The sequence below is a fragment of the Pseudomonas sp. GD04015 genome (assembly GCF_029837675.1).
Lineage (GTDB): Bacteria > Pseudomonadota > Gammaproteobacteria > Pseudomonadales > Pseudomonadaceae > Aquipseudomonas > Aquipseudomonas paralcaligenes.
Map to the genome: position 1 here is coordinate 55916 of NZ_JAOEEE010000017.1, position 44800 is coordinate 100715.

Sequence of the window (44800 nt, forward strand, 5' to 3'; positions counted from 1 at the left end):
GGGGTAGTCGAGGCCGGCGGAGATCGAGTGGGCGTCGATGATCTGGCCGTCGTCGTCCTGCAGCAGGAAGGTGCGGTTGCCGTGCAGCACGCCGGGCACGCCGCCGTTGAGGCTGGCCGCGTGCTTGCCGGTTTCGATGCCGTGGCCGGCGGCTTCCACGCCGACGATCTTCACGCTCTGGTCGTCGAGGAACGGGTGGAACAGGCCCATGGCGTTGGAGCCGCCACCGATGCAGGCGACCAGGGAATCGGGCAGGCGGCCCTCCTTCTCCTGCAGCTGCTCGCGGGTCTCCTTGCCGATCACCGCCTGGAAGTCGCGGACCATGGCCGGGTAGGGGTGCGGGCCGGCGACGGTGCCGATCAGGTAGAAGGTGTTGTGGACGTTGGTCACCCAGTCGCGCAGTGCCTCGTTCATCGCGTCCTTGAGGGTGCCGGTGCCGGCGGTGACCGGGATCACGGTGGCGCCCAGAAGCTTCATGCGGAACACGTTGGCCTGCTGCCGATCGATGTCGGTGGTGCCCATGAAGATCACGCACTCCATGCCGAAGCGCGCGGCCACGGTGGCGGTGGCCACGCCGTGCATGCCGGCGCCGGTCTCGGCGATGATGCGTTTCTTGCCCATGCGCTTGGCCAGCAGGATCTGGCCGATGCAGTTGTTGATCTTGTGCGCGCCGGTGTGGTTCAGCTCCTCGCGCTTGAGGTAGATCTTCGCGCCGCCGCAGTGCTCGGTCAGGCGCTCGGCGAAGTACAGCGGGCTGGGCCGGCCGACGTAGTCGCGCTGGAAGTAGGCCAGCTCCCTGGCGAATTCCGGGTCGGCCTTGGCCTTCTCGTATTCGGCGGCGAGGTCATGGATCAGCGGCATCAGGGTCTCGGCGACGTATTGTCCGCCGAAGGCGCCGAACAGGCCGGTGCTGTCCGGGCCGGTGCGTAGTGAAGTCATGGCTGGGCTCCTGCTTTGCTCCCCTCTCCCGTTGGGAGAGGGGCCGGGGGTGAGGGTCGGCTCGGCAGGGTGGCACCCTCATCCGGCCTGCGGCCACCTTCTCCCGGCGGGAGAAGGACATGGCCGCCATTCTACCCCTGGCCGGGCCGGGGAAAAGCGATTAGATTGCCCTGACACGTCAGGAAAACTCACCAATCCATGAGCCGCGAACTCCCTCCACTGAACGCCCTGCGCGCCTTCGAGGCCGCCGCCCGCCTGCAGAGCATCAGCCAGGCGGCGGCCGAGCTGCATGTGACCCACGGTGCGGTGAGTCGGCAGATCCGGGTGCTGGAGGAACAGCTCGGCCTGAGCCTGTTCGACAAGGACGGCCGCGGCGTGAAACTCACCGATGCCGGCGTGCGCCTGCGGGACGCCGCCTCCGATGCCTTCGAGCGCCTGCGCACGGCCTGCGGCGAGCTGCGCCAGCGCCAGGACGACGCGCCGTTCGTCCTCGGCTGCCCGGGCAGCCTGCTGGCGCGCTGGTTCATCCCGCGCCTGGACCGGCTCAACCGCGAGCTGCCGGAGCTGCGCCTGCAACTGTCGTCCAGCGAGGGCGAGCTGGACCCGCGCCGGCCCGGGGTGGACGCCACCCTGTGCTTCGCCACGCCGCCCTGGCCGGCGGACATGCAGGTCCACGAACTCGACGCGGAGTGCATCGGACCGGTGCTCAGCCCGCGCTACGCGCGTTTCGCCGAGCTGGCCGGGCAGCCCGTCGCCGCGCTGCTCGGCGAGCCGCTGCTGCACACCGCGTCGCGGCCCCAGGCCTGGCCGCAGTGGGCGCAGGCCCAGGGCCTGGACCCGCGCCTGCTGCGCCACGGCCAGGGCTTCGAGCACCTCTACTACCTGCTGGAAGCCGCCGCCGCCGGCCTCGGCGTGGCCATCGCGCCGCAGCAACTGGTGGCGGACGACCTGGAGGCCGGCCGCCTGATCGCGCCCTGGGGGTTCGTCGAGACGCCCGCGCGCCTGGCCCTGTGGGTGCCCGGGCGCGGTCGCAACGCGCGCGCCGAGCGCCTGGCGCGATGGCTCGGCGCGGAGCTGCGCGGCGGCCGGCCGGACTGAGGTCTCCGTCGCAAAGCGACGAGTCCGCGCCGGCCAGCGGCGAATTTTCCCCGCCACGCCCAGTCACACCAGCACCCCGGTCGCCGCTTCGCTGCGGCGCGCCGGGCACCCCTCTTGCTGGATAAGGACGCTCCCATGCACAAGCACATGGTCCGTATCGGCCTGCTGGCCACCCTCAACATCGCCGCCGCCCACGCCGCCGAGCCGCTGGAACTGGACGGCGTCGGCATCTCGCGGGACGTGCCCTGCAACGGCCGCGACGTGAACATCACCGGCAACGGCAACCACATCCGGCTGACGGGCGACTGCGGCGCGGTCAGCGTCTACGGCTCGCAGCACCGGGTGACCCTGGACAGCGCGGAGAACCTCGGCGTCTCCGGCATCGACAACCAGGTAGTCGCCAAGGGCCATGTCGGCGGGCTGGTGGTCGACACCAGCGACAACCGCGTCGAGGCCACCATCAGGGCCGCCACGCCGCCGGCCCGGGTCCAGGTCGACGGCGCCGAGCAGGTGCTGCAGCTGAAGCTGGAAAGCGCCGTCGAGATGGAGATCAACGGCGCGGACCACCAACTCGACTGGTCCGGCGAGGAGCCGGCGATCTCCACCTCCGGCGTGGGTCACCGCATCGAGCGGCGCTCCTGACGGTCAGAAGTCGTACTTCGCCGTCAGCAGGTAGCTGCGCGGCGTGCCGTAGGTGTCGGTCGAGCCCCAGTAGAGGTCGTAACCGATGCCCGAGTAGTAGCGGCGGTCGAAGACGTTGTTGACGTTCAGCTGCAGGTCGAGCTGCTCGGTGGCGCGATAGCCGAGCAGCAGGTCGACGAGGGCATAGCCACCCTGTTCGAGGCGGTAGCTGCCATCGGGGATGGTCACGTCGTTGTAGACGCGGCTCTGCCAGTAGGCGCTGCCGCCCACGCGCCACTTCTCCAGCTCGCCACCGAGGCGGTAGAGGGTGGTCAGCTTGAACAGGTGCTCGGGCGAATCGCTGTCGAAGCGCTCGCCTTCCAGGGACTCGTCGGCGTCCTGGCGATAGCGGGCGCGGGTGTAGGTGTAGCCCGCGCCGATCTGCCAGGCCTCGGTCAGGGCGCCCTGCAGTTCCATGTCCAGGCCCTGGCTGCGCACCTTGCCCGAGGCGACATAGCAGAAGCTGCCTTCGCAGACCATGCCCACCGAAGTATCGATGGCCGCGCGGTTCTGCTGGTCGATCTGGAACAGCGCCAGGCTGGCGTTCAGCGCGCCGTCGAAGTACTCGCCCTTGATGCCGACCTCGTAGTTCTTGCCGACGATCGGCTCGATCAGCTTCAGCGACACGTCCTTCTGCGTCTGCGGCTGGAAGATGTCGGTGTAGCTGGCGTACAGCGAGTGGTGCGCGTCCAGGTCGTAGACCAGGCCGGTGTAGCGGGTGACGTTGCGGGTCACCTTGTAGTCGCCCTCGCCGCTGCGGTTGTCGTACTCGTACCAGTCCAGGCGGCCGCCGAGGATCAGCGTCAGCGGGTCCGCCAGGCTCAGGCGGGTGGTCAGGTAGGCGCCTTCCTGGGTGATGACTTCCTGCGAGCGGCCGCTGCGGACGAAGTCGGGCTTGGCCGCGCCGAACGGGATCAGGCCGCCGCCCTGGTACTGGTGGGTAGTCTTGTCGTACTCGCGGCGGCTGACGCCCGCCACCACCTCGTGGCTGCGCCCGAACAGCCCGACCGGGCCGCCGAGGAACAGGTCGAGGGCGTTCTGGTCCTCGTCGTAGCGCGCCTGGTAGGCCGAGTGGTACAGGTCCAGCGCGGCGTCGCGGCGCACGTAGGTGCCGGAGAACAGACCGTCCTGCCAGGAGCCCGTGGCGGCCAGGCGCAGCTTCCAGTCGTTGTCGAAGCGGTGCTCCAGATCGCCGAACAGGGTGTTCACTTCCTGCTTCTTGTTCTCCCAGTCGGTGCCGGGGTAGGTGGAACGGGGCAGGTCCATGTGGCGGCCGTCGATGCCGATCGGCAGGCCGCCCCAGAACAGGTTGGTCTGGTCCTCCTGGCGGGAGAAGCCGACGGCCAGGGTGGTACTGTCGCTCAGGTCGGCCTCGCCGATGGCGTAGATCAGCCCGTGGTCGTGCTGTTCCTCGTCGCGGAAGCTGTGCGCGTCGCGGTAGGAGCCCACCACGCGGCCGCGCAGGGTGCCGCTCGCGTTGAGCGGGCTGGAGGCGTCTATTTCGCCGCGGTAGTCGTCCCAGCGCCCGGCGCCGCCGGTGAGGCTGACCTGGGCCTCGCGGGTCGGGCGCTTGCGCACCAGGTTGATGGCAGCGGAGGGGTTGCCGCTGCCGGTGACCAGGCCGGTGGCGCCGCGGATCACCTCCACCCGGTCGAACATCGCCAGGTTGGGCTGCACGCCCACCACCCAGCCCTGGTAGCTGCTCGGCAAGCCGTCGTACATCACGTTGTCGATGTCGAAGCCGCGCGCGCTGAACGAGGGTCGGCCGGGGCCGTCGGCATGGCTGAGGAACAGGCCGGGGGTGTTCTGCACCACGTCGGTGATGCTGGTCATGGCCTGGTCGTCCATGCGCTGGCGGGTCATCACGGTGACCGCCTGGGGCGTTTCGCGGATCGACAGCGACAGCCGGGTGGCCGTCTGCATGCTGCCGGTGGTGTAGGAGCCGCTGCCCTCGGTGGTGCTGCCGAGGCCGACGGCGTCGATGCTGGTGGCGCCCAGCTCGACGGCATCGCCCTGGGGTGCCCGGACCAGCACGTAGCGCTTGTCGCCGATCTGCTGCACCTGCAGGCCGCTGCCCTGGAGCAGCCGGGCGAAGCCCTGCTCCAGTTCGTACTCGCCGCGCAGGCCGGCGCTCTGCAGGCCGGCGGCATCCTCGGCGCTGAAGCTGATCATCACCCCGCTGGCGGCGGCGAAGCGGCTGATGGCGCTGTCCAGCGGGCCGGCGGAGATGTCGTAGTGCAGCGCCTGGGCCCAGGCGCCGGTGGCGACGGTGGCGACGGTCGCCAGCAGACCGAGGGCGAGGGTGGAGGGAAGCAGGCGGCGGGCGAGGTGCGACGGGCGTGGGGGCATGCTGTTCGGGGCTCCTGTGGGCGGGGGGATTCGAGCGTTCGGGGTGGAGCCGAACCAGGCGCGCAAATCTGTAACCCCCCGCGCCGAAAAATTCTCGAAGTCCGGCTCAGGCGCCCGTGGCCGGCTCCCGGCGATCCAGGCGCACCCAGTAGCGCGTGCGGCGGTGCACCTGCACCGGCAGGGACGCCTCGAGGTTGGCCAGCACGGCGTCGGTATCGTCGAGGGTGAAGGCGCCGGACAGGCGCAGGCCGGCGATTTCCCGGTCGCAGCCGAGGTAGCCGTGGCGGTAGCGCGACAGCTCGGCGAGGAAGTCCTCCAGGCGCCAGTCGACGGCCACCAGCATGCCGCGCGTCCAGGCGCTGGCGTCGGCCGGCGCGGCGTGCAGGGTGCCGACCGCGTCGGCGGCGAAGCTCAGCCGCTGGCCTGCCGCCACCGGCACGGGCGGCAGGGCGGCCCGCAGCGGGCGCACCTCGACCTGCGCCGTCTCCACCGTGACGCGGCTGAGGCCGTCGCTGCGCCGCACCACGAAACGGCCGTCCCGGGCGAAAATCCGGCCTTCCCCGGTCTGCACGTCGAGCAGGCGGCTGTCGCGGCCGGTCTCCACCAGGATCTCGCCCCGGCCCAGCCGGATCAGCCGCTGGTCCGCCTCGAAACGCACGTCCACCCGGGTGTCGGTATCCAGGTGCAGATGGCTGCCATCGGCCAGGGTGACGCGGCGGCGCTCACCGACCCGGGTGGCGTAGTCGGCGCTCCAGGGCGACGCCCGGTAGCCCTGCCAGCCGACCACGCCGACACCGAGCAGCAGCGCCAGGGTCTTGATCGCGGCGCGCCGGTCGCGGCGGGCGCTCTCCAGAGTCCGCGACGTCACCCCGCGCGGCGCCTGCTCGAAGCGGCGTTCGAGCTGCTCGATCCGCGCCCAGGCCTGGGCGTGCCTCGGGTCGGCCTCCAGCCAGCGGCGCCAGTGCGCGCGCTGCAGCTCGGTGACGGCGCTGTCGTTGAGGCGCACGTACCAGGCGACGGCCTCGTTGAGGACGGTCTTCACACGCCTTCCAGCAGCAGGCAGTGCATCAGCGCCCGGGCCAGGTGCTTGCGCACCGTGGTGACGGAGACGCCGGTCCGCTCGGCGGCCTTCTCGTAGCTCAGGCCATCGAGCTGCACGGCGAGGAAGATGGCGCGGGTGCGCGCGCCCAGGCCGTCGAGCAGGCGGTCGATGGCCAACAGGCTGTCGAGGATTTCCGCGCGTACCTCGGCGGACGGCGCGTGGCGCTCCGGCTGCGTCGCCAGCACTTCCAGGTAGGCCTGCTCCAGCGAGCGGCGACGGTACAGGTCGATGACCAGGCCCCGGGCCACGGTCGCCAGGTAATGGCGCGGCTCGCGCAGGCCCTCGGCGCTACGCGCCAGCAGCACACGGACGAAGGTGTCCTGGGCCAGGTCGGCGGCATCGGCGGAATTGTTCAGGCGCTGGCGCAGCCAGCCACGCAGCCAGCCGTTGTGCTCGCGGTAGAGCGCGTCCAGCCCTTCGTGCGATGACGTATCGGCAAGCGCCATGGACATTCCGCTTCCCCCAGAAACCGATGCAAATAAGAATTTGTCGCAATTCTAATGAGCGGCGGCGGGATTGGGAATGGGGAACGCCCATGGTTGAACCAGGGCGGGTGACGAAGGTGGCTCACATCGCCCGCCACCTCGTGCACAGATCACATCAGAAGCTGTATTTGGCGGATACCGTCAGGTTGCGCGGGTCGCCGTATTTCCCATAGCTCCCAACGGCCGAGTAATAGGTCTTGTCGAAGACGTTGTTCAGGTTCGCCTGGAAGCTGAGGTTGTCTGCGGCCTGATAGGTGCCGAAGAGATGGAGCAACGCATAGCTGCCTTGCTCCGCATCGCCGCCTCCCGGCCTCTCGTTCTTGGCGCGGATGTCGCTTTGCCAGGTGAAGTGGCCACCCGCCGTGAACTTGCTCAGAGCGCCATGCAGTCGATGGGAGCTGGTCAGGCGCAACAGATTCTGCGGCTCCGTGGTCTGGATGCTGGAGCCTGCGCCGTTCTTGGCGATACGCCGGGTGAATCCTCCGGAAAGGCTCCAGCCAGGCCGGGGCTCACCGGAAATCTCCAGTTCATAGCCACGCACCGTGGCACCCTCAACCGCCTTGTAGCGCAGTTCGCCGTCGACGAATCCGTCGCGCTCGGCCAGGTTGTCCTGCTCCAACTTGAAGATCGCCGCCGAGAGGTTGAGCCTGCCGTCATGAAAACCGGCTTTCAGGCCGGCTTCGTAGTTGGTGCCGGTCCTCGGCTCCAGCAACACGTTGCTGCGGTCCCTGACGGTCTGGGTCTGGAAGATGTCGGTATAGCTGGCATAGGCCGAGTAGTTCTCCGTCAGCTCGTAGACGAGGCCGGCATACGGCGTGACCTCGCCACTGTAGCGGGCGGCGTTCCCGGTTCCCCGGAACGTCATCTCGTAATCGCTGTTGGTCATCCTCGCCCCGACGATGAGCTTGAGAGGATCGACCACGTGCCATCGGCTGGCGACATAGACGGCATCCTCCTTCCGTGTCTCGTCGAGACTGTGGCTGTAGGTAGCACCGAACCGGGGCTCGGGATAGCCGGCCCTGTCGTCGAAACTCTCCAGCGGGGCCGAACTCAGCACTGGGTAGTAGTGGGCGTTGTAGGCTTGCTCACTGTTCGAGTAGCCAAACACCAACTCATGGGTCCGCCCGAAAACGGTGAAGGGACCGGTTGCATAGACATCTATCGCGCTCTGCCAACTGGTGGTGTCGTAACTGTTGAACCAGTTTCCGACACCCTCGCCGGTAGACCGGTCGGGAGCGCCCTCGATGCCCATGAGCCGGGTGCTCATCTCTCCGTCCCGATAGGTGTACTGGACTTTAGCCAGCCAATCGTTGGCGAACGTCTTTTCCACGCTGGCGAAGCTGACCAGGCGCTCGTTGTCGACGTAGGTCCAGTCGGCGCTGGTACTGGTCGAGCGCGAAAAGTCGGCGGGGCTGCCGTCGCTGAAGTACAGCGGCACTGTGGCACCGAAGGTCGCACCGTTCACATGGCTCTTCTGGTAGTCCAGGCCGGCGTTGAACAGAACATCCTCCGCAAGATCGATTTCCACCACCCCGTAGAGTCCGGTGCGGTCCTTGCCGTAGGCATCCAGGTTCGACGCACGATCGGCGTAGGTGCCAACGAAGCGTCCCCGGACATGGCCATCGGCGCTCAGTGGGCCAGAAAGATCCAGATCGGTGCGGTAGTTGTCCCACCTGCCGGCACTGGCCTGGACATGCCCCCTGAGGTCACGAGTGGGGCGCTTGCGAATCAGGTTTATCGCGGCCGAAGGCTCTCCCGTCCCGGTGAGCAGGCCGGTAGCACCCCGCACGATTTCCACACGGTCGTAGATGGAGGTGTCGGAGAGGAAATCTGTATCGAAGCGGTTGTCCTCCACCGTGGGCATGCCGTCGTATTGAATCTTGTTGATGGCGAAGCCCCGCGCCCGAGGGGCGACCCGATCGGTTTCGCCGGTGTTGAGCGTGATACCGACGCTCCTCTCGAGCACGCCCGCGACGCTCGTCAGGTTCTGATCGTCCATCTGCTGCCGGGTAACGACACTGACCGACTGCGGCGTCTCCCGAATCGAAAGATTCATCTTGGTCGCGGTGCTGGTCGAGCCCGTGGTGTAACTGCCGGTTCCCTCGGTGGTCGCACCCAACCCGCCGGCGTTGATGCTGGTCGCCCCCAGCTCCAGCGCATCGCCGCTATCGACCCTCTTCTCCAGCACGTAGCTGCCGCCGGCATCGATCGCACGCAGGCCGCTGCCATCCAGCAGCCTGGCGAAGCCGGCGTCGACCGAGTAGGCGCCGCGCAGTCCATCGGAGCGGCGGCCGCCGGTCTGCGCCGCGTCGAACGACAGCGCCACTCCCGCCACGCTGGCGAAGCGGCCGAGCACTTCGGCGAGTGGGCCGGCGGCGATGTCGTACTGGCGGACGTCCTCGACCGCGGCCGGCGACACCGGCTCGGCGGCCTGCAGCGTCGCTGCGGTCAGGGCGCCGACGCCGAGCAGCGCGGCCTGCAGGTGCCGCGCCAAGCGGTGACGGTTGAATGGATGCGACATGGTGTTTCCCCCCTTGTGTGGGTGGCCAAGCGGGCCACTGATGCAGCGAGAGCCGAACCAGGGGTAGTGAAAGTGCAAAGCGCCGGAAAATTTTTTGCGTGTCCGCATCATGGCAACACGGATCATTCCGTAGGGTGCGCCATGCGCACCGGCTTCTTCAGGCCGGCACGGCACGTGCAACCTTGGCGGCCCTGGCCCTCTAGGTCGTGCGCGGAACCACCGTCACCCAGTAGCGCGTGCGGCGGATCACCTGCACGGGGAAGCCCTTCTCCAGCGCGTCCAGCGCGCGCTCCGTGTCATCCAGCGGGAAGGCGCCGGACACCTTGATCCCGGCGATGCGCGGATCGCAGCGCAGCCAGCCGCTGCGGTAGCGCGCCAGTTCGTCGATCAGCTCGCCCAGCGGCCGGTCGATGGCGATCAGGCTGCCCTGCTGCCAGGCGGCCACGGAGGCATCGTTGGCCCGCGGCGGCTGTGCGCCGTCGCGGGTGAAGCGCGTGCGCTGGCCGGCCTCCAGCCGCAGGGGCGCGGCCATGCCGGGCGCTTCGACCTCGACAGCCTTCTTCAGCACCGCCACCTCGCTGCCGTGATCGTCGACCCGCACCGTGAAGCGAGTGCCCAGGGCCCGCACGCGACCGTGCGCGGTGGCCACGCTGAACGGGCGGCCGAGGGGGTCGGGCGCGGTTTCCACCAGCACTTCGCCGCCACGCAGCAGCAGCAGGCGCTGGCGCTCGTCGAAGCGAGCGTCCACGGCGCTGTCGGTGTCGAGCAGCAGCTGGCTGCCGTCGGCCAGGGTGAAGCGCTGGCGCTCGCCCACCGAGGTGCGGAAGTCTGCGGTCAGGCGCCGGCCCGCATCGCTGCGCCAGCCCAGGGCGGCGACACCGCTGGCCGAGACCAGCAGCGCCGCGCCCAGCAGCACGCGGCGGCGGGAATGGCCGGCGGCGGTCAGCGTGCTGGCGGCCAGTCGGCCCGGCACCTGGCCCAGCTGCTGGCGAACCGACTCGATGCGCTGCCAGGCGTCGCGGTGTGCGGGGTCGGCCTCCAGCCAGCGCTGCCAGGCGCGGTGTTCCCGCTCGCCGGCGGTTTCCGCGGCCAGCCGCGCATACCACTGCGCCGCCGCCCGGATCGCCTCGCGCTCGGCCGCGCCGAGCTGCCGCGCATCGCTCATGACAGGCCGGCCAGCACCAGGCAGCAGTGCTCCATCGCCCTGGCCATGTGGTTGTTCACCGTGCGCAGGGAGATGCCCAGGCGCTCGGCGATCTGCGCGTAGGTCAGCCCCTCGCACTGGGAGAGGACGAAGGTCTGCCGGACCTTCGCGCCCAGCCCGTCGAGCAGGCGGTCGATCTCCAGCAGGGCCTCGAACAGGATCGCCTGTTCCTCCAGCGACGGATGCACCGCCTCCGGCAGGCTGGCCAGGGCGTCGCGATAGGCCTGCTCCAACGAGCGACGGCGGTAGAGGTCGATCACCAAGCCGCGGGCGATGGTCGTCAGGTAGTGCCTCGGCTCGCGCAGGCCGCCGGCGGTGCGCGCCAGCAGCACGCGGACGAAGGTGTCCTGGGCCAGGTCGGCGGCATCGGCGGAATTGTTCAGGCGCTGGCGCAACCAGCCATTGAGCCAGCCGTGATGCTCGCGGTAGAGCGTATCCAGTTGGGCATGGCGGGCCGCGTCGGGGAGCAGCGTGGACATCCCGATTCCTGTAGAGGTTGCGAATAAGAATTCATCGCAATTCTACGGGGGAGAATGGGCGGTTGGGAATGGGCAGGGTGGGCAGGCAGGGGTGGAAAGCGTTTTGACGTTCCCCAAGCTCTGTGCCCATCGAGGCGTATGTAGAACAATGAGTACAGAGCGTGGGGACGATCGAAGCAACAAGCTGCACCGGAACTGCTGGACACACGAAGTTTATCCAGCGGTTGTTACGGTGCTTTTGAGTATTGCGCATCCTGTTGGTGGAAAACGCTTCGCAGCACTCACCTGCTTGCTAGGCGAACAGGTCAGAACTTGCTACGGATGGTGAGTGCGAAGTTACGTGGTTCTCCATAGAAGTTGCCGGCATCGGTATTGCCGACGGTCTGGTAGTAGCGCTTATCGAAGAGATTGTGGGCATTGAAGGTGGCCGACCAATGTTCATCGATCTTGTAGTCCACGCTGCCGCTCCAGATCGTATAGCCCGCCTGGATGAATTTGAATTCCTGTTCATCACCATCGAAACGGCCGGATGCAGGGTTGTACGCGTAGGTAGTGCCGCTAACGAAGTTCGAGCTCTGAGCAATGGCGCCACCACCGACTTTCCAGTCGTGCAAGCGCCCGGGCAACTGATAGGTGGTCCATAGCTTGAACAGGTGTTTGGGGGTGATGTTGCGATAGTTGGAGGTACTGGAGTCCTTGTCACGGCTGTGATTGTAGGTATAGCCGGCAATCAGCTGCCAGCCTGGCGCCAGTTCGCCGCTGACCTCGGCATCGATACCCTGGCTGACTGTCTCGCCCTGGTTGATGTAGCAGCACAGGTAGCCTTTGTAGCGGTTGTACTCGACAGGGCCATCCGCGACCGCGACGTTTTCTTGCACGGCGCGATAAATGGCGACAGAGGTGTTCAGGCGGCTATCGAAGAACTCGCCCTTGAGGCCGATCTCGTAGTTCTTCGATTCGACCGGGGCGAGCGTGCCATTGTCACGCGTGCGTTGCTGATACTGGGGGCGGAAGGTCTCGGCATAGCTGGTGTAGGCCGTCCAGTTCTCGTTGATGTTGTAGGTCAGGCCGGCATAGGGTGTGAATACACCCGTATCCTCCAGCTCGCGCAGACCCAGTTCGCCGTTCGGGCTGCCATCAGGTTTCTTAAACGGGCTGTTGCTTTCATACGAGTAGTTCGACAGGCGTCCGCCAATGGACAGCTGCAGCGAGTCGGTCAGGCTCAGACGCGTCATCGCGAACATCGACCGCTTCTTGGTGATGTGGTAGTCGTCCTTGGTCGGGTAGAAACTGGCATCGGTCGGTAGTCGCGGATCGAAGACATTGACCGGCGTGCCGTTCGCAGTCGTCGTGAACTGCTCCGTCCAGGAATTACCCTTCTGGTAGTCGGCACCGAAAACGACGTCATGCTGCAAGTCGAACAAAGTGAAACCGCCCTTGACGGTGGCACTGTAGCCTGTGCGATCCATGCCGGTCTTGGCCGGGAATGCCCAGAAGGTATGTCCGCTGTTGTCTGAGGGGTCAACCGCGCCGATGGTATAGGCACCCATCGCATCGCGATCCATCTCCATGCGCATGGCATCCAGGGTGATGCCCCAGTCGTCGGTGAAATTGTGCTGCAGTTTGAGGAAACCTTGCTTGGTGGTTTCGTGGGTGTGGTTCCAGTCGGTAGTCAGCGAGGTTTTACGCGACAGCTTCAGATCTGCACCGTCGGCATAACGGGGCAGGCCAGCAAAGTTACTCACCCCATCCTGTTCCTGGTAGCTACCGCCGACGGTCAGCAGGGTATCGGGTGTGACATCGAATTCCATGGAGCCATAGAGGATCTTGGTTTTCATGTTGCCGGGGCTATAGAAGAACTTGCGATCCTGGTAGGCGGCGCCTAGCCGCCCCCGGACATTGCCGGACTCGGTCAGCGAACCGGTCGCGTCCAGTTCGGAACGGTAGTTGTCCCAGCTTCCCGCTGACGTGGAGAAGGTCAGCTGGTTGTGATCAAGCGCGCGCTTGCGCACCAGGTTGATGGTGCCCCCCGGATCACCCGAACCCGAGTACAGGCCATCGACACCGCGCAGGAATTCCACATGGTCGAACTGCACCATGTCCAGTTGGCTGACCGAACCGAAGCCCACCATGACGGTGTCCATCGGCGCGCCGCCGTCGATCTGGATGTTGTTGACCTGGAAGCCACGCGAATAGAAGTTGCTGTCGTTACCCAATGACGAACCTGCGGTTTGTGTGGCGCGGGAATGGGTAACACCGGTCGTCCTGTCCATTACATCAGTCAGGCTGGTGAGGTTTTGATCTTCGATGCGCTGCCGCGTCATCACCGAGACCGAGTGCGGCACCTCACGCAGTGACTTGGCCACCTTGCTTCCTACGGTTACCGAGCCTGTCGTGTACGAACCGGTACCCTCGGTAGTAGCGCCCAGTTGCGTGCCAGTCACGGTAGTCGCCCCCAGTTCCAGCGCACCAGCGCTGTCCACCGCCACCTCCAGTGCATAGTCACCGCCGGTATCGATTGCTCGCAGGCCCGTGCCGGCCAGCAAGCGGGACAGGCCCTCGTTAACCGAATAGCTGCCATTGAGCCCAGGGCTGTGCTTGCTGGCGGTGAGCTGGGCATCGGCGGAAAGCAGGATGCCGGCCTCGCTGGCGAAGCGGTTCAGCGCCTGGTCCAGGTTGCCAGCGGGAATGGCGTAGGCGCGCGCCTGTTCGCTGGCGGCCGGCTGGGCCTGGGCGACGGGCAGGAACGGCAGCGGGCCGGCGGCCAGCAGGCCGGCGAACAGGGCGTGGCGAACCGAGCGGGTCAGCGGGGTACGGTGGAAAGGGCTTGCCTGCGGCATTCTGGGACGTCCTCTTGAGAATGCGTTCTGAGTGGGTTCAAGAGGTATCCCGAGCGAGCCGGCAAAACCGACAAGGCTTCGCCAAAAATTTTCATGGCGCATTCGCAGCCAATGCGCTACCTGTCCGCAGGGTGCGCCGTGCGCACCGATTGGCCGATGGTACGCACGGCGCACCCTACGCCGGGCCGACCGTCACCCAGTAGCGGGTCAGGCTGTGCACCTTGACCGGCAGCGACTGCTGCAGCGCCATCAGCACACGGTCGGTGTCGGCCAGGGGGAACACGCCGGTCAGCGGCAGCCCGGCCACTGCCGGATCGCAGCGCAGCACACCCGGGCGATGGCGGGACAGCTCGGCGAGGAAGCGGCCGAGCAGCATGCGTTCGGCCACCAGGCGGCCCTCCCGCCAGGCGATGGCGTTGGGGTCGGCGGTCCCGGCCGCCTCCATGCGCTCGGCGGAGAACCAGCGGCGCTGGCCGGCCTGCAGGCGCGAGGCGGGCAGCAGGCGCGGGCGCAGCTCCAGTTCGCCTTCGTACAGTTCGACGCGGCTGCCACCATCGACTTCATAGACCGAGAAGCGCGTCCCCAGCGCCTGGATCTCGCCGGCCGGGGTCTCCACGATCAGCGGGCGGCGGGCCGGGTCGTGGCCGCTGTCGAGCAGCAGCTCGCCGGCGAGCAGGCGGATGCGCCGCTCGCTGTCGCTGAAGCGGATGTCCACGGCACTGCCGCTGTTCAGGTCGAGCCGGCTGCCGTCCGGCAGGGTGCGCTGCAGGCGCTCGCCGGTGCCGCTGCGCAGGTCAGCCATGGCTTCGCGCCAGGGCAGCCGCGACTGGGCCAGGTAGCCGCCGCCACCCGCCATCAGCAGCAGGCCGAGCAGCTTGAGCGCCTGGCGCCGACGCGCATCGGGCAGGTCGCGCAGCACGGTGCGGGCGGTGTCGGCCGGCACCGCGGCCAGGGTGCCCTGCAAGCGCTCCAGGCGCTGCCAGGCGCGGCGATGCTCGGGGTCGGCGGCCTGCCACTCGGCGAAGCGCCGACGCTGATCGTCGTCCAGCGGCGAGCCCCAGTGCAGCATCAGCCAGTGGCTGGCCTGTTCGACGATGGCGGGCGCGATGGGCGCGTCGGCGGCGGGCTTCATTCGACGTACAGCACCTGGTAGCACGCGGCGATGGCGCGCAGCATGTACTTCTGCACCGAACTGACGCTGACCTGCAGGCGCTCGGCGATCTGCGCGTAGGTCAGCCCCTCGAACTGGGACAGCAGGAAGGCCTCGCGCGCCTTGCCCGGCATGCTGTCGAGCATGGCGTCTATCTGCATCAGGGTTTCGATGACCATGGCGCGGGTCTCCAGCGAAGGCGTTTCCGGCTCGGGCAGGGCGGCGAGGCTGTCGAGATAGGCCTGTTCGATGCGCTGGCGGCGCCACTGGTCGATGACCAGGTTCCTGGCGATCTGCACCAGGTAGCGGCGCCCCTCGCCCAGCTCGGGCAGGCGGCGGGTCACCAGCAGGCGCAGGAAAGTGTCCTGGGCCAGGTCGGCGGCCCGCTCGCGATCCCCCAGCCGCCGGCGCAGCCAGCCGTTCAGCCAGCCATGGTGGTCGCGATAGAGGCCATGCAGGTCATCGTGCAGCGATGAGGGGGGCGGAGCGCTGGACACCCGGATCTCCCAGCCTTGCTTGATTGCGGATAAGAATTGATCGCAATTGTAGGGAGGCGGACGCGCTTTGGGAACAGGCGCGAGGAGTGGCGGAACCTGTAAATTCGGTAAATCCTTGCCGTTTTTGGCGCATTCGTCCGTCCTGGTAGTTGAGGGACGAAAAATACGACGGATGCTCAGCAAGGTAGGGCGGGTGCAACCCGCGAGCTTGGCCAGAAGTGTAGTGCTCGCGCGGGTTTCACCCGCCCTACGGACTGCCGTGTAGGCAGCTCAGAATCTCTCCACTCCACTGCTGCACAGCCTTCCCCCCGGGCCGAACTCCCCTCGGGAGCACGGTCCGGTGCTGTCGATCAGAAGTCGCCGCGCAGGGTCAGGACATAGCTGCGTGGGGCGCCGAACAGGTTGACCCGGTCCACGCCATCGGCCGCCACGTAGTACTTGCGATCGAGCAGGTTTTCACCGGTCACGCTCACCAGCCAGTGCTGGTCGAGTTTCCATGCCACTCGTGCATCCCAGATGGCGCGACCCGCCGCGCCGTATTTGTAGCCGTCCCAGGTTTCGTTCTCGTAACGCGACTGTGCGGATACCCCGGCGCCGATCGTCAGGCGGTTCCAGTTGCCCGGCAGGGTGTAGCTGGTCGATACCCGCGCCAGGTGCCTGGGCGTTTCACTGGCCACCGGGCCGCCGTTGCTGCTGCGGGTCATGTTGTAGGTGTAGCCGGCCAGCACCTGCAGGCCCGGCAGCACTTCGCCGCTGGCTTCCAGGTCGACGCCTTTGCTGCGCTGGATGGTGCCGTTGGTGTAGCAGGTGCCCCATTCGTCGTTGCTCATGCACTGGCCGCTGTTGGCGGCGTCCTCCACCAGCACGTCTTCCTGCTTCACGTAGAACAGTGCCGCGGACAGGTTCAGTCGCTTGTCGAACAGCTCGCCCTTGATGCCGGTTTCGTAGTTGGCGCCGACCGCCGGCTCGAGACCCGCGCCGCTGACGTCGCGGTATCGGCTCTGCGGCTGGAAGATGTCGGCGTAGCTGGCGTACCAGGACCAGTTCTGGTCGATGTCGTAGACCAGGCCGGCGAACGGCGTGACCTGGCCGCTTTCCTTGGTGACATAGTCCATGCCCTCCATGCGGTAGTCGAAGTCGTAGTCGAACCAGCTGACCCGCGCGCCGAGGATCAGGCTCAGCGGCTCGGACATGCGCAGGCGGCTGTTGGCATAGAGGCCATAGCGCTCGTCCACCAGGTTGGTGATCGAGGTCCAGGCCGGCTTTGCCGGCCTGGCGAAGGCGTGATGGTCGACATCGAACACGTTGACCGGAATCCGCTCGGCCCCCGCGAAGAAGATGTCCGCCATCTTGTCCTTCACGTTCTGCTGCGACCAGTTGGCGCCCACGGTGATCTGGTGGGTCAGGCCGAAGGCCTCGAAGGTGCCGTTGAGGTGGCTGTCCAGGCTCTTGCTGGTCACATCGAGTTCGCGGAACTGCACGCCGCGGAAGGTCGAGCCGGTCTGCGTCACCGGGTCGATGGCGCCTCGGGCATAGGCCAGGTCCTGCTCGAAGCCGCCGTCTGAATAGGTGAAGGAGGTGGTGCCGGTCCAGTTGTCGTCGAAGCGGTGGTCGAGTTCGACGAACGCCTCGTTCATCTCCGTTTCATGGCGGTTCCAGTCCTGCACCAGGGCGGTGGAGCGGGAGATGTCCAGCGCCTGGCCATTGCTATAGCGCGGCAGGCCGAAGATCGAATAGCCGTCGATGCGGCCGGTCTGGCGGCGCAGGCTGAGGGTCAGGGTGGTGTCGTCGTCGAGGTCGCCTTCGACGATGCCGTAGAGCAGCGGCGTCTTCGACTGCTTCTCGTCGAGGTAGGAGCCCTTGTCCTCGTAGGCGGCTACGGCGCGGCCGCGCAAGGTGCCGGCGTCGTTGAGCCGGCCGCTGCCGTCCAGGTCCAGGCGGTAGTTGTCCCAGGAGCCGGCGCGGGTGCTGACCGAGAACTTCGGCTCGGCGGTGGGACGCTTGCGCACCAGATTGACCGCGCCACCCGGGTCGCCGGCGCCGACCAGCAGGCCCGCGGCGCCGCGCAGCACTTCGACGCGGTCGTAGATGGCCATGTCCGGCGGCAGCCAGCCCGTGACGGTGTAGGCCTGGCCGGGCACGCCATCCATCAGATAGCTTTCCTCGCCGAGCACGAAGCCGCGCGACTGGAACACGTGGGCGCCGTAGTTGCGCTGGCTGAAGGTGATGCCCGGGGCCTTGGCCATCACCTGGTCCAGGCTGGTCAGGTTCTTGTCGTCCATCAGCTGGCGGGTCATCACGCTGACCGACTGAGGCGTCTCGCGGAGGGTTTGCGTGGTCTTGCCGAGGGTGATCGCACCGGTGGCGTACGAGCCGCTGCCCTCGGTGGTGGTGCCGAGGCCGCGGGCATCGATGCTGGTGGCGCCGAGGACCACGGCGCCTTCGCCATCGGCCTGCGGGACGAGGGTGTAGTCGCCGGAGGTGCCGCGGGCCAGTTGCAGGCCGCTGCCGGCCAGCAGCCGGGCGAAGCCCTGTTCGATACCGTAGCTGCCCTGCAGGCCCGGGCTCTGCTTGCCGGCGGTCAGACCCGCGTCGAAGGACAGCACTACGTCGGCTTCGCTGGCGAAGCGGCCGAGCACGGCGCCCAACGGGCCCGCGGGAATGGCGTAGTGCTTCGTCGGCGCCTCGGCGCGGGCCTGGCCGGCGTCGGCCAGCAGCGGCTGAACGAGCCCGCCATGCAGCGCTAGCGTGGCGCCGAGAACGGCCATGGCCAGTGGCTTTCTGGCGAGGGATGGGCGGGTGGCTTGGGGTGACATGGACGGCTCCTTCAAAGGCCAACGAGGCGGTTTGCAGGAGGGGTCGAGCGAGCGCCGGCAAATCGACAATCGGCAGCGAAGATTTTTTTCAGCCCTGCGGCCGCACGCGGGTCCAGAAGCGGGTACGGCTGTCGATGCGCACCGGCAGGGCCGTTGTGATCGCGGCCAGGGCGCGGTCAGTGTCGTCCAGCGGGAAGGCGCCGGACAGCCGCAGGTGGGCGACTTCGTCGGCGCAGTCGATGAAGCCCGGACGATAGCGCTGCAGTTCGGCGAGCGCCCGGTCCAGCCGCCAGCCGTCGATCACCAGGCGGCCGTTGCGCCATTCGGCCTGGTTCGGGTCCGCCGGCTGCGGCGCCGGCAGGGGGCCGTCACCGAAGTCCAGGCGCAGGCCGGCCTCCACGCGCAGCGCGTCGGCGGTCGCCGCGTTGCGCACCGCGACGGCGTGCTCCAGCACGTTGAGTTCGGTGTGCCCCCGGTGCTGCCGCACGCCGAAGCGGGTGCCCAGCGCCTGCATTTCGCCGTGGGCGCTGCGCACCCGGAATGGCCGCGCATCCCTGGCCGTCTCGACGAAGATTTCGCCTGCGCGCAGCAGCACCAGCCGCTGCGCCGGCTCGAAGCGCACGTCCACCGCGCTGGCGGTGTTCAGGGTCAGGCGGGTGCCGTCTTCGAGGGTCAGGCTGCGCCGCTCGCCGGTGCCCGTGCGCAGGTCGGCGAGCCATACGGGGGATTGCCGGTAGCCGGTCCAGGCCAGGCCGGAGACGCCGAGCCCGAGCGCCAGGCCCTTGAGCAGGGTGCGCCGCTGCAGCCCGGCCTCGCCGCCGGCCAGCGTGCGCCGGGCCAGCGGTCCGGGCAGCCCGCGCAGTTCCGCCTGCAGGTGTTCGAGGCGCTGCCAGGCCCACTGGTGGAGGTCGTCGTCCTGATACCAGTTCTGCCACTGCTGGCGGGTGGCCGGGCAATCGGGTGCCGCGCCCAGGCGCGCGTGCCACTGGGCGGCGTCGCGCAGGGCCTGGCGCTGCGCGGCCGGGTTCATGCCTGCGCGTCCAGGGCGAACAGCAGGCACTGTTCGGTGGCCCTGGCCATGTACTTGGTCACCGAGCTGACGGACACGCCCAGGCGCTCCGCGATCTCGGCGTAGCCCAGGCCGTCTAGCTGGGCCAGCAGGAAGGCCTGGCGCGCCTTGTGGCCGAGGCCGTCGAGCATGGCGTCGAGTTGCAGCAGGGTTTCCAGCATCAGCAGGCGTTCTTCCGGCGAGCACTCCTGCAGCTCCGGCTGGTGGGCCAGGGCCTCCAGGTAGGCCTCTTCCAGGCTGCGCCGGCGCAGGTGGTCGACCATCACCCGCTTGGCCACTGTCGCCAGGAAGCTGCGCGGTTCGCGCAGCGGCTGGGCCACGCTGCCGACCAGCAGGCGCAGGAAGGTGTCGTGGGCGATGTCCGCGGCGCGCTCGCGGTCGCCCAGGCGCCTGCGCAGCCAGCCCTGCAGCCAGCCGTTGTGGTCGCGGTAGAGCGCGTGCAGGTCGTGCGGCGGCGGCGCGTCGGGGAATGCCGTGGACATCCACCCTCCCGGAATAGTGAGTTGCAAATAAGAATTTGTCTCAAATTCTACGGGCGCGCAGGACGATTGGGAATGGCTGGCGCTGAAGACGCCGTGGTGATCGAGCAGAGCCCGCGCGATCCATGGCTGGGCAAGCGTGCCTTGGACAAACGAAAACGCAGGCCCGAAGGCCTGCGTCGTGGGGTGCGGCGGTGGGGTCTAGAAGTCGCCGCGCAAGGTCAGCATGTAGCTGCGCGGCGTGCCGTAGGTGGTGCCCCGGGTCCAGTAGCCGGTAGAGGCGAAGTACTTGCGGTCCAGCAGGTTCTCGATGTCCACGCCAACGGTCCAGTGCGGGTCGATCTTGTAGGCCGCGCGCGCGTCGAAGATCGCCCGGCCGCTGTTGCTGGTGCCGTTGTAGGCATCGTCGTAGGCGGACTGGGCCGACACGCCGCCACCGACGCTGAGGCGGTTCCACTCGCCCGGCAGGGTGTAGTGGGTGTTGACGCGCAGCAGGTGCTTGGGGGTCTGCGCGGAGATCGGCCCGCCGTTCTGCGAGCGGGTGGTGTTGAAGGTGTAGCCGGCCGCGACCTGCAGCCCCGGCAGCAGCTCGCCGCTGGCCTCCGCCTCGAAGCCCTTGCTGCGGCTGATACCGTCGCTGTTCACGTAGCAGCGGCCGGCGACGTCCTGCGGGCAGTTGCCGTCGTTGGCGTAGTCGCGGGCGGCCACGTCCTGCTGTTCGATGTAGAACATCGCGAGGGACAGGTTCAGGCGCTTGTCGAACAGCTCGCCCTTGATCCCGGTCTCGTAGTTCGAGCCGATGGCCGGGTCCAGCATGCTGCCGCCGGCGGTGCGGTAGCTGGCCTGGGGCATGAAGATGTCGGCGTAGCTGGCGTACAGGGACCAGGCGTCGTCGAGATCGTAGATCGCGCCGACGAAGGGGGTGAACTCGTGCTTCTGCTCGTTGACGTTCACCCGCGGGCCATCCCAGGCCTCGGTCTTGTACCAGCTCAGGCGCGCGCCGAGCACCAGGCTCAGGTCCTCGCTCATGCGCAGGCGGGTGTTGAGGTAGGTGCCGTAGCGGGTGTCGATGGTGTCTTCCCTGTAGTCCCAGGCCGGCCGCGCGGGCTCGGGCATGATGTGGTGGTCGGGGTCGAACACGTTGAGCGGGATGGGGCTGTCCAGCCTGACCGTCGCGTCCTTGTCGTTCATCTCGCGCCTGGACCAGTTGGCGCCCAGGGTCACCTGATGGGTCAGACCGAAGGCCTCGAACTCGCCGTCCAGGTGGCCGTCGACCGCGTCGGCGGTGGCGTCGAACTTGTGGAAGCTGGTGTCGTAGATCATCGGCCCGGTCGGGCTGCCGTATTCCAGCGTGTCTTCCGCGCCCCATTCGATGGCGCTGCGGTTGTAGGCGCTCTCGGAGTGGGACAGCGCCAGCTTGCCGCTCCAGTTGTCGTTGAATCGGTGGTTGAGGTCGGCGAACACCTCGTCGGTGCGGGTCTGCAGCGTGGCCCAGTCCTGGCCCAGGAAGGTCGAGCGCTTGAGGTGCGGGTTGCTGCCATCGGGGTTCATCGGCAGGCCCAGCACGCTGTAGCCGTCGATGCGCGAGGTCTGCCGGCGCAGGCCCAGGGCGACGGTGGTGGCGTCGCCCAGGTCGCCCTCGACGATGCCGTACAGCAGCGGCCGCTTGGATTCGATGACGTCGATGAAGTCGCCGCGGTCCTCGTAGGAGGCGACCATGCGGCCGCGCAGGCTGCCGTCGTCGTTGAGCCGGCCGCTCGCGTCCAGGTCCAGGCGGTAGTTGTCCCAGGAGCCGGCGCGCGTGGTGATGGAGAAGCGCGGGTCGGCGGTTGGACGCTTGCGCACTAGGTTGACCGCACCACCCGGGCCGCCGGCGCCCACTAGCAGGCCGGCGGCGCCGCGCAGCACCTCGACGCGGTCGAACACCGCCATGTCCGGAATCATCCAGCCGGTGTAGGCGTAGGCCTGCCCGGGCACGCCGTCGACCATGTAGCTGTCGTCGGTCAGGTCGAAGCCGCGGGAGCTGAAGTGGTTGTTGCCATAGCCGCGGTTGGCGCGGGTGATGCCCGGGGTCTGGGCCATCACCTGGTCCAGCGACACGAGGTTCTTGTCGTCCATCAGCTTGCGGGTGACCACGGTCACCGACTGGGGCGTGCGGCGCAGCGACTGGGCGGTCTTGCCGATGGTCACGGCGCCGGTGGTGTAGGAGCCGCTGCCTTCCGTGGTTTCGTTCAGGCCCGTGCTGTTGATGCTGGTCGCACCCAGCTCCAGCGCGCCGTCGGCGTCGACCGCGGGCACCACGCTGAAGGTGCCGCCGCCGGTGACGATCACCTGCAGGTCGTTGCCCGCCAGCGCCCGCTGCAGGGCTTGCAGGGCGCTCATCTCGCCGTGGATGGCGGGCGCCCGCTTGCCGGCGACCAGGCCCGGGTCGAGGGAAATCACCTGCCCGCTCTGCCGGGCAATGGCGTTGAGGGTTTCCGCCAGGCCGGCGGCGGGCAGGTCGAAGCGCTGCACCTGCTGCTGGACGGAGCCTTCGGCCCGGACGAAGGCCGTGGGCGCGGCGGCCAGGGCGATGGCAAGGGCGAGGGGCCAGGGTTTGAGCACGGGGATTCTCCTGAATGGGTTGGCGTTGTCAGGAGAGAGGTGCAACGAGCGCGGAAAACCGGACAGGAATGAGAAAAATTTTCACTCTCACCGGATTCAGGGTGCGTCGATCAGGGTCAGCCACGAGCCATAGCGTTCGACCCGGATCGGCAGGGTCTCGGCCAGCGCGGCGAGGGTGCGCTCGCTGTCGTCCAGCGGGAACACGCCCTGCACGCGCAGGTCGCGCACCCGTGGGCTGACCCGGATGAGCCCGGGGCGATAGGGACGCAGGGCGTCGATCACCGTCGCCAGCGGCTCGTCCAGCACGCTGAGGCGGCCCTCGACCCAGTCGGCGCGGTAGGCCTGGTCGGCCGCCAGCGGCTCGATGCGCCGCGCGTGCAGCAGCACGGCCTGGCCTTCCGCCACGTCCAGCGCGGTGCCGTCGGGCAGCGAGACGCGCACGGCGTGCTCCAGCACCACCACCCGGGTGGCGTCCGCCTGCTGCTCGACCAGGAAGCGCGTGCCCAGGGCGCGCACGTCGCCCTGGGCGCTGCGCACGATGAACGGCCGCGCCGGGTCCGCCGCCACCTGCACCACCAGGGCGCCGCGACGCAGGTGCAGCAGGCGACGCTCGGCGGAGAAGTCGAGGTCGACCGCGCTGCCGGCGTTCAGGCTCAGCCGGCTGCCGTCGGCCAGCGACAGGCTGCGGCGCTCGCCGGTGCCGGTGCGCAGGTCGGCCAGCAGCACCCGGCCACTGTCGCTGCCGGCCGCCAGCCAGAGGCCGCCGCCGAGCAGGCCGAGCCCGGCCAGCCCGCGCAGCAGGTCGCGGCGGCCGAGTTCCGGTTGCAGCAGGGTGTCGCGCAAGGCGCCGGGGGCGCGGCGCACCACGTCGTAGTGGTTGCCCAGGCCGCGCTGCAGCTGTTCCCAGGCACGGGCGTTGGCCGGGTCCTGGCCCAGCCAGTGCTGGAAGCGGGCCTGCTGGCGGGCGTCGTCGCGCCCGGAGCGCAGGCGCACCATCCAGGCGATGGCCTGCTCGCCGGCCTGGTCCGGCGCGTCGCGGCTCACGGCTGTGCTCCGCTCAGGTAGCACTGGCGCAGGGCCTGGGTCATGTAGCGGCCCACGGTGCGCTCGGAAACCCCCAATCGGCGGCCGATCTCGGCGTAGCCGAGGCCGTCGAGCTGGCTCAGCAGGAAGGCCTTCTTCACCACCAGCGGCAGCCCGGCCAGCGCCTTGTCGATGGCGCTCAGCGCCTCCAGCAGGAGGAAGCGTTCCTCGGGCGAGGGCGCCAGCTCTTCCGGCAGCAGGGCCAGGCGTTCCAGATAGGCTTGCTCCAGACGCCGCCGCCGATGGCGGTCGAAGATCAGCCGGCGGGCGATGGTGGAGAGGTAGGCGCGCGGCTGCTCGATGGTGGCCGGGTCCACCTGGGCGGCGAGCAACTGGCAGAAAGTTTCGGCGGCGGTGTCCTCGGCGTCCGCGCGGTTGCGCAGCAGGCGCTGCACATGGAGGAGCAGCCAGCGATGGTGGTCGCTGAAGAAGAAGCCGAGCTTGTGGGTAGTGGACACGGGACGCACATGACAAATGAGAATTCGTCGCATCTTATCGGTCCTGCGCCTCCCACCGCAATCGGCGACGAGGAACGGCATCCCGCGGGAGTGCAGCTAATCTGAACTTATTCGGCCCGGGGCGGGCCACAACAGCAAGTGCATCGCCTTTCGTCATCACAAGGAGAGCGTCATGTCCGATCACCACACCTACAAGCTGATCGATCTGGTGGGTTCGTCGCGGACCAGCATCGAGGATGCCATCAACAATGCGCTGACCGAATGCGCGAAGTCGGTGCGCAACCTGGACTGGTTCGAGGTGGTGGAAACCCGTGGCCACATCGAGAACGGCAAGGTCGGGCACTACCAGGTCACCCTGAAGGTCGGGTTCCGCATCAGCGACAGCTGAGCCCGAAGAGTCGCCACCCGCATCCTGGGCTACCCTTCGAGGGCCGGGGCGGGTCGCCCCGAGAGTCCCCCAACGAAGGAGCGTTACCGATGAAGCGAATGATGCTGGGCCTGGCCCTGTTCTCACTGGCGGGTTCCGTGTGGGCCGCCGGCAAGCCGTGCGAGGAGCTGAAGGCGGAGATCGACGCCAAGATCAAGGCCAACGGCGTACCCGCCTACACCCTGGACGTGGTCGACAAGGGCGACGCCGGCGACCGCAAGGTGGTGGGCTCCTGCGAGGCCGGCACCAAGGAAATCGTCTACCAGCGCGGCTGATCGCCCGCGTTCCCCGAAGGCTAGGGCCGCCGAGAGGCGCCCTGGCCTTTTTCATGGCGCTGTCCCCGTTACGTGTTGGTGGAGCAATCTTGCTTTTGTGGTGCGGCTGGGCGGCATTCCGATTGGCCGCGAAATTCGCGGATAAATCCGCTCCCACAAGGCGGGCAACAACTAACGTGGACATAGCCTTTTTCATGGCTATGTCCACGTTAGAGCTGTAGTGCCCAGAGCTCTTCTGGGTCCCCGCCTGCGCGGGGATGACGAGGTGGGGGTGGAGTTTCTTCCGAAACCGTCATTCCCGCGCAGGCGGGAATCCAGGGGCAGGCAGCTGTAGCGTCACGCAACGGGGGGGCATGGGCATGTGCCTGCGGGGCGCTGTGGATGTCGTAGGGTGCGCCGTACGCACCGCAAGCACAGGGCCCGATGCGCACGGCGCACCCTACTCATGACTGGTCCCAGTGCGGGTCGGCCTGCAGCCGTTCGGCGAGGAAGTCGAGCAGGGCGCGCAGGGCCGGCAGCATCTGCCGGCGTGAGCCGTACACGGCATGGATGCCCAGCGCCTCGACCCGGTACTCCGGCAGCAGCGCCACCAGGCGTCCGGCGCGCAGCAGCGCGGCGACGGCATAGAGCGGCTGGCGGGCGATGCCGGCGTCGGCCAGACAGGCTTCCAGCAGCACGCTGGATTCGTTGGCGCTGAGGTTGCCCCCCACCGGCACCGTGAGCGGCTCGCCATCGCGCTCGAACTGCCACAGGCTGCGGCCGAAGTAGGTGTAGGTCAGGCAGTTGTGCCGGCTCAGCTCGGCCGGCACTTGCGGCGTGCCGTGTCGGGCCAGGTAGGCCGGGGTGGCGCAGATCACCGAGCGGCAGGTGGCCAGGCGCCGGGCGATCAGGTTGGGGTCGAGCTGGTTGGTGATGCGCAGCGCCAGGTCGATGCGCTCCTCCACCAGGTTGACCGCCTGGCTGCTGGCCTGCAGGTCGAGGGTCACCGCCGGGTGGCGGGCGACGAACTCGGCCAGCGCCGGGGCCAGCCAGGCGCTGGCGAAGGACTGGCTGGTGGCGATGCGCAGGTTGCCGCTGGGGCCGTCGTCGGCGCGCCGGCCCCGGTCCTGCAGGTCGTCGGCCAGGGCCAGCATCTCGCGGCAGCGGGGCAGCAGCTCGTCGCCCATGCCGGTGAGGCTCAGGCGGCGCGTGGTGCGGTGCAGCAGGCGCGCGCCGACCCAGGCCTCCAGCTCGCCCAGGTAGCGCGAGACCATGGCCCGCGACATGTCCAGGTGCTCGGCGGCGGCGGTCTGGCTGCCGCGCTCGACCACCGTGACGAACACCCGGGCGGCGGTGATCCGATCCATGATTCGCTCGATTCGTGCAACAGATATGGGCAGGCTAACCGGATTATTGCGCGCTTTCGAGCAACTAGCATACGCCTCGTCGAATCCGTTCTCCGCGAGGTCAGCATGTCCCTTCGTTCCCTCTTCAGCGCCGCCCTGCTCGCCTTTGCGGGCCTGGCCCAGGCCGCCGACCTGCAGCTGCAGGTCTACAACCCCGGCGAGGACGCCGTGTTCGCGGTCAGCTCGACCCTGATCAGCGGTGAGCGCGAGGCCCTGCTGGTGGACGCCCAGTTCTCCAGCAAGGAGGCCGCCGAGCTGGTGAAACGGGTCGAGGCCAGCGGCAAGCGCCTGACCACCATCTACATCAGCCACGGCGATCCGGATTTCTACTTCGGCCTGCAGACCCTAAAGCGCGCGTTCCCCGAGGCCCGGGTGGTCGCCACCGCCGCCACCGTCGAGCATATCCGCGCCACCCAGGCGGCCAAGCTGGCCTACTGGGGGCCGATCCTCGGCGACGGCGCGCCAACCGAGATCATCATCCCCGAGCCGCTGGCCGACGACCGCCTGAGCCTGGAAGGGCACGAGCTGCAGGTGATCGGCCTCGACCCGCTGCGCACCGCCCTGTGGATTCCCTCGCGCAAGGCCGTGGTCGGCGGCGTGCTGGTGGAGGCCGGCGAGCACGTGTGGACGGCCGACACCCAGACCATCGAGGCGCGCCGCACCTGGCTGGCCACGCTGGACCGGATCGAAGCCCTGCGCCCCGAGGTGGTGGTGCCCGGCCACTACTTGGGCGACGCGGCCCACGACCTCGGCGCCCTGCGCTTCACCCGCGACTACCTGATCGCCCTGGAGGCCGAGCTGCCCGAGGCCGTCGATGCCGCCGCGCTGGTCGACGCCATGCGCCGCCGCTACCCGGGCCTGCCGGGGGAGGCCGGCCTGGAGCTGAGCGCCAAGGTGCTCAAGGGCGAGATGCCGTGGCCCTGAGCGGCCGCGCGAGGCAATCGCCGAACGGCGGCTTGCCTTCCGCCGGGGCGCCCCCATAACACAGGGATGAACCGAGGAGGCCCCATGAGCAAGCTGTCCAACCTGCCGTTCTCCGTGCTCGACCTGGCACCCATGCGCGACGACGACAACGGCGCCGCGCCCGCCCTGCAACGTTCCCTCGACCTGGCCCGGCACGTGGAGAAGCTCGGCTTCTCGCGCCTGTGGGTGGCCGAGCACCACAACATGGAGGGCATCGCCAGTTCCGCCACCGCCGTGCTGCTCGGCTACCTGGCGGCCAACACCACCACCCTGCGCCTGGGCTCCGGCGGCATCATGCTGCCCAACCACGCGCCGCTGGTGGTGGCCGAACAGTTCGGCACCCTGGCCGCGCTGTACCCGGGGCGTATCGAACTGGGCCTGGGCCGCGCGCCAGGCGCCGACCAGGCCACCGCCCGCGCGCTGCGCCGCGACCGCCTGGGCAGCCCGGACGACTTCCCGCAGGACGTCGAGGAACTGGAACGCCTGCTCGGCCCGCGCCAGCCCGGCCAGTCGGTGATCGCGGTGCCCGGCGTCGACAGCGGCGTGCCGATCTGGCTGCTCGGCTCCAGCCTGTTCAGCGCCCAGCTGGCGGCGCAGAAGGGCCTGCCCTACGCATTCGCTTCGCACTTCGCGCCGCGCTACCTGCACCAGGCGCTGCGCATCTACCGCGAGAACTTCCAGCCCTCGGCCGTGCTCGACAAGCCCTACGCCATGATCGGCGTGCCGCTGATCGCCGCGCCCAGCGACGAGGAGGCCGAGTTCCTCGCCACCACCGCCTACCAGCGGGTGCTGGCGCTGATGCGCGGCGAGAGCCTGGTGCTGCGCCCGCCGGTCGAGAGCATGGTCGGCCGCTGGCAGCCCCACGAGCAGCAGGCGGTCGGTGACTTCCTCGGCTTGGCGGTGATCGGCGGGCCGGAGAAGGTCCGCGCGCGGCTGGAGATCCTGCTGGAGCAGAGCGGCGCCGACGAGCTGATCTTCACCTGCGATCTCTACCAGCCCGAGCACCGCCTGCGCAGCTTCGAGATCGTCGCCGGGCTGCGCTGAAAACAGGCGAACTTTGCCGCGCTCGTGTTCCTCTCAACTGGAGTACCCATTTGCGGAGGAACGCGACATGACCATCAAGAAGACGGCGTCGGCCCACTGGCAGGGCGGCATCAAGGACGGCAAGGGCCACATCTCCACCCAGAGCGGCGCGCTGCAGGAGCAGCCCTACGGCTTCAACACCCGCTTCGAGGATCGCCCCGGCACCAACCCAGAGGAGCTGATCGGCGCCGCCCACGCGGGCTGCTTCTCCATGGCCCTGTCCAAGGAGCTGGGCGAGCGCGACATGACGGCGGAAAGCATCGACACCCAGGCCGAGGTTTCCCTGGAGAAGGAGGAAGGCGGCTTCCGCATCAGCGCGGTGCACCTGAGCCTCAAGGCCAAGGTACCGGGCGCCAACCGGGAGGTCTTCGAGCAGGCGGTGGAAGCGGCCAAGACTGGCTGCCCGGTCTCCAAGCTGCTGAACGCCGAGATCACCCTGCAGGCCACCCTCGAAAGCTAGGCGCCGATGTGCAGAGCAAGCGTAGGGTGCGCCATGCGCACCGATGGACCGGCAGCTCGGTGATCAGCTGTTTATCCAGCTGCATGAAAGTTTTGGTTTCGCCCTCCTGGGCGAGTCACTTTCTCTTGTCTGCGGATCGCCGCCCGGACCAAGAGAAAGTAACCAAAGAGAAGGCCACCCCGGCATCCGGGTCTGGCCTGCGGCCAGACTTCCCTCCTTCCGGTACCGCTCCGGGGGCCGGCTTACAAGGGCCATCCATGGCCCTTTAAGCCTCTCGCCGCATCCATGCGGCTCGTCCCCCTACGCGACACCTCCACTCGGCCTCCTGACGGGGACTCAGGCTCCGAGCTGCCCGATGGTTTTTTCTGCCGCTGCGCGGATAGGACTCCTAGGAAATAGTCTTTCAGAACGTCCCGCAACGCACGACCTGGGCGCGCGCCAGCAGGTTGCGCTGGTCGTCGTACAGCCAGCCCTGGGCCTTGAGCTGTTGCGGCCTGGCCTCGAAGCGGTAGCGCTGGCCGGCGGCGAAGCCATCGTGGCGCACGCGCAGGTAGCAGGTGACCTGGCGCGGCTCGCTGAAGCTGGCCACCGGCCCGTGGGTCAGTTCGAACTGGTAGCGCACCTCCAGTTCGTGGGCGCCCGGGACGACTTCGAAGAAGCGGCCGTCGTCGACGCGGCGGTCATCCAGCTTGTGCGCCATCAGCAGTTCGCTGCCCGAGGCCCACAGATCGACCCAGGCCTTGTCCGGCGATGGCGGCGGCAGCGGGCTCGCGCAGGCGCCGAGGGCGAGCAGGGTGGACAGCAGCAGGGGCAGGCGCATGGGACGATCCTCGGGAAACCTTTCAGAATCTGTTACGAGCTTGCGCGCCAGAGATAAGCGGCTGAGGAAGCGGAGCCTAGCGTGGCACATGAGCAAGACGCTTCCGCCACCGCTTGGCCGACGCGCCGCTGCTCGTGGACAGGTTCTCAGCATAACGCCGATCAGACGGCCCCGCAGCGCCCCTCGCGCGCCTGCGCCAGGTCCTCGCCGCGCTCGTCCTGCAGCTGCGCCCAGGGGCGGAAGCCACGGCTGCCGGCCTTCAGCCGGTAGCGCTGGCCGGCGGCGAAGTCATCGTAGTCCAGGGTCAGCAGGCAGGTCCTCGGCAGGGCCTGGTCGGCGCCGACGTTGGCGGCGTCCACCTCGAAGCGCAGGCGCACCTGCAGTTCGTGGCGGCCGGGCGGTATCTGGAAGTAGCGGTCGTCGTCCAGGTCCTTGCCGTCCACCCGGACGGCTTCGAGGCGGCCGTCCTCGCGTTCGTGCAGTTCGATCCAGGCCTGGTCCGGGTCGTGCCGGGGCATCAGCAGCGAACAGCCGGAGAGCAGGACGGGCAGGCAGAGCAGCAGGGCAGGGCGCATGGCGGGCTTCCTAGGCAGAGGGGCAATGCAATAGGCTCGCGGAATGCCTATCGCCCTACTCGACCGCCCCGCTCGGCGCCTGGTTCCGCTACTGCTCGGCGCCCTGCTGAGCGGTTGCGCCAGCCTCGACTACCACGCCCAGCTCGGCCGCGGCCAGCTCGACCTGCTCGCCGCGCGCCAGCCGGTGGACGCGCTGCTCGCCGACCCCGCCACCGACGATGCGCTCAAGCGCCGCCTGGCGCTGGCCCAGCAGGCCCGCGACTTCGCCAGCGCGCGGCTGGCCCTGCCGGACAACCGCAGCTACCGTCTGTACGCCGACCTGGGCCGGCCCTACGTGGTGTGGAACGTGTTCGCCACCCCGGAGCTGTCCCTGGAGCCGCTGACCCACTGCTTCCCTATCGCCGGCTGCGTCGCCTACCGCGGCTTCTACCGCCAGGGCCGCGCCCGTGGCGCCGCCGCCCTGCTGCGGGAAGAGGGCCTGGACACCTACGTCGCCGGCATCGAGGCCTATTCGACCCTGGGCTGGTTCGACGACCCCCTCCTCAACACCATGCTGCGCTGGGACAACGAACGCCTGGCCGCGCTGATCTTCCACGAACTGGCCCACCAGCAGCTGTACGTGGCGGACGACACCGCGTTCAACGAATCCTTCGCCAGCTTCGTCGAGCAGGAGGGCCTGCGCCAGTGGCGGAGCGCGCGCGGCATGGCGCCGGTCGATGCCCGTGAAGAAGGCCGCCGGCGCCAGTTCACCGAGCTGGTCCTGGCCAGCCGCGAGCGCCTGCAAGCTCTTTACGCGAGTCCCGTCGCGGACGTGGACAAGCGCACCGGCAAGGCGGCAGAGTTCGAGCGGCTGCGCGCCGAATACCGGGCGCTGCGCGACGGCCCGTGGGGCGGCGACCGCCGCTACGACGCCTGGATGGCCCAGCCGCTGAACAACGCCCACCTGCTGCCCTTCGGCCTGTACGACCGCTGGGTGGAGGCCTTCGCCGGCCTGTTCCGCGAGGTGGACGGGGACTGGGCGGCGTTCTACCGCCGCGCCGCCGCCCTCGGCGAGCTGCCGACGGACGAACGCGAGCGGGCGCTGCAGGCGCTGGTCGAACGGAAACAGGACACTCCAAGGAGCATGCGATGAAACGCTGGTGTGCGGCCGTCACGGCCATCCTTCTGTGCGGCGGCGCCATCGCCGCGCCCAAGCCCTGCGAGGAACTCAAGCAGGAGATCGAGGTGAAGATCCAGGCCGCCAAGGTCACCAGCTACACGCTGGAGATCGTGCCGACGGCGGACGTGGAAGACCCCAACATGGTGGTCGGCAGTTGCGAGGGCGGCAGCCGCAAGATCATCTACCAGAAGAACGACTGACGGGGCCGCCCTTGCGCGGCGGCGCATTTTCGGACGAAAATGATAGCAATTATCATTTAACACCGAAGCGACACCCGTGCATTCCGACCACGCCGCCGCCGATAGCGCCACCCAGCAGTCCGTGCAGGCCCTGTATCGGGAGCACCACGACTGGCTGCGTCTGTGGCTGCGCAAGCGCCTGCCCTGCGCGGAGCACGCCGCCGACCTGGCCCAGGACACCTTCGTCCGGGTCCTGGCCAGCCGCCAGGCCTGCGACCTGCGCGAGCCGCGCGCCTACCTCAGCAGCATCGCCCGCAGCCTGATGATCGACGGCTTCCGCCGGCGCAATCTCGAACAGGCCTACCTCGACGCCCTCGTCGCCCGGCCCGAGCCGCTGGACATCTCGCCGGAGCAGCGGGCGCTGGTGATCGAGACCCTGGTCGAGATCGACCGCATGCTCGACGGCCTCGGCGCGCGCTGCCGGGAAATCTTCCTGCTGGCCCAGCTCGACGGCCTCAGCCATGTGGAGATCGGCCGGCGCCTGGGCCTGTCGACCAACACCGTGCGCAAGTACGTGGTGCGGGCGCTGACCCACTGCATGCTGCTGATCGAGGATGCGCCGTGAGCGCCGCGCCGCCGATCGCCGCCCTGCGCGCCGCCGCCAACTGGCACCTGGACCTGCTCGCCGCGCCGGGCTGCGCGGCCACCTGCGCAGCCCACCGGCGCTGGCTGGAGGCCGACGCGGCGCACCGCCAGGCCTGGAGCCGGCTGGAAAAGCTGCAGGGCAAGCTGGCCGGCCTGCCGGAGGTGGCGCCGTCCGCCCTGCGCGGCGTCGATGGCCGCCGCCGCGCCAGCCTCAAGCTGCTCGGCCTGCTGGTGCTGGGCAGCGGCCTGGCCGGGCTTGGCTGGCAGTCGGCGCCGATGCGCAGCCTGCGCGCCGACCAGTGCAGCGGCGTCGGCGAGCGCCGCGAGCTGCGCCTGCCGGACGGCAGCCGGGTGCAGCTGAACAGCGACACTGCCCTCGACCTGGCCTACGGCGCGCACATGCGCGAACTGCGCCTGCTGCGTGGCGAGATCCACGTGCAAACCGCGCCGGACGCGCTCGGCCGGCCCTTCGTCGTGCACACCGCCCAGGGCAGCATCCGCGCGCTCGGCACCCGCTTCCTGGTGCGCCAGGACGACGACCGTACCCAGGTGCGGGTGCTGCAGCACGCGGTGGAGGTGCGCCCGCTGGACGCGCCGGGCCGGCCACGGCGCGTCGAGAGCGGCCAGCAGCTGTGGTACGGCGCCGCCGACTGGGCCACGCCGGAGCCGCTGGAGGCCCATGCCGACGCCTGGATGCGCGGCATGCTGGTGGTCAGCGACTGGCCGCTGCCGCGCTTCATCGACGAACTGGCGCGCTATCGCCCCGGCCTGCTGACCTGCGACCCGGCGCTGGGCGAGCTGCGCATCTCCGGCGCCTTCCAGCTGGCCGACAGCGACGCGGTGCTGGACAACCTCAGCGACACCCTGCCGCTGTGCGTGCATCGCCTCAGCCGCTACTGGGTGCGCGTGGTGCCGGCCTGAAGCGATGAGCGCCGAACAAGATTTTTTCGTCCCGGGTGTTGTCGATTTCGATTCTCATTCGACTTGGAAGGAAAGCGCCCGCAGCGGCGCACCCTTGCCAGCCACTCAGGAACCTTCCATGTCGCGCCACAACGCTTCACGCCGCACGTCATCGCCTCGCCGCTTCCCCCTCCTCAGCCCGCTGGGGCTGGCCGTCAACCGCGCGCTGCTGGGCGCGGCGCTGGCGCTGCCGGTCGCCGGCGTGCTGCTGGTCGAGCCGGCCTGGGCGCAGAACGTGGTGGCGGAATACGACTTCGCCATCGCCTCGGGCTCCCTGGAGTCGGCGCTGAACAGCTTCGCCGCCGCCACCGGGGTCAGCCTGTCCTACTCGCCAGACACCGTGCGCGGCCTGCGCTCGCCCGGCGTGCAGGGCCGCCTGCCGGCGGACCAGGCCCTGCAGCGCCTGCTGGCCGGCAGCGGCGTGCAGGTGGTGCGCCAGGCCAGCGGCAACTACTCGCTGCTGCCGCCGGCCGAGAGCGGCGCCTCGCTGCAACTGGACGCCACCAGCATCACCGGCGCCGGCCTCGGCGGCACCACCGAGGGCACCGGCTCCTACACCAGCGGCGCGACCAACAGCGCCACCAAGCTCGACCTGTCGCTGCGCGAGACCCCGCAATCGGTCACCGTGATGACCCGCCAGCGCATGGACGACCAGAACCTCACCAGCGTCGGCGCGGTGATGGAGCAGGCCCCCGGCATCAGCCGCCGCCAGTACGGCGACGACGGCGCCGGCTACGTGAGCTTCTATTCCCGCGGTTTCGCCATCAACAACTACCAGTTGAACGGCGTGGTCACCTCGTCCGGCGCGCTGCAGGGCCTGAGCGGCAGCATCGGCAGCATGGACACGGCGATCTACGACCAGATCACCGTGGTGCGTGGCGCCACCGGCCTGCTGACCGGCGCCGGCGACCCCAGCGCCAGCATCAACCTGGTGCGCAAGAAGCCCACCGCCGAGTTCCAGGCCCACGTGCTCGGCAGCGCCGGCACCTGGGACCGCTACCGGGTCGAGGCCGACGTCTCCGGCCCGCTGGACAGCCAGGGCAACCTGCGCGGCCGGATGGTCGCGGTGCACAACGAAGGCCGTTCGTGGAAGGACCGCTACAGCGGCGAGAGCGACATCTTCTACGGCGTGGTGGAGCTGGACCTGACCGACGCCACCCTGCTCAGCCTGGGCCTGGAGGCGAACCGCAGCGACTACGACGAGGCCTCGCCGCACAACTTCTCGCTGGCCGACAACGCCGGCAACAAGACCCACCACTCCCGCTCGGACAGCGCGGTCACCCGCTGGTCCTACCTCGACCTGGAGCGCTACACCCTGTTCGCTTCCCTCGAACACCAGTTCGGCAACGGCTGGCAGAGCACCCTGTCGGCCAACCGCACCTGGCTGGACACCGAGCAGAACTACGGCGTCGCCGCGCCGGACCCGAACGCCGTGACCCGCGCCGGCACCGTGACCACCGGCCGCTCGGAACAGACCCCGCAGCAGAACGCCCTGGACTTCTTCGCCAGCGGCCCCTACCAGCTGTTCGGCCGCGAGCACGAACTGATGCTGGGCATGAACTACTTCGACCTCGAACGCGACGACCCGGCGTTCCGGCGAGTGGTGGTGCCGATCGCCAACACGGACGAGTTCGACGGCGACATCCCGCTGCCCAACTTCCCCTCCGCCGGCCGCGACTGGCGCGACAGCCGCCAGCTCGGCGGCTACCTGGCCACCCGCCTGCGCCCCACCGACGACCTCTCGGTGATCCTCGGCGCGCGGGTGACCGACTGGAAGAACCGCACCCAGACCCAGGACCTGGTCGAGACCGGCGTGACCATCCCCTACGTCGGCGTGGTCTACGACCTCAACGACTGGCTCTCCACCTACGCCAGCTACACCAGCATCTTCAACCCGCAGAGCAATGAGGACCGGGACGGCAAGACGCTGGAGCCGGAAGAGGGCGACAACTACGAGCTGGGCCTGAAGAGCGAGTTCTTCGACGGCCGGCTGAACGCCAGCGTGGCCGTGTTCGAGGTGCGCAAGGACAACCTGGCCGTGCGCGACGGCAACGAGCTGACCCCCTCCGGCGGCAACGCCTACGTGGCCGAGAGCAACACCAAGGCGCGCGGCTACGAGCTGGAGGTTTCCGGCGAGCTGACCCCCGGCTGGAACCTGGCCGGCGGCTTCACCCAGGTGGTCACCCGCAACAAGGCCGGCGACCGCATCAACCCGGACCAGCCGCGCCACCAGTTCAAGCTGTTCACCACCTACCGCCTGCCCGGCGCGCTGGAGAAGCTGACCGTCGGCGGCGGCGTCAACTGGCAGAGCGAGATCCACGCCAGCGGCCAGACCGGCAACTACCGCAAGTCCTTCGCCCAGGACGCCTACACCGTGGTCGGCCTGATGGCCCGCTACCAGGCCACCGAGCAGCTGGCGGTCAGCCTCAACCTGGACAACCTGCTGGACGAGAAATACCTGCTCAACACCGGCGGCCACACCTACGGCGCCCCGCGCAACCTGATGGCCACCGCCAAGTACCAGTTCTGATACCACCACGACGATAAGGAAGACGACTCGATGAAAGCCAAGCTCCTGCTGACCGCCCTCGGCCTCTGCGCCGTGTCCAACCTCGCCCAGGCCCACATGGTGTGGCTGGAGCGCGAAGCCCAGGGCGAGACACGCGCCTACTTCGGCGAGTGGCCGGACGACCTGCGCGAGACCCGCGAAGGCCCGCTGAAGATGCTCGACGGCAGCCAGGCCGTGCTGGCCGGCAAGCCCTTCGCCGGCACCCAGGCCAACGACCACCTGGCGTTCGCCACCCAGGGCCAGGGCGACGTGCGCCTGACCAAGGAACTGGTGCGCAACGACAACCGCGTGGTCTTCGTGGCCAAGACCGGCCGCAGCGAAACCAAAGCCGCCAGCGCCTTCGAACTGGTCCCGGCCAAGGCCGGCGACAACACCTTCACCCTCCTACTGGACGGCAAGCCGGTGCCCAAGGCCGAAGTGATGGCCTTCTCGCCGCAGAAGTGGGGCAAGCCGTTCCACACCGACGACAAGGGCCAGGTCACCCTGACCCTGCCGTGGAAGGGCCAGTACCTGCTGGAAGTCGCCCACGGCGTGGACGGCAAGGGCGAGTTCGACGGCAAGCCGTACGAGAAGACCCGCTACGTTCACACCCTGGGCTTCAGCGTGGAATGAAACCCGTCGCCCTCGACTGGCGCTACCGCATGGCGGTAGCGTCCCGCGCCCTGGCCGCCATCTTCGGCGGCTACGGCCTGGCCGTGGCGGCGACCTTGCTGCTGTCCCAGATACTGCCGATGGCCCGCTCCGAGGCGGTGGTCACCGCCAGCATGCTCGGCTTCGTGGTCTACGCCGCCGCCGTCTGCTGGGCGTTCGCCGTGCACAGCGGCCGCCAGGCCTGGCTGGGCCTGCTGCTGCCCGCCCTGCTGATGGCCGGCCTGGCCTGGTGGCTCAAGGGAGCCGCGTCATGAGCCAGGCAACGCAAGCGCGCGAGGTGCTGGCGCGCGAAGGTTTCCGCCAGTCGCAGGCGTGGCTGCACACCTGGGCCGGCCTGCTGCTGGTCTGGCTGCTCTACGCCATCTTCCTCACCGGCACGGTGAGCTATTTCAAGGACGAGCTGGATCACTGGATGCATCCGGAGCGCCATGGCCTGGACGCGGGCGCGGCGCCGAACTGGGACAACGTCCTGGCGACCCTTCAGGAACAGGCGCCGGCCAACGCGCCGAGCTGGATCGTCCAGCTGCCCGACGCGCGCAACCCGACCCTGCAGGCGCGCTGGTTCGGCCCCGGCATCCCGTTCGGCCGGATGACCCTGGACCCGGCCAGCGGCGCGCAGCTGAAGGAAGCCGACACCCAGGGCGGGGAGTTCTTCTACCGCTTTCACTTCCAGCTCTGGCACCTCGATGCGCTGACCGGGCGGATCATCGTCGGCATCGCCACCATGTTCATGTTCGTGGCGATCATCAGCGGCATCGTCACCCACAAGAAGATCTTCAAGGACTTCTTCACCTTCCGCCCGCGCAAGGGCCAGCGCAGCTGGCTGGACGGCCACAACGTGGTCTCGGTGCTGGCGCTGCCCTTGCACCTGATGATCACCTACAGCGGCCTGGTCATCTTCATCCTGATCTACCTGCCCTGGGCGGTGCAGTTCGAGTACGGCAAGGACCGCGAGCTGCTGTTCGACGAAGTGTTCCCCCACGCCCACGGCGAACCGCGCAGCGGCACGTCGGCGCCGATGCCCGACCTGGCCGCGCTGATCCGCCAGGCCGAAGCGCACTGGGGCGACGGCAGCCGGGTCGGCTCGCTGACCCTGTTCACCCCGGGCGACAGCGCCGCCCGCGTGGAGATGCGCCGCGACCGCAGCGCCAGCATCTCCGGCGTCGGCGGCGGCCTGCTGCTGGACGCCAGCGACGGTCGGGTGCTGGAGGAAGTCGGCCAGCTCAAGCCCGCCGCCCAGTTCAACCGCACCCTGGTCGGCCTGCACCTCGGCCACTTCGCCGCGCCGCTGCTGCGCTGGCTGTACTTCCTCTGCGGCCTCGGCGGCTGCGTGATGATCGCCAGCGGCGCGGTGCTCTGGCTGGTCAAGCGCGCGCCACCGCCGGCCAAGGCGGGCGCGAAGACACCCTTCGGCCACCGCCTGGTGCAGGTGCTCAACGTGGCGGCCATCGCCGGCCTGCCGCTGGCCATGGCCGCCTACCTGTGGGCCAACCGCCTGCTGGCGGCCGGCCTGGAGGGCCGCGCGGCCTGGGAAATCCACGTCTTCTTCGCGGTCTGGGGCCTGACCCTGGTGCATGCCGCTCTGCGCCCGCACCGCCGCGCCTGGGTCGAGCAGTGGGCCGGCGTCGCCCTGCTGCTGTGCCTGCTGCCGCTGTTCGAGCTGGTCATGGGGCGCTGGCCGCTGCCGGGTGGCCTGGCCTACGGCGACTGGCTGGTGGCGGGGTTCGACGCCGGCCTGCTCGGGCTCGGCCTGCTGTGCGCCTGGCTGAGCTGGAAGATCCACAACCATCGGCCGGCGGTGCGCCCGGCGCGCGCGCCCCGGCCGGAGAAGGCGGCGCCGACGAGCCGAGCGGAAACCCGGTCGGAAGCTCGAACGGAGACCCGGCCGGAAACCCAAGCGGATGCCCTGGAGACTCGCGGATGAGCACCCTCGCCCTGGCGGCCGCCTACTGCGGCCTGACCGGCCTCAGCCTGGCCATGAACCGCCACCACCAGGACGTGTTCGGCCAGGCGCCGTCCGCCCTCCGTGCCCGCCTGCTGCGGGTCGGCGGCTGGCTCTCGCTGGCCCTCAGCCTGGCCGCCTGCCTGTTCCAGGAGGGCTGGGCGTTCGGCTCGGTGCTCTGGGTCGGCCTGCTGGCGGCGGCGGGCTACGCCCTGGTCCTGCTGCACACCTACCGGCCGCGCTGGATACCGCGCGTGGCCGTGGCGGCACCGGCGCTCGGCCTGCTGGCCCTGGCGCTGAGCTGACCCGGTCGCGCTCCAGGCCTGCGAGACCCTGTGGGAGCGGCCTTGGCCGCGAACGCTTGTTCAGCACAGAACGCCACATCGAGAGCTCGCGGCCAAGGCCGCTCCTACAACAGTCCATAGCGTCTCGCCCGCAAGATCGTGAGCGGGCTCTGACACAATCTGTTGCAGTTCGCCGACCAGCGGCATGCAGGTTTTGCCGCGCTCGTTCGTCATGAACAGTGATATATGGCAGCTTTCGTCGCGTGCGCCCGCCCACCGCCGCGCTCGCCTGCCCATGTTCCCGCCAGCCAGTGATTACCCATGAAACCTCTCGCTTCACCTTCCGGGGCGACGCTCGCCCTCCTGTCGCGCGTCGCCGCAGCGATTCTCGGCGGCTATGCCCTCACCTGCGCCAGCGTCATCTTCCTCGGCGCGATCCTGCCGCTGCCCAAGACCCAGGCCGTGCTCGCCTCGTCGCTGGCCAGCTTCGCGGTCTACACCGCGGTCATCGTGTGGGCGTTCGCCACGCCCAACCTGCGGCGCATCTGGCTGATCCTGGCCATCGCCTCGCTGGTGCTGACCGGCGCCGGCCTGCTGCTCGGAGGTGACGCATGAGCAAGGCACAGAACGGCGCCGCCGAGGGCGGCTTCCGCCAGGCCATGGCCTGGCTGCACACCTGGGGCGGGCTGTGGGCCTGCTGGGTACTGTTCGTCATCTTCCTCACCGGCAGCCTGGGCGTGTTCGACGACCCCATCACCCGCTGGACGAAGCCGCACCTGCCCCAGGCCAGCGAAGCCACCGGCGAGTCCGGCCTGGACGACGGCTTCGACCGGCCGCAGGCGGTGCGCACGGGCATGGCCTGGCTCGCCGAGAACGCGCCGGCCGGCCACTTCTGGGGTATCGCCCTGCCGTCGGACGAAGACCCCAACATCCGCCTGTTCTGGGAAGACGCCCAGGAGGTCTTCCACAACAAGAGCATCGACGCGTCCAGCGGCCAGCCGGTGGACACCTCGCACGAGCGGGACAGCGAAGGCGGCCACCACTTCGTGCACATGCACTTCGAATTCCACGGCGGCACCGCCGGCATCTGGTTCGTCGGCGCCTTCACCATGGCCATGCTGGTGGCGCTGGTCAGCGGCATCGTCATCCACAAGCGCATCTTCAAGGACTTCTTCACCTTCCGCCCCGGCAAGGGCCAGCGCAGCTGGCTGGACGCCCACAACGCGCTGTCGGTGCTGAGCCTGCCGTTCCAGCTGATGATCGCCTACACCGGCCTGGCGACCTTCTACTCGCTGTATATGCCGGCGGGAGTCATGGCCCACTACGAGAGCGACGAGGCCTACTTCGCCGAGCTGATGGCGCGCCCGGCGCCCCAGGAACTGACCGGCATCGCCGCCCCGCTGACGGCGATGGACGAGCTGCTGGTCCACGCCGAAGAAGGCCTGGGCCGCCCGGTGAGCTTCATCAGCATCGAACACCCCAACGACAGCAGCGCCAGCGTGCGCGTGTTCGGCCGCTTCATCGAGAAACCCGGCGAATACCGCCTGCTCGGCGACGGCGGCGGCCAGGTGTTCTTCAACGGCGTGACCGGCGAGCAGACCGACATCCAGATGCCCGGCGAACTGCGCGGCGGCTCGGCCCAGGACGTGCAGTCGGTGATGGCCAACCTGCACTTCGCCGGCTTCGGCGGCAACCTGGTGCGCTGGCTGTACTTCTTCAGCGGCCTGGCCGGCGCGGCGATGCTGGCCACCGGCGCCCTGCTGTTCATGGTCAAGCGCCGGCAGCGCTCGCTGAACGAGTTCGGCGCCGCCACGCCGCGGGTCTACCGGCTGATCGAGGTGCTCAACATCGGCACCCTCACCGGCCTGAGCATCGCCTGCATCGCCTTCTTCTGGGCCAACCGCCTGCTGCCGCTGAGCCTGCCGGACCGGCCGGAATGGGAGATCGTCGCGTTCTTCGCGGTCTGGCTGCTCGGCTTCGTCCACGCCGCCCTGCGCCCGCCGCAGCGCGCCTGGATCGAGCAACTGCTGGCGCTGGCCGCCCTGTGCGCACTGCTGCCGCTGCTCAATTGGCTGACCGTCGGCGAGCACCTGTTCGTCTATCTGCAGCGCGGCGACGGCGAGCGGGCGGGCGTCGAGCTGGTCGCCCTCGGCTTCGGCGCGCTCTCGCTGTGGGTCGCCTGGCGCCTGAGCCGGCCGCGCACGGCGCCGGTGCGCAGCCGCCAGCGGGCCGCCGCCCTGGAGGCCCAGTGATGACCCTGACCCTCGCCGCAACCCTGGCCATCGCGCTCTGCTATGCCGGCATGGCCGGCCTGTGCCTGGCCATGGACCGCCACCACTCCCAGGTGTGGAAACACAAGGCGCCCACCCGCCAGCGCCTGCTGCGGGTGGCCGGCTGGCTGCTGCTGGCCGTCGCCGTGTGGCCCTGCGTGCTGATCTGGGGCGGCGCCGTCGGCCCGGTGGTCTGGCTGGGCATGCTCAGCGTCGGCGCCTTCGCCCTGGTCCTGCTGCTGCCCTACCGCCCCCGCACCGCCGCCCTGCTGGCCGCCATCGCGGCCGGCGCAGGCCTGCCGGCGTTGCTGCTGACCGCCGGCTGAGCCGGCACCGTGCAAGGATGTGTCGATGACCCCGCGTTTCCCCCCGTTCCTGCGTCGCGGCCTGGCGGCCGCCGTGATCCTCTGCGTGCCGACGGCGGCCTGGCTGTGGTGGGGCCAGCCGGCCGCCGCCTATGACACCGCGCCCATCGGCCGGGGCGACCTGCAGGCCACGGTGGTCGCCATCGGCACCCTGAAGCCGCGCCACTCGGTGGACGTCGGCGCCCAGGTCTCGGGACAGGTCACCCGCCTGCACGTCGAGGCCGGCGACCGGGTCGAGAAGGGGCAACTACTCGCGGAAATCGACGCCAGCCTGCACCAGGCCGAAGTCGAGGCCGACCGCGCCGCGCTCGACGGCCTGCGCGCCGAACTGGCCGACCAGCAGGCCCAGCTCGACCTGGCGCGCCAGCAGCACCAGCGCCAGCAGCGCCTGGCCGCCGCCGAGGCGACCCGCGACGAGGACGTGCAGACCGCCGTTGCCAACCTGCGCTCGGCCGAGGCGCGGCTGAAGCAGCTGCGCGCACGCATCGCCGAAGCCCAGGCCCGCCTGCGCGGCAACGAGGCGCAACTCAGCTACACCCGCCTCTACGCGCCCATCGACGGCACCGTGCTCGGCATCGACGTGAAGCAGGGCCAGACCCTCAACGCCACCTACCAGACCCCCACCGTGATGCGCATCGCCGACCTCGGCCAGATGACCGCCTGGGTCAAGGTCTCCGAAGCCGACATCCGCGCCCTGAAGCCGGCCATGCCGCTGTACTTCTCCACCCTGGGCGGCGACGAGCGCCGCTGGGAAGGACAGATCCGCCAGATCCTGCCGGCGCCGCCGGTGGAAGTCTCCGCCTCGGGCGACAGCGCCCCAGCGAGCGCCACCCAGGCCGTGCAGTACACCGTCCTGTTCGACGTCGACAACGACGACGGCGAGCTGCTGCCGCAGATGACCGCCCAGGTGACCTTCATCACCGCCGCTGCCCGCGGCGTGCTCACCGCGCCGCTCGAAGCGCTCGACCCGCTGCCCGGCAAGCCCGGCGTGTTCTCCGCCCGGGTGCTCGACGGCGACGGCCACGCGCAGTTGCGCGAGGTGCATGTCGGCGCGCGCAGCCGGCAGAGCGCCGAGGTGATCGACGGGCTGGCCGAGGGCGAGCGCCTGATCACCGGCGAGCGCGTCGACGAGCGTCCGTCGAGGTTCCAGTGGTAGCGACGCCGCTGATCGAGCTGGAGGGCATCCGCCGCCGCTACGGTGGCGAAGGCGGCGCGCCGGAAGTCGAAGTGCTGCGCGGCATCGACCTGCGCATCCACGCCGGCGAATTCGTCGCCATCGTCGGCGCCAGCGGCTCGGGCAAATCCACCCTGATGAACCTGCTCGGCTGCCTCGACCGCCCCAGCGCCGGACGCTACCGCTTCTCCGGCCGCGACGTAGCCGAGATGAACACCGACGAACTGGCCTGGCTGCGCCGCGAGGCGTTCGGCTTCGTGTTCCAGGGCTACCACCTGATCGCCACCGAATCGGCCCGGGAGAACGTCGAGGTGCCGGCGATCTACGCCGGCGTGCCGCCGGCCGAACGCTACGCCAGGGCCAGCAGCCTGCTCGGACGCCTCGGCCTCGGCGAGCGCCTGGAGCACCGCCCCGGCCAGCTCTCCGGCGGTCAGCAGCAGCGCGTGTCGATCGCCCGGGCGCTGATGAACGGCGGCCGCATCATCCTCGCCGACGAACCCACCGGCGCCCTCGACAGCCACAGCGGCCGCGAGGTCATGGCGCTGCTGCGCGAGCTGGCCGACGCCGGCCACACCATCATCCTGATCACCCACGACCGCGGCGTCGCCGAACAGGCGCGGCGGGTGATCGAGATCCGCGACGGCCAGATCGTCGCCGACAGCGGCAGCCACGAAACCAGCGGCACGCTGCCGCCGCCGGACCCGAGCCAGGCGGGGCTGGACGCCGGCGCCAGCTTCCTCGGCGAACTGGGCGAGATGCTCCGCTCGGCCTGGCGGGTGATGGGCCTGAACCGCTTCCGCACCGCCCTGACCCTGCTCGGCATCGTCATCGGCGTCGCCTCGGTGATCGTCATGCTGTCCATCGGCCTCGGCACCAAGCAGCGGGTCGTGGCGCAGATGGCCTCCATGGGCGCCACCATGATGTACCTCGGCGGTATCCAGCCGGCGGATGGCGGCCCGGAGGGCGTGGTCACCGTGGAAGACCTGGAGGCCATCGCCGAACTGCCCGAAGTGCGCGCCGCCATGCCGGTGATCGGCGACCCGCTGAGCGTGCGCCACGGCAACGTCTCACGCAGCGTCTACACCCTGGCCGGCAGCGCGGAACTGCCGCGCATCCACCACTGGGCGGTGGCCGCCGGGCGCTTCTTCAGCGACGCCGAGGACCGCGCCATGGCCCCGGTGGTGGTGCTCGGGCACAAGGCCCGCCAGCAGTTCTTCGGCAGCGACGACCCGATCGGGCGCCAGCTGCTGATCGCCGACTCGCCCTTCGAAGTGATCGGCGTGATGGCCGAGAAGGGCGCCGACTCCGGCAACGAAAGCTACGACGAAATGGTCCTCATCCCCTACCGTTCGGCGCGCATCCGCGTGTTCCAGGCCTTCGGCAAGCCCGACTACTCGGTGATCGACGCCGTCTCCACCAGCCGGGTGCTGGACGCCGAGGCGGCCATCCGCGACCTCATGCGCGCGCGCCACGGCCGCGACGACATCGGCATCGGCAACGCCGCCGCTAAGCTGCAGGCCGAGGCCAAGACCCAGGACAGCATGACCCTGATGCTCGGCCTGATCGCCGCCGTCTCCCTGCTGGTGGGCGGCATCGGCGTGATGAACGTGATGCTGATGACGGTGCGCGAACGCACCCGCGAGATCGGCATCCGCATGGCCACCGGCGCGCGCCAGCGCGACATCCTGCGCCAGTTCCTCACCGAGGCGGTGCTGGTCACCGTGGTCGGCGGCAGCGCCGGCGTGCTGATCGGCCTGGTCGTCGGCGCCGGCCTGCTGCTGGCCGGCGTGCCGCTGATCTTCTCGCTGTCGGCGATGCTGCTGGCCTTCGCCTGCGCGGTGGGCACCGGCCTGCTGTTCGGCTACCTGCCGGCGAAGACCGCCGCCGCCCTCGACCCGGTCGCCGCCCTGGCCAGCGAATGAACGAGATGCCGATGACCCGATACCTGCCGCTTCCGCTGATCCTCCTGCTCGCCGCCTGCAGCCACGCGCCCGACACGGCGGACACCCTGCCCGAGGCGCCGCAGGCCTGGCGCCACGCCACGCTCGCCGGCGAGGCGCCGGACCAGGACTGGTGGCGCGGCTTCGCCAGCGCCGAACTGGACGCCCTGATCCAGCAGGCCCTGGCCGGCAACCACGACCTGGCCGCCGCCGCCGCCCGCCTGCGCCAGGCCGAGGCCTCCGCCCGCGCCGCCGGCGCGCCGCTGCTGCCGAGGCTGGACGGCACTCTCGGCGCCAGCCGCGCAGGGCGCCTCGGCGGCGACGCGGAGACCGCAGGCACCTTGTACAACGGCGGCCTGGCTGCGAGCTACGAAGTCGACCTGTGGGGGCGCCTGGCCGCCGACCACGACGCCACGCTGGCCGAACTGGCCGCCAGCCGCTTCGACCGCGACGCCCTGCGCCTGACCCTCACCGCCAGCGTCGCCGACACCTGGCTGCGCCAGGTCGCCCTGGGCGAACGCCTGCGCCTGGCCGGGCTCAACCTGGCCAACGCCGAGCGGGTGCTGGCCACCGTGGAAGCCCGCCAGGCGGCCGGCGCCGCCACGCCGCTGGAACTGGCCCAGCAGCGCGGTCTGGTGGCCGAGCAGCGGCGGATTCGCGAGGAACTGCGCCAGCAGGCGGACGACGTGCGCAGCCAGCTGGCCGTGCTGCTCGGCCAGGGCGAACCGGCGGAGCAGGCCCGCAGCGCCCTGGCCAGCCTGGACGTGCCGGCGCTGGACGGCGGCCTGCCCAGCGAACTGCTGCTGCGCCGCCCGGACCT

41 protein-coding genes (1 of these 41 only partly in view) are annotated in these 44800 nt (G+C 69.3%); 22 read left to right on the forward strand and 19 right to left on the reverse strand.

All coding sequences use genetic code 11. The annotated features are described in order from the left end of the window. Positions 1-939, reverse strand: the 5' portion of a protein-coding gene (trpB, locus tag N7640_RS15520) for a tryptophan synthase subunit beta (RefSeq protein ID WP_220812675.1). Its footprint begins 276 nt before the window's first position; 939 of the gene's 1215 nt are visible here — the first part of the coding sequence; it begins with the start codon at positions 937-939; the stop codon falls past the left edge of the window. Between the two features lie 198 nt (positions 940-1137). Between trpB and N7640_RS15525 the strand changes: the two genes are divergently transcribed. Both N7640_RS15525 and N7640_RS15530 read left to right on the forward strand, forming a co-directional pair. After that, positions 1138-2037, forward strand: a complete 900-nt coding sequence (locus tag N7640_RS15525; protein WP_279904122.1) for a LysR family transcriptional regulator — start codon at positions 1138-1140, stop codon at positions 2035-2037. 135 nt (positions 2038-2172) lie between these two features. Beyond that, positions 2173-2679, forward strand: coding sequence for a DUF3060 domain-containing protein (locus N7640_RS15530; protein WP_279904121.1), 507 nt, complete (start codon positions 2173-2175; stop codon positions 2677-2679). 3 nt (positions 2680-2682) lie between these two features. Here N7640_RS15530 and N7640_RS15535 read toward each other — a convergent pair whose 3' ends face one another. From N7640_RS15535 to N7640_RS15605, 15 genes are all read right to left on the reverse strand, one after another. Next, positions 2683-5067 carry a TonB-dependent siderophore receptor gene (locus N7640_RS15535; RefSeq protein ID WP_279904120.1) on the reverse strand — a complete coding sequence of 795 codons (2385 nt, stop codon included), beginning with the start codon at positions 5065-5067 and terminating at the stop codon, positions 2683-2685. A 106-nt stretch (positions 5068-5173) separates the two neighbouring features. Next, positions 5174-6109 (reverse strand): FecR domain-containing protein, encoded by a 936-nt coding sequence (locus N7640_RS15540; protein ID WP_279904119.1) that lies wholly within the window; start codon positions 6107-6109, stop codon positions 5174-5176. Further along, on the reverse strand, positions 6106-6621 hold the full coding sequence (locus tag N7640_RS15545) for a sigma-70 family RNA polymerase sigma factor (protein ID WP_220812679.1): 516 nt from the start codon (positions 6619-6621) through the stop codon (positions 6106-6108). Before N7640_RS15545 ends, N7640_RS15540 begins: the two co-directional genes overlap by 4 nt. Before the next feature lie 148 nt (positions 6622-6769). Further along, positions 6770-9175, reverse strand: a complete 2406-nt coding sequence (locus tag N7640_RS15550; protein WP_279904118.1) for a TonB-dependent siderophore receptor — start codon at positions 9173-9175, stop codon at positions 6770-6772. A gap of 199 nt (positions 9176-9374) precedes the next feature. Beyond that, positions 9375-10340 (reverse strand): FecR domain-containing protein, encoded by a 966-nt coding sequence (locus tag N7640_RS15555; RefSeq protein ID WP_279904117.1) that lies wholly within the window; start codon positions 10338-10340, stop codon positions 9375-9377. Further along, positions 10337-10858, reverse strand: coding sequence for a sigma-70 family RNA polymerase sigma factor (locus N7640_RS15560; RefSeq protein WP_279904116.1), 522 nt, complete (start codon positions 10856-10858; stop codon positions 10337-10339). Before N7640_RS15560 ends, N7640_RS15555 begins: the two co-directional genes overlap by 4 nt. Before the next feature lie 305 nt (positions 10859-11163). After that, positions 11164-13698 (reverse strand): TonB-dependent siderophore receptor, encoded by a 2535-nt coding sequence (locus N7640_RS15565; RefSeq protein WP_279904115.1) that lies wholly within the window; start codon positions 13696-13698, stop codon positions 11164-11166. A gap of 175 nt (positions 13699-13873) precedes the next feature. Beyond that, the gene (locus N7640_RS15570) at positions 13874-14830 is read right to left on the reverse strand and encodes a FecR domain-containing protein (protein WP_279904114.1); all 957 of its coding nucleotides are present in this window, start codon (positions 14828-14830) and stop codon (positions 13874-13876) included. Then, entirely contained in the window at positions 14827-15345 is a 519-nt protein-coding gene (locus N7640_RS15575; protein ID WP_279904113.1) for a sigma-70 family RNA polymerase sigma factor, read from the reverse strand. The genes N7640_RS15570 and N7640_RS15575 overlap by 4 nt, the downstream gene beginning before the upstream one ends. Positions 15346-15695: 350 nt before the next feature. Then, positions 15696-18161 (reverse strand): TonB-dependent siderophore receptor, encoded by a 2466-nt coding sequence (locus N7640_RS15580; RefSeq protein ID WP_279904112.1) that lies wholly within the window; start codon positions 18159-18161, stop codon positions 15696-15698. An 88-nt stretch (positions 18162-18249) separates the two neighbouring features. Then, the gene (locus N7640_RS15585; RefSeq protein WP_279904111.1) at positions 18250-19191 is read right to left on the reverse strand and encodes a FecR domain-containing protein; all 942 of its coding nucleotides are present in this window, start codon (positions 19189-19191) and stop codon (positions 18250-18252) included. Then, a complete protein-coding gene (locus N7640_RS15590; RefSeq protein ID WP_279904110.1) occupies positions 19188-19712 on the reverse strand; it encodes a sigma-70 family RNA polymerase sigma factor in 525 nt (174 codons plus the stop codon). The genes N7640_RS15585 and N7640_RS15590 overlap by 4 nt, the downstream gene beginning before the upstream one ends. Positions 19713-19910: 198 nt before the next feature. Next, complete coding sequence (locus N7640_RS15595; RefSeq protein ID WP_279904109.1) at positions 19911-22313, reverse strand: TonB-dependent siderophore receptor; 2403 nt, start codon at positions 22311-22313, stop codon at positions 19911-19913. 96 nt (positions 22314-22409) lie between these two features. Beyond that, on the reverse strand, positions 22410-23357 hold the full coding sequence (locus N7640_RS15600; protein ID WP_279904108.1) for a FecR family protein: 948 nt from the start codon (positions 23355-23357) through the stop codon (positions 22410-22412). Further along, complete coding sequence (locus N7640_RS15605; protein WP_279904158.1) at positions 23354-23863, reverse strand: sigma-70 family RNA polymerase sigma factor; 510 nt, start codon at positions 23861-23863, stop codon at positions 23354-23356. The genes N7640_RS15600 and N7640_RS15605 overlap by 4 nt, the downstream gene beginning before the upstream one ends. A 163-nt stretch (positions 23864-24026) precedes the next feature. Here N7640_RS15605 and N7640_RS15610 point away from each other — a divergent pair, with 163 nt between their 5' ends. Together N7640_RS15610 and N7640_RS15615 are read left to right on the forward strand one after the other, a co-directional pair. Further along, positions 24027-24242, forward strand: a complete 216-nt coding sequence (locus N7640_RS15610) for a dodecin (RefSeq protein WP_220815853.1) — start codon at positions 24027-24029, stop codon at positions 24240-24242. 89 nt (positions 24243-24331) lie between these two features. Then, positions 24332-24556: a DUF1161 domain-containing protein gene (locus N7640_RS15615; RefSeq protein WP_279904107.1), complete on the forward strand. Its 225-nt coding sequence runs from the start codon at positions 24332-24334 to the stop codon at positions 24554-24556. 443 nt (positions 24557-24999) lie between these two features. On the opposite strand, the gene N7640_RS15620 is transcribed toward N7640_RS15615, so the two are convergent. Beyond that, entirely contained in the window at positions 25000-25902 is a 903-nt protein-coding gene (locus N7640_RS15620) for a LysR family transcriptional regulator (RefSeq protein ID WP_279904106.1), read from the reverse strand. Positions 25903-26007: 105 nt separating this feature from the next. Between N7640_RS15620 and N7640_RS15625 the strand changes: the two genes are divergently transcribed. The 3 genes from N7640_RS15625 (at position 26008) to N7640_RS15635 (ending at position 28447) form a co-directional block, all read left to right on the forward strand. After that, positions 26008-26865, forward strand: a complete 858-nt coding sequence (locus N7640_RS15625; protein WP_279904105.1) for an MBL fold metallo-hydrolase — start codon at positions 26008-26010, stop codon at positions 26863-26865. Between the two features lie 84 nt (positions 26866-26949). After that, a complete protein-coding gene (locus tag N7640_RS15630) occupies positions 26950-27948 on the forward strand; it encodes an LLM class flavin-dependent oxidoreductase (protein ID WP_279904104.1) in 999 nt (332 codons plus the stop codon). A 73-nt stretch (positions 27949-28021) separates the two neighbouring features. Next, entirely contained in the window at positions 28022-28447 is a 426-nt protein-coding gene (locus N7640_RS15635; RefSeq protein WP_279904157.1) for an OsmC family protein, read from the forward strand. 403 nt (positions 28448-28850) lie between these two features. Here N7640_RS15635 and N7640_RS15640 read toward each other — a convergent pair whose 3' ends face one another. Both N7640_RS15640 and N7640_RS15645 read right to left on the reverse strand, forming a co-directional pair. Beyond that, positions 28851-29267: a hypothetical protein gene (locus tag N7640_RS15640; protein WP_279904103.1), complete on the reverse strand. Its 417-nt coding sequence runs from the start codon at positions 29265-29267 to the stop codon at positions 28851-28853. 161 nt (positions 29268-29428) lie between these two features. Then, on the reverse strand, positions 29429-29842 hold the full coding sequence (locus tag N7640_RS15645) for a hypothetical protein (RefSeq protein ID WP_279904102.1): 414 nt from the start codon (positions 29840-29842) through the stop codon (positions 29429-29431). A gap of 43 nt (positions 29843-29885) precedes the next feature. Here N7640_RS15645 and N7640_RS15650 point away from each other — a divergent pair, with 43 nt between their 5' ends. The 15 genes from N7640_RS15650 to N7640_RS15720 form a co-directional block, all read left to right on the forward strand. Continuing rightward, positions 29886-30974 carry an aminopeptidase gene (locus N7640_RS15650; protein WP_279904101.1) on the forward strand — a complete coding sequence of 363 codons (1089 nt, stop codon included), beginning with the start codon at positions 29886-29888 and terminating at the stop codon, positions 30972-30974. Continuing rightward, positions 30971-31201 carry a DUF1161 domain-containing protein gene (locus N7640_RS15655; RefSeq protein ID WP_220812699.1) on the forward strand — a complete coding sequence of 77 codons (231 nt, stop codon included), beginning with the start codon at positions 30971-30973 and terminating at the stop codon, positions 31199-31201. The genes N7640_RS15650 and N7640_RS15655 overlap by 4 nt, the downstream gene beginning before the upstream one ends. A 76-nt stretch (positions 31202-31277) precedes the next feature. Further along, positions 31278-31805 carry a sigma-70 family RNA polymerase sigma factor gene (locus N7640_RS15660; RefSeq protein WP_279904100.1) on the forward strand — a complete coding sequence of 176 codons (528 nt, stop codon included), beginning with the start codon at positions 31278-31280 and terminating at the stop codon, positions 31803-31805. After that, the gene (locus tag N7640_RS15665; RefSeq protein WP_279904099.1) at positions 31802-32746 is read left to right on the forward strand and encodes a FecR domain-containing protein; all 945 of its coding nucleotides are present in this window, start codon (positions 31802-31804) and stop codon (positions 32744-32746) included. Before N7640_RS15660 ends, N7640_RS15665 begins: the two co-directional genes overlap by 4 nt. A 118-nt stretch (positions 32747-32864) precedes the next feature. After that, positions 32865-35315 carry a TonB-dependent siderophore receptor gene (locus N7640_RS15670; RefSeq protein ID WP_279904098.1) on the forward strand — a complete coding sequence of 817 codons (2451 nt, stop codon included), beginning with the start codon at positions 32865-32867 and terminating at the stop codon, positions 35313-35315. Positions 35316-35345: 30 nt separating this feature from the next. Beyond that, the gene (locus N7640_RS15675) at positions 35346-35966 is read left to right on the forward strand and encodes a DUF4198 domain-containing protein (RefSeq protein ID WP_220812695.1); all 621 of its coding nucleotides are present in this window, start codon (positions 35346-35348) and stop codon (positions 35964-35966) included. Next, positions 35963-36259 (forward strand): DUF3649 domain-containing protein, encoded by a 297-nt coding sequence (locus N7640_RS15680; protein WP_220812694.1) that lies wholly within the window; start codon positions 35963-35965, stop codon positions 36257-36259. The genes N7640_RS15675 and N7640_RS15680 overlap by 4 nt, the downstream gene beginning before the upstream one ends. Continuing rightward, positions 36256-37929, forward strand: coding sequence for a PepSY-associated TM helix domain-containing protein (locus tag N7640_RS15685; RefSeq protein WP_279904097.1), 1674 nt, complete (start codon positions 36256-36258; stop codon positions 37927-37929). The genes N7640_RS15680 and N7640_RS15685 overlap by 4 nt, the downstream gene beginning before the upstream one ends. Beyond that, a complete protein-coding gene (locus tag N7640_RS15690) occupies positions 37926-38252 on the forward strand; it encodes a DUF3325 domain-containing protein (protein ID WP_279904096.1) in 327 nt (108 codons plus the stop codon). The genes N7640_RS15685 and N7640_RS15690 overlap by 4 nt, the downstream gene beginning before the upstream one ends. Before the next feature lie 300 nt (positions 38253-38552). Then, positions 38553-38846: a hypothetical protein gene (locus N7640_RS15695; protein WP_220812691.1), complete on the forward strand. Its 294-nt coding sequence runs from the start codon at positions 38553-38555 to the stop codon at positions 38844-38846. Continuing rightward, entirely contained in the window at positions 38843-40483 is a 1641-nt protein-coding gene (locus N7640_RS15700; RefSeq protein ID WP_279904095.1) for a PepSY-associated TM helix domain-containing protein, read from the forward strand. The genes N7640_RS15695 and N7640_RS15700 overlap by 4 nt, the downstream gene beginning before the upstream one ends. Further along, positions 40483-40827, forward strand: a complete 345-nt coding sequence (locus N7640_RS15705; RefSeq protein ID WP_279904094.1) for a DUF3325 domain-containing protein — start codon at positions 40483-40485, stop codon at positions 40825-40827. Before N7640_RS15700 ends, N7640_RS15705 begins: the two co-directional genes overlap by 1 nt. A gap of 25 nt (positions 40828-40852) precedes the next feature. Next, positions 40853-42022: an efflux RND transporter periplasmic adaptor subunit gene (locus N7640_RS15710; protein ID WP_279904093.1), complete on the forward strand. Its 1170-nt coding sequence runs from the start codon at positions 40853-40855 to the stop codon at positions 42020-42022. Then, the gene (locus tag N7640_RS15715; RefSeq protein ID WP_279904092.1) at positions 42016-43962 is read left to right on the forward strand and encodes a MacB family efflux pump subunit; all 1947 of its coding nucleotides are present in this window, start codon (positions 42016-42018) and stop codon (positions 43960-43962) included. The genes N7640_RS15710 and N7640_RS15715 overlap by 7 nt, the downstream gene beginning before the upstream one ends. Before the next feature lie 11 nt (positions 43963-43973). After that, positions 43974-44800 (forward strand): TolC family protein (locus tag N7640_RS15720; RefSeq protein ID WP_279906209.1); only part of this gene is annotated, 827 nt, incomplete at its 3' end.

Excerpts from the sequence above, each read along its gene's own strand:
- N7640_RS15525 (WP_279904122.1), top strand. The coding sequence starts at position 1,138 with ATGAGCCGCGAACTCCCTCCACTGAACGCCCTGCGCGCCTTCGAGGCC.
- N7640_RS15530 (WP_279904121.1), top strand. The coding sequence starts at position 2,173 with ATGCACAAGCACATGGTCCGTATCGGCCTGCTGGCCACCCTCAACATC.
- N7640_RS15535 (WP_279904120.1), bottom strand. The coding sequence starts at position 5,067 with ATGCCCCCACGCCCGTCGCACCTCGCCCGCCGCCTGCTTCCCTCCACC.
- N7640_RS15545 (WP_220812679.1), bottom strand. The coding sequence starts at position 6,621 with ATGTCCATGGCGCTTGCCGATACGTCATCGCACGAAGGGCTGGACGCG.
- N7640_RS15550 (WP_279904118.1), bottom strand. The coding sequence starts at position 9,175 with ATGTCGCATCCATTCAACCGTCACCGCTTGGCGCGGCACCTGCAGGCC.
- N7640_RS15555 (WP_279904117.1), bottom strand. The coding sequence starts at position 10,340 with ATGAGCGATGCGCGGCAGCTCGGCGCGGCCGAGCGCGAGGCGATCCGG.
- N7640_RS15560 (WP_279904116.1), bottom strand. The coding sequence starts at position 10,858 with ATGTCCACGCTGCTCCCCGACGCGGCCCGCCATGCCCAACTGGATACG.
- N7640_RS15565 (WP_279904115.1), bottom strand. The coding sequence starts at position 13,698 with ATGCCGCAGGCAAGCCCTTTCCACCGTACCCCGCTGACCCGCTCGGTT.
- N7640_RS15570 (WP_279904114.1), bottom strand. The coding sequence starts at position 14,830 with ATGAAGCCCGCCGCCGACGCGCCCATCGCGCCCGCCATCGTCGAACAG.
- N7640_RS15580 (WP_279904112.1), bottom strand. The coding sequence starts at position 18,161 with ATGTCACCCCAAGCCACCCGCCCATCCCTCGCCAGAAAGCCACTGGCC.
- N7640_RS15585 (WP_279904111.1), bottom strand. The coding sequence starts at position 19,191 with ATGAACCCGGCCGCGCAGCGCCAGGCCCTGCGCGACGCCGCCCAGTGG.
- N7640_RS15590 (WP_279904110.1), bottom strand. The coding sequence starts at position 19,712 with ATGTCCACGGCATTCCCCGACGCGCCGCCGCCGCACGACCTGCACGCG.
- N7640_RS15610 (WP_220815853.1), top strand. The coding sequence starts at position 24,027 with ATGTCCGATCACCACACCTACAAGCTGATCGATCTGGTGGGTTCGTCG.
- N7640_RS15615 (WP_279904107.1), top strand. The coding sequence starts at position 24,332 with ATGAAGCGAATGATGCTGGGCCTGGCCCTGTTCTCACTGGCGGGTTCC.
- N7640_RS15620 (WP_279904106.1), bottom strand. The coding sequence starts at position 25,902 with ATGGATCGGATCACCGCCGCCCGGGTGTTCGTCACGGTGGTCGAGCGC.
- N7640_RS15625 (WP_279904105.1), top strand. The coding sequence starts at position 26,008 with ATGTCCCTTCGTTCCCTCTTCAGCGCCGCCCTGCTCGCCTTTGCGGGC.
- N7640_RS15630 (WP_279904104.1), top strand. The coding sequence starts at position 26,950 with ATGAGCAAGCTGTCCAACCTGCCGTTCTCCGTGCTCGACCTGGCACCC.
- N7640_RS15640 (WP_279904103.1), bottom strand. The coding sequence starts at position 29,267 with ATGCGCCTGCCCCTGCTGCTGTCCACCCTGCTCGCCCTCGGCGCCTGC.
- N7640_RS15645 (WP_279904102.1), bottom strand. The coding sequence starts at position 29,842 with ATGCGCCCTGCCCTGCTGCTCTGCCTGCCCGTCCTGCTCTCCGGCTGT.
- N7640_RS15650 (WP_279904101.1), top strand. The coding sequence starts at position 29,886 with ATGCCTATCGCCCTACTCGACCGCCCCGCTCGGCGCCTGGTTCCGCTA.
- N7640_RS15655 (WP_220812699.1), top strand. The coding sequence starts at position 30,971 with ATGAAACGCTGGTGTGCGGCCGTCACGGCCATCCTTCTGTGCGGCGGC.
- N7640_RS15670 (WP_279904098.1), top strand. The coding sequence starts at position 32,865 with ATGTCGCGCCACAACGCTTCACGCCGCACGTCATCGCCTCGCCGCTTC.
- N7640_RS15675 (WP_220812695.1), top strand. The coding sequence starts at position 35,346 with ATGAAAGCCAAGCTCCTGCTGACCGCCCTCGGCCTCTGCGCCGTGTCC.
- N7640_RS15680 (WP_220812694.1), top strand. The coding sequence starts at position 35,963 with ATGAAACCCGTCGCCCTCGACTGGCGCTACCGCATGGCGGTAGCGTCC.
- N7640_RS15685 (WP_279904097.1), top strand. The coding sequence starts at position 36,256 with ATGAGCCAGGCAACGCAAGCGCGCGAGGTGCTGGCGCGCGAAGGTTTC.
- N7640_RS15690 (WP_279904096.1), top strand. The coding sequence starts at position 37,926 with ATGAGCACCCTCGCCCTGGCGGCCGCCTACTGCGGCCTGACCGGCCTC.
- N7640_RS15695 (WP_220812691.1), top strand. The coding sequence starts at position 38,553 with ATGAAACCTCTCGCTTCACCTTCCGGGGCGACGCTCGCCCTCCTGTCG.
- N7640_RS15700 (WP_279904095.1), top strand. The coding sequence starts at position 38,843 with ATGAGCAAGGCACAGAACGGCGCCGCCGAGGGCGGCTTCCGCCAGGCC.
- N7640_RS15705 (WP_279904094.1), top strand. The coding sequence starts at position 40,483 with ATGACCCTGACCCTCGCCGCAACCCTGGCCATCGCGCTCTGCTATGCC.
- N7640_RS15710 (WP_279904093.1), top strand. The coding sequence starts at position 40,853 with ATGACCCCGCGTTTCCCCCCGTTCCTGCGTCGCGGCCTGGCGGCCGCC.